27 protein-coding genes and 2 tRNA genes are annotated in these 43,332 nt (G+C 56.4%); 20 read left to right on the forward strand and 9 right to left on the reverse strand.

Annotation, left to right across the window (positions count from 1 at the left end):
• Positions 1-623: 623 nt before the first annotated feature.
• Complete coding sequence (locus tag KM934_RS07010) at positions 624-884, reverse strand: hypothetical protein (protein ID WP_215759912.1); 261 nt, start codon at positions 882-884, stop codon at positions 624-626.
• Positions 885-963: 79 nt separating this feature from the next.
• On the opposite strand from KM934_RS07010, the gene KM934_RS07015 reads away from it, so the two are divergent.
• From KM934_RS07015 to KM934_RS07025, 3 genes are all read left to right on the forward strand, one after another.
• Positions 964-2,517 (forward strand): sulfatase family protein, encoded by a 1,554-nt coding sequence (locus KM934_RS07015; protein ID WP_215759913.1) that lies wholly within the window; start codon positions 964-966, stop codon positions 2,515-2,517.
• Positions 2,518-2,590: 73 nt separating this feature from the next.
• Complete coding sequence (locus KM934_RS07020; protein WP_215759914.1) at positions 2,591-3,679, forward strand: phosphotransferase enzyme family protein; 1,089 nt, start codon at positions 2,591-2,593, stop codon at positions 3,677-3,679.
• 94 nt (positions 3,680-3,773) lie between these two features.
• The gene (locus tag KM934_RS07025) at positions 3,774-6,995 is read left to right on the forward strand and encodes a S41 family peptidase (RefSeq protein ID WP_215759915.1); all 3,222 of its coding nucleotides are present in this window, start codon (positions 3,774-3,776) and stop codon (positions 6,993-6,995) included.
• A gap of 157 nt (positions 6,996-7,152) precedes the next feature.
• Here KM934_RS07025 and KM934_RS07030 read toward each other — a convergent pair whose 3' ends face one another.
• A complete protein-coding gene (locus KM934_RS07030; RefSeq protein WP_215759916.1) occupies positions 7,153-7,617 on the reverse strand; it encodes a MaoC family dehydratase in 465 nt (154 codons plus the stop codon).
• Positions 7,618-7,861: 244 nt separating this feature from the next.
• On the opposite strand from KM934_RS07030, the gene KM934_RS07035 reads away from it, so the two are divergent.
• Positions 7,862-9,748, forward strand: a complete 1,887-nt coding sequence (locus KM934_RS07035) for a heavy metal translocating P-type ATPase (RefSeq protein WP_215759917.1) — start codon at positions 7,862-7,864, stop codon at positions 9,746-9,748.
• Positions 9,749-10,148: 400 nt separating this feature from the next.
• On the opposite strand, the gene KM934_RS07040 is transcribed toward KM934_RS07035, so the two are convergent.
• Positions 10,149-12,524, reverse strand: coding sequence for a TonB-dependent receptor (locus KM934_RS07040; RefSeq protein ID WP_215759918.1), 2,376 nt, complete (start codon positions 12,522-12,524; stop codon positions 10,149-10,151).
• 316 nt (positions 12,525-12,840) lie between these two features.
• Between KM934_RS07040 and KM934_RS07045 the strand changes: the two genes are divergently transcribed.
• The 3 genes from KM934_RS07045 to KM934_RS07055 are packed head-to-tail and all read left to right on the forward strand — an operon-like array spanning position 12,841 to position 18,189.
• Entirely contained in the window at positions 12,841-13,881 is a 1,041-nt protein-coding gene (locus tag KM934_RS07045) for a metallophosphoesterase (RefSeq protein WP_394369488.1), read from the forward strand.
• A gap of 36 nt (positions 13,882-13,917) precedes the next feature.
• Positions 13,918-16,746 carry a TonB-dependent receptor domain-containing protein gene (locus tag KM934_RS07050; RefSeq protein WP_215759919.1) on the forward strand — a complete coding sequence of 943 codons (2,829 nt, stop codon included), beginning with the start codon at positions 13,918-13,920 and terminating at the stop codon, positions 16,744-16,746.
• Positions 16,747-16,800: 54 nt separating this feature from the next.
• Complete coding sequence (locus KM934_RS07055; RefSeq protein ID WP_215759920.1) at positions 16,801-18,189, forward strand: right-handed parallel beta-helix repeat-containing protein; 1,389 nt, start codon at positions 16,801-16,803, stop codon at positions 18,187-18,189.
• Positions 18,190-19,046: 857 nt separating this feature from the next.
• Here KM934_RS07055 and KM934_RS07060 read toward each other — a convergent pair.
• From KM934_RS07060 to argS, 4 genes are all read right to left on the reverse strand, one after another.
• Positions 19,047-19,301 (reverse strand): hypothetical protein, encoded by a 255-nt coding sequence (locus KM934_RS07060; RefSeq protein WP_215759921.1) that lies wholly within the window; start codon positions 19,299-19,301, stop codon positions 19,047-19,049.
• 421 nt (positions 19,302-19,722) lie between these two features.
• The gene (locus KM934_RS07065) at positions 19,723-22,965 is read right to left on the reverse strand and encodes a hypothetical protein (protein WP_215759922.1); all 3,243 of its coding nucleotides are present in this window, start codon (positions 22,963-22,965) and stop codon (positions 19,723-19,725) included.
• A 351-nt stretch (positions 22,966-23,316) separates the two neighbouring features.
• Positions 23,317-24,216, reverse strand: coding sequence for a DUF559 domain-containing protein (locus KM934_RS07070; RefSeq protein WP_215759923.1), 900 nt, complete (start codon positions 24,214-24,216; stop codon positions 23,317-23,319).
• A 1-nt stretch (position 24,217) separates the two neighbouring features.
• On the reverse strand, positions 24,218-26,032 hold the full coding sequence (gene argS / locus KM934_RS07075; protein WP_215759924.1) for an arginine--tRNA ligase: 1,815 nt from the start codon (positions 26,030-26,032) through the stop codon (positions 24,218-24,220).
• 230 nt (positions 26,033-26,262) lie between these two features.
• Here argS and KM934_RS07080 point away from each other — a divergent pair, with 230 nt between their 5' ends.
• The gene (locus KM934_RS07080) at positions 26,263-29,217 is read left to right on the forward strand and encodes a hypothetical protein (protein ID WP_215759925.1); all 2,955 of its coding nucleotides are present in this window, start codon (positions 26,263-26,265) and stop codon (positions 29,215-29,217) included.
• Positions 29,218-29,750: 533 nt separating this feature from the next.
• Here KM934_RS07080 and KM934_RS07085 read toward each other — a convergent pair.
• Together KM934_RS07085 and ribD are read right to left on the reverse strand one after the other, a co-directional pair.
• The gene (locus tag KM934_RS07085) at positions 29,751-31,811 is read right to left on the reverse strand and encodes a protein-disulfide reductase DsbD family protein (protein WP_215759926.1); all 2,061 of its coding nucleotides are present in this window, start codon (positions 31,809-31,811) and stop codon (positions 29,751-29,753) included.
• Between the two features lie 88 nt (positions 31,812-31,899).
• Positions 31,900-32,910, reverse strand: a complete 1,011-nt coding sequence (gene ribD, locus KM934_RS07090) for a bifunctional diaminohydroxyphosphoribosylaminopyrimidine deaminase/5-amino-6-(5-phosphoribosylamino)uracil reductase RibD (RefSeq protein WP_215759927.1) — start codon at positions 32,908-32,910, stop codon at positions 31,900-31,902.
• 142 nt (positions 32,911-33,052) lie between these two features.
• Here ribD and prmC point away from each other — a divergent pair, with 142 nt between their 5' ends.
• The 12 genes from prmC to KM934_RS07150 form a co-directional block, all read left to right on the forward strand.
• A complete protein-coding gene (gene prmC, locus KM934_RS07095; RefSeq protein ID WP_215759928.1) occupies positions 33,053-33,949 on the forward strand; it encodes a peptide chain release factor N(5)-glutamine methyltransferase in 897 nt (298 codons plus the stop codon).
• Positions 33,950-33,969: 20 nt separating this feature from the next.
• A complete protein-coding gene (locus KM934_RS07100; protein WP_215759929.1) occupies positions 33,970-34,467 on the forward strand; it encodes a regulatory protein RecX in 498 nt (165 codons plus the stop codon).
• The gene (locus tag KM934_RS07105; RefSeq protein ID WP_215759930.1) at positions 34,457-35,164 is read left to right on the forward strand and encodes a ComF family protein; all 708 of its coding nucleotides are present in this window, start codon (positions 34,457-34,459) and stop codon (positions 35,162-35,164) included. Before KM934_RS07100 ends, KM934_RS07105 begins: the two co-directional genes overlap by 11 nt.
• A gap of 577 nt (positions 35,165-35,741) precedes the next feature.
• A complete protein-coding gene (gene pyrE / locus KM934_RS07110) occupies positions 35,742-36,392 on the forward strand; it encodes an orotate phosphoribosyltransferase (protein WP_215759931.1) in 651 nt (216 codons plus the stop codon).
• Positions 36,393-36,523: 131 nt separating this feature from the next.
• Positions 36,524-36,928, forward strand: coding sequence for an SRPBCC family protein (locus KM934_RS07115; protein WP_215759932.1), 405 nt, complete (start codon positions 36,524-36,526; stop codon positions 36,926-36,928).
• A gap of 31 nt (positions 36,929-36,959) precedes the next feature.
• On the forward strand, positions 36,960-38,297 hold the full coding sequence (argH, locus tag KM934_RS07120) for an argininosuccinate lyase (RefSeq protein ID WP_215759933.1): 1,338 nt from the start codon (positions 36,960-36,962) through the stop codon (positions 38,295-38,297).
• Positions 38,298-38,456: 159 nt separating this feature from the next.
• Positions 38,457-39,023: a hypothetical protein gene (locus KM934_RS07125; protein ID WP_215759934.1), complete on the forward strand. Its 567-nt coding sequence runs from the start codon at positions 38,457-38,459 to the stop codon at positions 39,021-39,023.
• Positions 39,024-39,098: 75 nt separating this feature from the next.
• A tRNA-Gly gene (locus KM934_RS07130) sits at positions 39,099-39,171 on the forward strand.
• A 28-nt stretch (positions 39,172-39,199) separates the two neighbouring features.
• Positions 39,200-39,285, forward strand: a tRNA-Leu gene (locus KM934_RS07135).
• Between the two features lie 20 nt (positions 39,286-39,305).
• A complete protein-coding gene (locus KM934_RS07140) occupies positions 39,306-40,985 on the forward strand; it encodes a tetratricopeptide repeat protein (protein WP_215759935.1) in 1,680 nt (559 codons plus the stop codon).
• 2 nt (positions 40,986-40,987) lie between these two features.
• Complete coding sequence (locus KM934_RS07145; RefSeq protein WP_215759936.1) at positions 40,988-41,986, forward strand: DUF4369 domain-containing protein; 999 nt, start codon at positions 40,988-40,990, stop codon at positions 41,984-41,986.
• A 115-nt stretch (positions 41,987-42,101) separates the two neighbouring features.
• A partial coding sequence (locus tag KM934_RS07150; RefSeq protein WP_215759937.1) for a YifB family Mg chelatase-like AAA ATPase occupies positions 42,102-43,332 on the forward strand: 1,231 nt, incomplete at its 3' end.

The raw sequence follows: 43,332 nt of genomic DNA on the forward strand, positions 1-43,332 counted from the left end.
TATTTAACATTTATGCGACTGCGTCGCATTCTTCTGCAAACTTAGAGTTAATTCGAGAAATTTGTTGTTACGCCGTCTGAGGCTTAATATAAAAACATTCGGCGTAAGAGAAAATAGGGGGACAACAATAATGAGCGATTAGCGCCCGGAACATCGTCTGAGGCTATACTTGTTCGGGGAGATACGAACCGTTATTTAGCCGCAATAGGTTGTGCGCGGAGCGTTGGACCATGGGCGACGGGTGAACTGACGGTTGCAAAACGCAAAGGCGTTTGTCCTGCTTTTTGGTGAAAAAGTTGGTAGATGATTTTGCGTGAAATAGCGCACGAAAACGCGGATTTTACGAGATGGGCGACCAAAAACCGACTTCTCAATTTGCCGTTAGGCATCTTTCGAGTTACGATTGGCCATCTTTCGAGCCTCGATTGGGCATGTTCCGAGGTGAGGTTAGGCATGTTTCGCAATGCGAAAGACCATGTTTCGCAATGCGGAAGGTGAATTTTGGGGTGTTGAGAGAGCTCTTGAAATGATAAAGCGTTAGTGGTCAGGTGGTTACGAAACTTGCGTGAGAATCGCGTATTTGCGACCGAAGGCATGGTCGGTCGTAAAAAACAATGTAGATTTCAATATAGATTGTTGCGATATTTGAATAAGGCAGGATGGAGGCTGCGCCCGGAATGGTGGAGCTTTCCATTGGCGGCCAGCACTCCTGTCGTAAAGAGCGTGGTGCTTGATGTTGAGAAATCCCGATCCAATCGACGCCCTTTCCCTTCCTCCGCACCCTTCTTCCCGGTTCCAATGGGGTGGAAGGCTGCGCACATGGGAGCGACACTTTCGAAAGAATTGCGCGCTTTGAGGAAAAGAAATTGGCGAAAAGGTTTCATGGTTCACCTTTTTGTATTAACTTTGCAACAAATTATGGGCACCCGTGCGGGCATCCCAATGAATAATACCTAATAGCTAATGAAATCGGACAACATGCGTTTCTATTCCGCAATGCTCATGGCAGGATGCGGACTGCATGCCGCTGCACAGACGCAGCGACCTAACATTGTGTTCATCATCACCGATGACCACTCGTTCCAAACCATCTCGGCCTATGGCAGCGAGGTGTCGAAACTGGCACCCACGCCCAACATAGACCGTTTGGCTAACGAGGGCGCACGCTTCGACGACGCCTTCGTGGAGAACTCGCTCTCCACTCCCGCCAGAGCCTGTCTGCTCACCGGACTCTACAGTCACCAGAATGGCCAGTGCACCCTCGGCAAGGGTATCGATTCCACCAAGACCTTCGTGTCTGAGCTCTTGCAAGACGCCGGCTATCAGACGGGCGTTGTGGGTAAGTGGCACATGCAGTGCCGCCCGAAGGGTTTCGACTTCTTCCGCATCTTCGAAGGCCAGGGCGACTACTACAACCCACTCGTCCTCTCACACGACTCGAACGGCAAGTATGAGCGCGAGCAGGGCTACGCCACCGACATCGTTACCGAGCATGCCGTGGAGTTCCTCAACCAGCGCGATGAGCAGAAGCCTTTCTTCCTGCTCGTGGAGCACAAGGCACCCCACCGCACCTGGATGCCCAACCTGAAATATCTGGGCCTCTACGACAAGGTAGAGTTTCCCCTGCCCACCACCTTCTGGGACGATTATGCCACACGCGGCACCTGCGCTTCGCAGCAGGAGATGACCATCGCACGCCACATGCAGCTGGCCTACGACAACAAGGTGTTTGAGATCGACAACGCCATGCGCACCCGCATGCTCGACCGCATGGACCGCCTGCAGAAGCAGGCCTGGGACGCCTACTACAGTCCCCGCAACCGCGCCATGCTCGACGCCCACCTCACCGATAGCGCCCTGACGGTGTGGAAGTATCAGCGCTACATGCACGATTACCTCTCTACCATCCACTCGGTGGATGAGAGCGTGGGTGAAATCTACGAATACCTGAAGAACCACAACCTGCTCGACAACACCATCCTCGTTTACTGCTCCGACCAAGGATTCTACATGGGTGAGCACGGATGGTTCGACAAGCGCTTCATGTATGAGGAGAGCCTCCGCACACCGCTGGTGGTGCGCTATCCGAAGGCCATCAAGCCAGGAACGGTCGACAAGCACTTGGTGCAGAACATCGACTTTGCGCCGACGCTGCTCGACGTGGCTGGCGTGACGAAGCCCGAGACCATGTCGGGACGCTCATTCCTCGATCTCTTCGATGGTAAGGGTCAGGATTGGCGCCAGAGCATCTACTACCACTACTACGACTATCCCGCAGAGCACCACGTGCGCCGTCACGACGGCGTGCGCACCGACCGCTATAAGCTCATCCACTTCTATGGCGCTCCCATGGAGGGCGACCACGACACTGTGGACTACGAGGAGCTCTACGACATGCAGAACGACCCCAACGAGCTCAACAACCTCTACGGCAAGAAGGGTTACGAGAAGATCACCAAGGAGCTGAAGAAGGCGCTCAAGGACTATCGCAAGAACCTCAAGGTCGACGAGTATTAAACCAATAAATATCATGTGAGAGGCGCCTTGTTGGCGCCCTCACTACCTAATCACCTATAAATAACCTAACATTATGTCTACATTCAACTTAGACAACATCCTTTCGCAGTTCCTCATTGAGGGAAAGGTGGAAAGCGTGAAGCCGCTTGGCAATGGCCTGATCAATGACACCTTCCGTGTAGTGACCGAGGGCGACGCCCCCGACTACGTGCTCCAGCGCATCAACAACAATATCTTTACCGACGTCGATCTCTTGCAGCATAACATCGAAGCTGTGACCGGTCACATCCGTCGCAAGCTCGAGGCTGCCGGCGCCGACGACATCGATCGCAAGGTGCTGCGCTTCGTGCCCACACAGCAGGGTAAGACCTATTACCTCGACAACGAGGGCCGCTACTGGCGCGTCTCGGTGTTCATCCCCGAAGCTGTCACTTACGAGCAGGTGGATCCCACCTCGTCGCGCAACGCCGGAAAGGCGTTCGGCGAGTTTGAGAGCATGCTCGTCGACCTGCCTGAGCAGTTGGGCGAGACCATCCCCGACTTCCACAACATGGAGCTCCGCGCACGCCAGTTGCAGGAGGCCATCGAGCAGGACAAGGCTGGACGTGTGGCTGGCGTGGCCGACATCATCGCCGACCTCCAGAAGGACATGCACGAGATGTGCAAGGCCGAGCGCCTCTTCCGCGAGGGCAAGTTGCCGAAGCGCATCTGCCATTGCGACACGAAGGTCAACAACATGATGTACGACAAGCAGGGCAACGTGCTTTGCGTCATCGACCTCGACACCGTCATGCCAAGCTTCGTGTTCTCCGACTATGGCGACTTCCTCCGCACAGGTGCCAACTTCGTGGCAGAGGACGATCCCAAGATCGAGAACGTGGGCTTCAACCAGGACATCTTCCGCGCCTTCACCGAGGGTTACATCGAGTCGGCACGTTCGTTCCTCACACCCGTTGAGGTCGAGAACCTGCCCTATGCCGTGGCCCTCTTCCCCTTCATGCAGTGCGTGCGCTTCTTCGCCGACTACCTGAATGGCGACACCTATTATAAGATTGCTTATCCTGAGCACAACCTGGTGCGCACACGCAACCAGCAAGCGCTCTACCATCGTGTTACCGACAACTACGACATGATGGATAACTTCATCCGCACGCTCATCTAAGAGTGGGCCCTTTTTCCGCCTACCCCTCCCTTCTGCTGCTATAAGAGAAGGGGGTGGTGGGCGGTTTCGTTTCCAACTCACACATCTATAATCTATGAAAAGACATCTTCTTGCCATCGCAGCGCTTGCCATCAGTTCGGCGGCCATGGCACAACAAGCCCCACTGTGGATGCGCCATAGCGCCATCTCACCCGACGGTAGCCAGATTGCCTTTGCCTATAAGGGCGACATTTGGACCGTGCCCGTAGCCGGAGGACAGGCCAAGCAACTCACCACCCATTCCGCCTACGACAGTTATCCCGTGTGGAGTCCCGACAGTAAGAACATTGCCTTCGTGTCGACACGTGAGGGAAGTCGCGACGTGTGGATCATGCCACGCGAGGGTGGGGCGCCCCACAGGCTCACCACCAGCAGCGGATCGGAGACCCCCGTGGCCTTCCTCGACAACGACCATGTGCTCTTCGAGTCGCAGGTTATGCCCACGGCCCAGAGCATCTTCTTCGCCAATGGCAATTTCCCGCAGATCTATAGCGTCAGCGTCAATGGCGGCCGCCCCAAGCTCTATTCGGAGCTCACGCTGAAAGCGCCCAGCATCAACAGCAAGGGCGACGTGCTCTATTACGACCAAAAGGGATCGGAGGACCAGTGGCGCAAGCACCACACCTCGCCCATCACTCGCGACATCTGGTTGCTTCGCGACGGCAAATACCGCAAGCTCACCTCCTTCGCCGGTGAGGACCGCGACCCCGTGTGGGGCAATGGCGACGCCTATTATTATCTGAGTGAGGAGGATGGCACGTTCAACGTGTACCGCGCCAGCGTGGACGGCACGGCCAAGCAGCAGCTCACCCACTTCAAGGGCAACCCCGTGCGCTTCCTCACACGCGCCAACGACGGCACGCTCTCGTTTGGCTACGACGGCGAGCTCTACACCCTGCGCGAGGGTGAGGAGCCCCGCAAGGTGAACGTGAGTGTCACCGCCGACCGCATCGATGCTGAGCTCGATCGCCAGCTCCGCTATTCGGGCGCCTCGGAGATTGCCGTCTCGCCCAACGGAAAGGAGATTGCGTTTGTCATGCACGGCGACGTGTATGTGACCAGCGTCGACTATAACACCACCAAGCAGATCACCGACACGCCCGAGCAGGAGCGTTCCATCGACTTCTCGCCCGACGGACGCAGCATCGTCTACGCCGCCGAGCGCAATGGCCTTTGGCAAATCTACCAGAGCACCATCAAGAACAAGAAGGAGGATCTGTTCACCTACGCCACCGAGATTGAGGAGGAGCAGCTGGTGAAGTCGAACAAGACCAGCTTCCAACCCATGTATAGCCCCGACGGAAAGAGCGTGGCCTTCCTCGAAGACCGCACACGCCTCTGCGCTGTCGACGTGAAGAGCCACAAGGTGCGCCAACTCATGGATGGCAAGTACATGTATAGTTATTCCGATGGCGACCAGTGGTTCTCATGGAGCCCCGACAGTCGCTGGCTGCTGGCCAGCTACATCGGAACAGGCGGATGGAACAACCGCGACATTGCCCTCGTGCCCGCAGATGGCAAGGGCGAGATTCGCAACATCACCAACAGTGGCTACAACGACACCAACGGCAAGTGGGTGCTCGGCGGAAAGGCCATGCTCTTCCAGAGCGACCGCGCCGGTTACCGCAGCCATGGATCATGGGGAACGGAGGATGACGCCTACATCATGTTCTTCGATGTCGACGCCTACGACCAGTTCCGCATGAGCAAGGAGGAGTATGCTCGCTGGAAGGAGACCAGCAAGGAAGAGCAGAAGAAGGAAGAGAAAAAGGAGAAGGACGACGAGAAGAAGGCTAAGGACAAGGCCAAGACCGCCTCGGCTGAGCCTGTCAAGCCCGAGAAGGTGGAGGCTTTGCAGCTCGATCTCGACAATTGCCGCGACCGCGTGATTCGCCTCACCGTCAACTCTTCGCACATGGGCGACGCTGTGCTCACCACCGATGGTGGCACCTTGTACTACCAGGCACGCTTCGAGGGCGGATCAGACCTCTGGAAGCACGACCTCCGCGAGGGACGCACACAGCTCGTGGCCAAGAATATCGGCGGACAAGTGGTGCCCGACAAGGATGTGAAGAACCTCTATCTCTGTGGCGGCAGCATCCGAAAGTTCACGCTCGCCAACTCGCAGACCACCAACATCGGCTTCGAGGCCCGCTTCAACTACCGCCCCAACCAGGAGCGCGCATACATGTTCAGCCATGCCTGGCAGCAGGTGAAGGACAAGCTCTATGTGGAGGACCTCAACGGAGTGCAGTGGGATTACTACCGCACCACCTACGAGAAATTCCTGCCTTACATCAATAACGGATTCGATTTCAGTGAGATGCTCTCTGAGCTGTTGGGCGAGTTGAACGTTAGCCACACGGGTTCCACCTATTGGGGCAATGGCTACACCCTGTCCACAGCATGCCTCGGCCTCTTCTTCGACCCCGCTTACGAGGGCGATGGCCTGAAGGTTCAGGAGGTGCTGCGCCGTGGTCCGTTCGATGTGCGCAACACGAAGGTGAAGGCTGGCGACATCATCGAGGCCATCGATGGCGAGAAGATCGAGGCCGGCAAGGACTACAACGCCATGCTCGACGGCAAGGTGGGACGCCCCGTGCGTGTCATGCTGAAGGGCGGACGCGAAGTGGTGGTGAAGCCCATCAGCAGTGGTGAGCAGAGCAAGTTGCTCTATCGCCGTTGGGTGGACCGCAACAAGGCCATGGTCGACAAGTGGTCGAACGGCCAGATTGCCTACGTCCACGTGAAGGCCATGGACTCTGAGAGTTTCCGCACCGTGTTCTCCGAGTTGCTCAGCGACTCCAACCGCCAGAAGAAGGCCGTCATCGTCGACGAGCGCCACAATGGTGGTGGATGGCTCCACGACGACCTCTGCACGCTGCTTAGCGGCCGCCAGTACCAGAGCTTTGTGCCCCGAGGCCAGTTTATCGGTTGGGATCCTTGGAACAAGTGGGTCAAGCCCTCGTGTGTGCTCGTCTGCGAGGACGACTACAGTAACGGCCACGGCTTCCCCTATGTCTACCAGAAGCTTGGCATCGGTCCCGTGATCGGTGCGCCCGTGGCAGGCACCATGACCGCCGTGTGGTGGGAAACCATGCTCGATGGACAGACCGTGTTTGGCATTCCGCAGGTGGGATGCCTCGGCATGGACGGCAAGTATGGCGAGAACCAAACGCTCATTCCCGACATCACCGTGTACAATACGCCTGAGCAGCAACTCTCTGGCGACGACCAGCAACTGCGTCGCGCCGTGGAGGAAATGCTGAAGAAGTAATCCCAAATAGCTCATTGAAAGAAGCTATGACATCCTAATAATCTTCCCAATCCGGCCTAATGATCGATTGGGGATAAACAAATCGCCCTCGCAGCTTGTGTGCTGCGAGGGCGATTTCTTTATGTTGAATGGTAGAGATCCCATTCAACATTCCCCATTATGAAAAGTAATAGAGGAACATGGCGTTACCCGTGAGCGCTGGCTTGCGCTGGCCTTCCACCTCGATGGCGAACTTGATGGTCACCTTGCAGATGCCACGGAGGTTCTCTATCTTAGAGAGCGTGGTCACGAGGCGCACGCGGCTGCCTGTGATGACTGGCACGCCAAACTTCATGTTGTCCATGCCATAGTTAACCATCATCTTCAGGTTGTGCACCTCGATGATCTGGTTCCACATGTAAGGCAGGAGCGAGAGCGTCAGGTAGCCATGGGCTATGGTGCTGTGATAGGGGCTCTCCTCCTTGGCGCGCTCCGTGTCGACGTGAATCCACTGGTGGTCGAGTGTGGCGTCGGCAAATTGGTTGATGCGGTTCTGGTCCACTTCCAGCCACTCCGACTCGCCGAGCTTCTTGCCCTCGTAGGCGGCAAACTCCTCGTAGGAGTTGATAATCAGTTTGCTCATAAATAGTATGGTTCATTTGGGGGCAGCCACAAGTGTTGGGCAACCCGTGTGTGTTTATGATGCAAAGTTACTAAAAATTGCACAAGACGCCTGCCAGTGAGCAAATATAGCTCACCAAATTATCAATCTTTAACACTACGCCGCACCTTGTTGTAGCCCGTTGCATGGGCCTTCCCACTCACTTTGCAACCTGGTTGCAGGTGTAATTGCATACCTTTGCCGGCAATTACAAACGACTGATAATATGAACCAGAAATTATTAAGAGTAATCATGTCGGCCGCGTTGCTGCTGGGCGCGTGGCTGCTTACCCGTAGCGTGCCCATGCCCGTGTGGCAACAGTTGATCGTCTACCTCATACCTTATCTGCTCATTGGTTACGATGTGCTGGCCGAGGCTTGGGAGGGCATTTGCGAGGGCGACCCCTTCGATGAGGATTTCCTTATGTCCATAGCCACCATCGGTGCGTTGCTCATCGGTTTCCTGCCGGGTGCCGAGGTGCAGTTTGCCGAGGCGGTGTTTGTCATGTTGTTTTTCCAAGTGGGCGAGCTCTTTGAGCATTACGCCGAACACAAGAGTCGCCACTCCATTGCCAAGATGATGGACATCAGGCCCGATACGGCCCATGTGGTGCGAGGGGGCGAGGAGCTGACCGTGGCCCCCGACACCGTGGCTGTGGGCGAGACCATCGTGGTGCGCCCCGGCGAGCGTGTGCCGCTCGATGGTGTGGTGCTCGAGGGAGCGTCGAGCCTCAACACCGTGGCCCTTACGGGCGAGAGCGTGCCCCGACGTGTGACGCAAGGCGACGAAGTGGTGTCGGGATGCGTTAACCTCTCGGGCGTGGTGCGCATGGAGGTGCGCAAGGCGTTTGGCGAGTCTACAGCCACCAAGATCATTGAATTGGTGGAGCGCTCAAGCCAGAACAAGTCGAAGAGTGAGACATTCATCCATAAGTTTGCCCATGTTTATACGCCCATCGTGGTGGTGTTGGCGCTGGCCTTGGCCCTCATTCCGCCCTTCTTCATGGAGAGCTACGCCGAGGGCTTCGCTGTGTGGCTCTATCGCGCATTGACGTTCCTTGTGGTGAGTTGTCCGTGTGCCCTGGTCATCTCGGTGCCGCTCACCTTCTTTGGCGGCATCGGTGGTGCGGCGCGCAAGGGCATCCTCATCAAGGGAGGCAACTATATGGACACGCTGGCCAAGACCGGTACGGTGGTGTTCGACAAGACGGGCACGCTCACTAAGGGCATATTCTCCGTGAGCGCCGTGCATCCCGAGAAGCTCAGCCCCGAGGGGTTGTTGCATTTGGCGGCCCATGTGGAGCGCTATTCCACCCATCCCATTGCCGCAGCCTTGCGTGAGGCTTATCCTGGCGAGCACGACGGTTGCACCGTCAGCGATGTGCAGGAGGTGGCCGGACAGGGTGTCAAGGCCGTGGTGAATGGCCATGCGGTTTGCGTGGGCAACGAGCGTATGATGGAGGCTGTGGGCGCCACGGTCGGTGTGTGTGAGAAATGCCAAGGTCATGTGGGCACCGTGGCGCATGTGGCGGTCGACGGCAGCTATGCGGGCCATGTGGTGATCGCCGACCAGGTGAAGGCCGATGCGGCGCAAGCCATCGCCGACCTGAAGGCGTTGGGCGTGGCGCGTACGGTGATGCTCACAGGCGACCATCAGCAGGTGGCCTACGAGGTGGCGCGTAAGGTGGGTATAGATGAGACCCACGCCGAACTGATGCCTGCCGACAAGGTGGCGCAGGTGGAGCGCTTGCTCCGTCAGCAGCTTGCCGCGTCGACCCTGGCCTTTGTGGGCGACGGCATCAACGACGCGCCTGTGCTGGCTCGCGCCGATGTGGGCATTGCCATGGGGGCCATGGGTAGCGACGCTGCCATTGAGGCCGCCGACGTGGTGCTCATGGACGACAAGCCCTCGAAGATAGCCACGGCCATCCGCATAGCGCGCCACACCATAGGCATAGCGCACCAGAACGCATGGTTTGCCATTGCGGTCAAGGTGGCCATCCTGGCCTTGGCGGCGTGCGGATGGGCAGGCATGCCACTGGCGGTGTTTGGCGATGTGGGCGTCATGGTGCTGGCTGTGCTCAACGCCACACGCGCCCTGCAAGCGAAATAAGGGTAACCATAATAGGCTCATCCGACATTTGGAGTGACTTGAAGTGCGTACTACTTCTAATAGCTTTGGCCTCAGACGGCGACCGCGTCTGATCGAATTTCTCTCACCCCGAATGTTTTTTCTTTTAGCCTCAGACGGCGTAACAACGAATTTCTCAAATTTTCGAATTTTCCTAATTGCGTTAGCCAAAATTCGTTCAAATTGGTAATCGTAAAACGATTATATCAATTCGTTAATTCGCGCAATTCGTTGTTACCGCGTCTGAGCGTAAATACTCACGTGTGTTATTTTTCACTCCAAATGTCGGATGATCCCCATAATATACGGCAACGGGCTGTAAGCACTATGCTTGCAGCCCGTTTGTCGTAGGGGTAAATGGGGGTCTAATGACCCATTGGGGTTAAAACTCGAACAGCAGGCGGGCGTTGATCTGTCGGCCCGTGAGGTAGTTGGGCACCGCATATTGCTGGTTGGTCACGTCGGTCACCCAGTAGTAGGAGTTTACGTTGTTGATGCCCAACAGGTTGAGGCAGTCGAGGCTCAGCCAGATGTTGCGGAAGACGCTCTTGCGCTCGCGGTGCTCATTGTTGAGCACCCGATAGCTCATGCCGATATCGGCGCGCTTATACGCGGCGGCCCGGAAGGTGCTGGTCTCCAGCTCGCGGTGGGGCGCCGAGAAGGGCAGGCCGTCTGCGTAGGCCAGTTTGAGGCTCATCTTCCACCTCGTGGTGCCAGGGAAATAATCGGTGAAGAAAAGGTTCAGGGCGTAGCGCTGGTCGGTGGGCATGGGCACCTTCACACCGTTGAGTTTCATCTTCGTGTCCATGACCGACAGCGTTACCCACGAGTCGGTGCCGGGCACAAACTCGCCGAAGAGCTTCAGGTCGAGTCCGGCGGCATGCCCCGACGCCTCGTTGCTGCCATAGTAAACCACCTTCACGTTGTTGATGGAGTAGGGCACCACATTGCCCAGCAACTTATAGTAGAGCTCGGCGGTAAACTTAAACGGCCGGTTGTTCATGTTGAAGCGGTAATCCATGCCCGCGATGAAGTGGATTGAGCGCTGGCTCTTGATCTTGCGGTTGAGCGTGGCGCGGGTCACCCCAGCCACCGTCGACGTGTCGCGCAGCTCCTTGAAGAAGGGTGCCTGGTAGTAGAGTCCCGTGGCGAAGCGCAGCGTTACGTTGTGGTTGAAAGAGGGCGTGATGCCCAGCGACACGCGTGGCGACAGGATCGACTCCTTGTTGTAGTTCCAATGCGAGAAGCGCAAGCCATAGTTGAGCGTGAAGAGCGTGTGCTCGCCCGCCGAGCGGAAGCGCCACGTGTCTTGCACGTAGGTCTCCAGGCGATTGGCGTTGAGCTCGTTGCGTGCCCGGAGCGAATAGATCATGAAGAGGTCCGTGCCTGTGTGGGGCACGCTATAGCCCGCCGAGTCGCGCATCTCATACTCCACCGAGTTCTCCTCAATGTGCTCTTGCTTCCATGTCAGTCCCGCCTCCACGTCATGCTGCTTAGCGGTGTGCTTCAGCAGCAGCTTCACGCTCTCCACATGCGCCTTCAGGTAGTTGCGCGCATGCTCAAAGTAGGTTCCCACGCCGAGGTTCTCTGAGGTCTCGGTCTGTGTGAGCCAATACTGTCCCTGTATGTCGTAACGCTCCTGCTCGCTCGTCGAGAACGACGAACCGAGGAGCGATACCGAGGTGGAATCGCCCAGATGGCGCGTTATGCCCAGCGTGCCGAAGAACGTGCGGAAGCGGTCTTTCTCCTGGCCGTCGAAGTAAACGCGGAACGAGCGCACGCTCTCCATGGTGCCAAACTTCGTTTCGCGGTCCTCGGGGTGGAAGTTGTAATGGTTGTCGGCGATGTTGCCGATGAAGTCGACCGTCCATCGCTTGTTGGGCTTGTAGCTCAGGTAGGTCTGGTAGTCGAGGAAGTTGGGCTTGTATTCGCCCTTGGTCTCCAGCGATCCCAGCAGGTACTTTGTGGTTTTGTAGCGCAGGCCGTTGGCCCACGCCAACTTCTTGTTGGAGAAGCCCACGTAGGCGCTTCCCCCCAAGAGCGAGGCGGTGGCGACGGCCTCGAAGCGCTTGGGGCGGCGGTAGGTGATGTTGAGCGCCGACGACATCTTGTCGCCATACTTGGCCTCGAAGCCACCCGTGGAGAAGCCTATGCGCTCCACCATGTCGGGGTTGATGACCGACAGGCCCTCTTGCTGCCCGCTGCGCACAAGGAAGGGGCGATACACCTCCACGGAGTTGATGTAAACCGAATTCTCGTCAAACGATCCACCCCGCACGTTATATTGCGACGAGAGCTCCGAGTGGGTCGACACGCCCGCCTGGCTCTGAATGAGCTCCTCCACGGCGTTGCCCGTGGTTGAGGGAAGGCTGCGGAGCGGCTTGGTGCTGATGTCTTGCGTCTGCCCGCTCTGAATCTTTTGTCCCGCCACGGTCACCTCGCCCAGCGTGCTGGCCTGTTCGCTGAGCGTTACCTGCAGCGTTTGGGTGCCCTTGGGGCGGCGGAGCACGCGGGTCTTGGTGCGATAGCCAAGCATGGAGAACTTCACCACCACCGAGTCGGCCGAGAGCAGCTTCAGCTCATACTGGCCTTGCAGCGAGGTAACAGTGGCGCGCCCTTGGCTGGGGCACGTCACCGATGCAAACTCCACGGGGTTGCCCTCACCGTCGGTTACGCGGCCACGGAGGGTGAACGTCTGCGCCACGCAGCCCAAGGCCGTGGCGAGGAGCGCAAGGAGAAACAGAAATCTACGGTTCATATATAGATGTTAACGCAAGAAACGGCGATTTATTATAGCAAGAAGCAATTTCGCTGCGACGAAATGGGGCATGGGCTTCAGGCGAACCGACCGCCCGAGGTGCGTAACCGCATTGCAACAGGTGTGAAGGGTTTCTTCAAACGGTTGTAACGCCATCGTAACAACCCCACCGTAACTTTGCCAGCGAAAATGGAGAACGCTATGACTGCCCAGCCGGCGAAGCCCGAAAGCCTTTCGTTCGCACAGCATGCGTACTCCATTTCCTGTTAGAATTTCATAATAAAAGATATAATAGGTAATTAGTATGAACATGAGAATGATGAAAAGAAAAGTGTGGGGAGGCCTGCTGATGGCCGCATGGCTGATGGCCACAAGTGCCCCATTGAAAGCGCAAACGACACCGGTCGCAACCGGCAATGAGGGTAATGCCACACTGAGCAGCATGGTGCAACCCACACGCCTCACCCCACGACAGTATGCAAGTAGACCCACATGGGAAACGCTCAAGGGCGAGATAACACTCTACATGACCAACGACATGGGGCGCAACGGCTACTATGAGCAGAAGCCCATCGCCGAGCTGATGGGCGAGATGGCCGGAACGGTCGACCCCGAGTGTGTGTTGGCCGTGGGCGACATTCATCATTTCAATGGCGTGGCCTCGTTGCAGGATCCCCTTTGGCTCACCAATTTCGAGTGGATCTATTCGCATCCCGACCTCATGCTCGACTGGTTTGCCGTGTGTGGCAACCACGAGTATCGGGGCAACACGCAGGCGTTCATGAACTACGGACAGGTGAGCCGCCGCTGGATGATGCGCTCCAAGTATTACACGAAGGTGTTCGACCATAAGAACACCACCATCCGCGTGGTGATGCTCGACACCACACCGCTCATCGACTCCTATCGCCAGAACACCGGCGTCTATCCCGATGCGGCGAAGGAGGATGCACAAGCGCAGTTGGCATGGCTCGACGCCACGCTGAAGAACGCCCATGAGGACTGGGTGGTGGTGTTGGGACACCATCCCATCTATGCCTACACAACGAAGAAGGAGAGTGAGCGCATCGATATGCAGCGCCGTCTGTTGCCTGTGCTTCATAAGTATAACAATGTGGCCGTGTATGCTTGCGGACACATCCACAACTTCCAGCACATTCAGAAGAAGGGCGACCCGATCGACTATGTGGTCAATTCGTCATCGTCGTTGGCCCGTCCCGTCAAGCCCACCGACGGCACCGTGTTTTGCAGCCCGGCCGAGGGCTTCACGGTCATCACCGCCGACAAGAAGCTGTTGCGCCTGTCGATGATCGACAAGGAGGGAAACATCATCCACACGGTGACGAAGAACAAGTAAGCAGAAGCAAACTCTAATCAACAAAATAACACCACGATGAAAAGACTCTTTATCGGCGCGGCATTGATCGCCATGACCGCCGCCCTCAGCGCCCACACGCTCGATGGTGTGGTGACCGACCATAAGACGGGCGAGCCGCTCATCGGTACCGTCATTCGGGTGAAGGAATTGCCGGGTGTGACGGCCACCACCGGACTCGACGGCTCGTTCTCGCTCCACGAGTTGCCCGACAAGGGGCGGGTGACGCTCGTCGTGTCATACATCTCCTACAAGACACAAGAGGTGGTGGTGGATGTGGCCCGCGACTACTCGAAAGACGGCAAAACCGGAAAGGCCGGAACCTTCGCCATTGCTCTGGAGGAGGACAACCAGCAGCTCGGCGAGGTGGTGGTGACAGGCCGACGGGAGCGTCGCTCCGACCGAAGCGCCGTGGAAACGGTGAAGAACGCTCTGGGTGTGCTCAACGTGATGAGCCAGCAGAGCATCCAACTCTCGCCCGATGTCAACGTGGCCAACGTGTTGCAGCGTGTGTCGGGCGTAACGCTCGAGCGCGATGCAAGCGGTGAGGCGTCATACGCCATTCTGCGAGGCATGGACAAGCGCTACAACTACACGCTGGTGAACGGCGTGAAGATACCCAGTCCCGACGACAAGAACCGTTACGTTCCGCTCAACATCTTCCCGTCAGACCTCATGGACCGCCTGGTTGTGGCCAAGTCGCTCACGGCCGACATGGAAGGCGACGCGGCCGGTGGCGTGGTCGACATGGTGATGAAAGATGCGCCCAGCAGTTTCCAACTGCAAGCCAACGCCGCCGTAGGAGCCACCGATTACTTCTGGAAAGATGGGCGCGATTACCTCACGACAAACCGTTCCGACTATACCCACAAGTCGCCTTACGAGGCCTTTGGCCCCAACTATAAGGCAGGAATGGACGATTTCAAGCAGGGACCGGTGCAACTGAAGAGCCATTCCATGCCTGCGCCCAACTTCGTGGGTGGCTTCTCTGTGGGCAATAGGTTTTGGAACAACCGGCTGGGCGTAATCGTGGCCGGAAGCGTGCAAAACACATTCCGCGGCACTGAGCGAACCTACAACTCGGTGAAGATGGCGTCGGGCGAGCAAGCCATGTACATATCCAATCTTCACCACCGTTACTACAGCATGCACGACCTAACCACAGGACTTCACGCCAAGGTCGACCTCTCGCTCGGTTCGCATAAGCTGGAGTGGTACAATATGTATGTGCGCACCCACTCGAAGGGGGTGAGATACAACAATGGCATAGGCACAGAGTATATAGGAGCCGACTCCTACACGCAGGATGATGAGATGCGCTCGCTCTCGCAAACGCAGAGCATCTTCGCCACAAACCTCAAGGGCACCCATCACCTGACCGACCGCCTGACGCTCGACTGGTCGGGAATATTCTCGCAGGCCAAAGAGGACGACCCCGACCGCACTTACATCACGCTCACCAACACCGTGAGTTGCACGGCCAACACCGAGGGCGACGCCGTGGCGGGATCGATATGGAACGGCAACAACACCATCACGAAGACGCTGCCCAAGAGCGCCGAGCGCCGCTTCCAGCACAACAAGGACACCGATTGGGCGGGCTACCTCAATCTTTCTTACGACATGCCGCTTGGCCAACATGCCGACGCGCTCTGGAAGGCGGGCGCCCAATACCGACGTAAGGAGCGTAGCAACCGCTACTACTCCTACATCTTCAATCCTGCCGACATATCGCAGCAGCTCGATGGCAATGGCTACGACCAGTTTGCCGCCATCTCCTGGGTTTGCAAGACGCCCTATTCGCAGGCATCGCAACTCAACTACGACTCGAAGGAACATGTCGGTGGCGCCTACGCCATGGTGACGCTCAAGTCGCCGTTGGGTGAGGTCTACGCCGGATTCCGCGCCGAACACACCAACCAGATCTACACCATGCTCCAACACTTCCGCAACATGGGGCAGGTGGGTGAGCAGAGCTATTGGGATTATCTGCCCTCGGCTGCCATCAAATGGACGCCCAACAAACAGATGAACGTGCGCCTGTCCTACTACCGAAGCATCAACCGACCGGGCTTCTACGAGATTGTGCCTTACCAGATTCAGGGCGAGGAATATCAGGAGAAGGGTAACCCCAACCTCAAGCGGGCGCGCATCGACAACATCGACCTACGATGGGAGTGGTTCCCGTCGGCCACCGAACAGGTGTTGGCAGGCGTGTTCTATAAGTACCTCAAGGATCCTATAGAGCAGGTGTTTGTAACTTCCGATGGTAAGATTGGTGCCGGAACCGACGCCTATTACATGCCCGACAACCTCGGAAACGCCCGCAACATGGGATTCGAGATTGATGTCGTCAAATACATTCGTCACTTCGGACTGAAGGCCAACTATACCTACACCCACTCGAAGATCACCACTTCGAAGCGCCAATACCAGCAGGGAAGCGCCGAATATGAGAAGGGCGTAACCCAATCGCGCCCACTCGTCAACCAGGCGCCTCACACAGCCAACCTCTCCTTGCTCTACAAGGACACGCAGCACGGATGGAACGCACAGCTCGCAGCCTCCTACACCGGCACGCGAATGGCGCTCGTGTCGCCATTCAAAGACGCCGACCAGTGGGACAAGGCCATATTTGGGCTCGACCTCAGCGCTGAGAAGCAATGGCCCTGCGGCCTCTCGGTATTCGTGAAGGCCAACAACCTGCTCGACGCCAAGCGAGAGCGATACCTCAAAACGGTGAACAAGAGCAATCTCGAATATGAGGGGCAGCGCGCCGACCGCACCATCGTGGGTACCTATCGCTATGGGCGAACCTTCCTCGTGGGGGTGCGATGCAAGCTATAAAGGCACCTCGGATGTGAATTCAATGAACATGTATTAGTACGGAATAACAAAGCAATGAAAAAGATAAACTCCATCGCATGCATGCTGTTCATGGCAGCTGCAGCCGTCGGGCTCGCCTCATGCGAGAACGACAACATCAATCCTTATGATTACACCAATAACCCTACCGACAGCGTTCCCAACCATGGATCGACCAACGTGGTGAAGACCCAACTGGCCGAATATCCCGTAGGATCAATCGTGTGGACACGCGACACCACGCTCAGCGAGAGTGTGGAGATTCCCGTGGGAACATCGCTCTACATTGAGCCGGGAGTAACTGTTACCTGTAAGGCCGATGTGCAGGTGCCCATCGAGATTGTGGTGCTCGGCAACCTCTATTGCATGGGAACAGCCGAACGCCCTGTTGTGTTCACCGCCGACAACCAGAAGCCGGCCGCATGGGGAGGCATTATCTGCGGATACAACGCCCAAGAGGTGGTGCTCAGCCACGCGGAGGTGGCTTATGCTGGCGCCACGCCCACCGAGTCGTCGGCTTCGTTCCAAAACAAGCTCTTCAAGACCACCATCGACGGCGGCGTGCCGGCCTTCCATTTCTGCAATGTCAATGGCCGATTTGCCATGGCTAACTGCTTCTTCCATGACAATTACAACGACCAAACCTACTTCACGGGTGGTAATGGCGTCATCGTGAACAACATCTTTGCTGATAGTGGCAATGCCGCCGACGGTGGCGAGGCCATCAATGTGAAGGCTGGATGCAAGCTCGATGTGGCCAACAACCTCATCTACAACGCATGCACCAACGCCTTCAAACTCTCCAATGCTGGCAATAGCGAGACCATTCCGCTCACCGAGATGACGGTCTACAACAACACCATCGTCGACTGCGGATGGCGCCGGTCGAAGAACAAGAAGGGCGGATCTGTATGGGTTGAGAAGGCGGCAAAGCCCATCTTTGTGAACAATCTTATCTGCGATTCGCGCTTTGGGCTGAAGCAACCCAAGCAAGACGGTGCCGACCTGGAGCATAGCAGGCTCACGCCCAACTATTATTTCGCATCCACTGAGGCAGGTGTGGAGCAGATGGCCTATGGAACGTCGCTCGGCCTGTGGTTTGCAACCGACCGCCGGAGTGCTGAGCCCGGACAACTCAACCCGCTCTTTGAGCGCTTTGGGCAAAATCCGCTGATGGATATCAACTGCGAGGACGACCGCACCGACCACGGAGCACCGCTACCCTTCAACACAGCGTGGAGCTTCAAGTTGCAGAAGGGTAGCCCTGCGCTCACAGGAGGCGTAACCGATTTCAGTCCCCTCTTCACCAACGGTCTGGCCTTCTTCGGCATGAAGAAAGTGATGTTTGCACAGCCCTCCGACGACCAAAGCTATTACTTCGTGGCGCCCCTGCCCACCACACGCTTTGGCGCCATACTACAATAAAACTTATTTGTTTCCCAACAAATCGAGGCGAAATGTGAGTGTCGAAAAACGAGGTGTGCCATAGTAAAAATCAGCATGCCCTGAAGATGCGGAACTCCTTAGTTCAGGGTCTGGCCCTGGGCTAAGGAGTTCATTGGGCTTTCAGCCCGTTTGGGTTGACTTTTACGGGTCGCTCCCCATGTAGGACGACTTCGAATTTTGGCGACAATCTATATTGAAATCTACACTGTTTTTGTCCACGACCGAAGCATTGGGCGGAAATGCGCGATTCTCAGCGTTGTTATGCAACCCATTGATAAACAGGATGTTAGCGAAAGAAGTGGGATTTTGTGGTTCCAAATCAATCGTTCTGCGCTGCGAAACATGCCTAACCGAGCTACGATACATGGTCTTTCGAGCCTCGATACATGGCCTTTCGAGGTGCGGTTAGGTAGGTATCGCAACTCGAAACATGCCTAACGGTGATTGCACGACGCAGATTTTTGTCGAGGAGTCTGAAAAAACGCTTGTTTCGTTGTCTCGTTCAACGAAAATCGCTGCACAACTTTTGCACCAAAATATCATACTCTAACGCATACATTAACCCCAATCGGTCATTAGACCGAAATAGGGTAAATCGTAGGATGTTATGGTTTCTTTCCTACTCTTGCCAGCGTTTCTTTCGTCATCTTGCTTCCATTCGCGTCTCCACATAGTCCGCTATGTCTTTGGTCGCAATTTGCGACCTTAAACCATTCCTGATGGCCGATTTGGGATTAAGGCATAACCCTATGCGCAACACAACACAAAAGGCACGCTCCTTACGGGGGCGTGCCTTATGGTGCTGGTTGCGTTTCGTGTTTAGGAAACGATGGGTTTTACTCTACGTGTTTCTTTCCTCCCTTAATGTAGACCTGTCCTTTCTGCGGCTGCTGTATGGCTCGTCCGCCCAGGTCGTAGCAGGCTTCGGCGGCATCAGCGGCGTTCGGGTCGAGTGGAAGGGAAATGTGCTCTATGCCCGTCATGACGTCGGTGGGCTCAATGTACCAGAACGACGGAGCGTTGTCGGCGTGAACGACCTGCAGCGCCGCTAATAGCATGACTGCTGCAAGGTAGAGTGTTTTGAATCTCATGATTTATAGAAGGTTAGTAAAATTAATTATTTCTCAACAACTTAGATGCATTGCTGTTTAGGCTTTTAGGTAGACCATTGCTCGCGCTGGTGTGGCTCCGCTTGCCTTTGGGTGAGGAACTGCGAGAGCCGCCTTGGGTCACAAAGTTACATATTATTTTTTTAAACAACATGATGTCCATTCAAAAATCCGTCAATAATCTTTAGTTGTTTCCTTGCACCCTTGCGTAGAAACGCACGGAACGAATGGGGCAAAGGCATGGAACGATGGAGGGTGCGGCTTGGACAGATAGTGTGAGAGTTGTGCCCCGTTGTTGTTAGCCCCGAAATAAAAAGCCCCAAGCCGCATTGCGCAACCTGGGACTTCTTCGTTTATTGTCGGTGACAGCTGGTTCACCGACCTTCGATTTGTTTTGTAGCGTTTACTTAACCATTACCTTCTGGGCCTTGCCGTTCTTGATGACGATGTAGAGACCCGGCTTAGCCATTGAGGCTACACGCTGACCGTTGATGCTGTAGATGGCGTTGAGCTTCTGGTTCTTGTTGACCTCAACCTCGTTGACGCCTGTGATGGGACCAAACCAACCGTTGTTGTCGCCAGCCTGTGTGAGCTCGAGCGTCCAGTCGACCACTGAGAACCATGTGCCGGTGAAGCCAGCCTTGCCCGTGCGCAAAGAGTCGGTTGTCATACCGAGGGTCAACTCGTGGTTGATGACCTCAGCGGTCCATGTCAGACGCTGCCAGCCACGACCCTTACCATTGTTGGCATTGACGATACCAGCGAGATCGTCGCGGCTTGGATTCTTCTGGTACTCGTAGAAAGCGTCTTCCCAGATCTGGCCAAACTGGTCTGCAGCGCCAACGATCGAGTCGGTGCCATCGGCCTTTGTCTCGCCGCCGATGCCCATATCGTTGTGGGTCCAGTTGAAGGTCTGCGTAGGAATCTCAACCCAAGTGGTGTCGGCAGCCTGCTCGCCGTTGGCAGAGAACACATAAGAGCCTGTGCCCATGGTACGTGCGCAAACGGTTACCCTATAGGTGCCATTGGGCAAGCCAATGACCTTCTGGTCGGCATAGTAGTTGAGGGCGCCTGCGGTGCCATTCCATGAGTCGAAGTAACGGTGGGTTGCCTCCTGACGCTTGTCGTAGTACTGGCCTACGCCTGTGTTGGTGTTACCAGTGCCCTTATTGATGTTCCAACCTGTCTCGGCGGCAGCGTCGGGGTTCAGAATCATACTTGTGTAGTCGGTGGTGTTAGGATTCTTCTCATAGAGATCCTGAGCCTGAGCCTGGGTGATGGCGTTCTTCAGCTGCGCGATGAGGGCTGTAACCGTAGCGTCGTTCTGGATGGAGTCGCCACGTGTGAGCACAGAAACCTGCTCGTTGAGCGTAGCGGCCAGCGCCTTCTTGGCAACGGCTGACTTCAGAGTGGCCGACACAGAGTCGACCTCGTGTGCAGCGTTGTAATAAGTATCAGCGTAGCGCTTCAGCTCGGTGATCTTACCGTCGACGGCTGTGTAAGTGGCCTTGTCGGAGGTAAGGTAGTTGTTGGTCTTCTCCCAAGCGAAAGCCACGATGTTGTGTACGGGAGCGTATGACGACTCGTCGGCGAGGTTGGCCTGAACGGTAGGCAAGGTCTTGCCCTCAGCCATCACCTCAGTGTACTTAGCCTCCGACTTGTTGCCCAACTTGATGCCGTTGTTGAGCACGTCGATGTTGTTTTGAGCCTTGTAGGCCTCGATGCTATCCTTCACGGAAGCCTTGTCGCCAGCGTAGTGCATGCCGTCGGCGAGGTTGGCAGCGAGCTGCTCTCTCTTGGCAATGGCAGCTGCGATCTCCTCGGCAGTGGCCTTTCCAACATAGTAGAGCTTGAAGTTGGTGGCGCAGAACCATCCGTTCTGAGAGGGAACTGTTGTAGATGAAGGCATGTTGGTGCCGGTAGCGCCGATGGTCAGACGGCCATCGTACACGAGCACCTTACCCGTGGTCAGTGTGGTCCAAGCGCCATCGTTGGTGCTTGCGTTCCATGTTCCAACGGTCAGAGGCTCAGAAACGGCCTCGTCCACGGGGCTCTTGGCGAACACGTGCTGGTCGCTCACGCAGTTGTCCTGAGTAATCAGGTCGCCAGCTACCATATAATAACCATTGGGCAGACCCTTGATGTCCTGGTTCACGCTGAGGTCATCGAAGTTCTGAGCCCATGCGTTCCAGCATGAACGGCCCTGTGCAAAGTTCAGGCGCTGGTCGCCCTCGGTGAACGAGCCCTTGTACCAAGCGTTGGATGTGAGGTCGTCGTTGCCCTTGCCGTTCTCGTAGTTGGCAGTGCCGTCGGCCTTTGTGGCGTTAGGATAGGTGCATGAGCCGTCGGCATTTACGGTAGGCTCCAGACCGTCCTTGATGAACCATGTGTTCTGGGCGTAGTAAGTGTAGTCGGCAGGATCGTCCACGGTGGCGTCCTTGCTGGCCAGATAGGTCTTGATGGCAGCGTCGAAAGTTGTCACCTGAGCCTCGATGTCGAGTGTTGTGCCGTTTGTGATGGCATCCTCCACTGCGTTGATGGCAGCGTCGAGCTCATCCAAGCCAGGATAGCCAGTCTCGCGGAGCGCTGTGGCCTTCTTCTCGAGCAACTGAAGCTTGGCGATGTTGTCCTTTACGGCAGCGAAACGCTTGTAGGCGGCATTGGCGGCCTCATAGCCTGCCGTCAGAACGTCTACGTCGTCGGATGAGGCAGCCTCGTCAGCGGCGATCTTGGCGTCCTCGATCTCAACGACCAAACCCTGATAGTCCATCAGGTCGCCCTCGATCTCGTCGAACTTAGCCACGAGCTCTTCGATGTCGCTTGCAATGATCTCCTGACGTGTCACATCGTCGATCTTTGTCAGGCGGATATCGTCGATGAGCACGAAGGGGTTAGAAGCCGAACCACCATCGCTCTTGTAACCGAGGGTGATGGTCAGCGAGTCGGTAGCGGTGATGTCCATCTCGTGCTTGGTCCATGTTGAGGCGTTGAAGCCATCGGCGTCGACCACGGTGTCGCGGCGGCAAACCACCTGCGAGAGGTTCTTCACCTTCTTATTATCTTTACTATTCTCGTAGTTGGCGTTGAACACCCAATAGGAAAGGGTGTACTTACCTACAGGCACATGCACCGTCTGTGTGTAGGTGGCCCAGTTGCCCCAACCTGCGCGGAGATATAGGAAGCCCTTGTTGTCGTCGCCCTGCACCTCGTCGGGCTTTGCGGGAGCCACCAAATAGGTGTCGCCGTCGTCAGCGATGGGAACGGCCTTCTCGCCGAGTGCGTAGGGGGCTGTGCCGAAATAGCACCAATCAGTCAGCGAGTTCTTGTTGCCGTTAGCCACGGTCCAACCCTTTACCTGACCCAAGAAGCCGTTCCAGCCGAATTCTGCGTCGTCCTTACGCTTCCTGGAGCTGATGCCGCCCCAGCAGTAGCCCGTACCGTCCTCAGCCATCCAAGCCTGAGATCGGTCGGATAATTTCTTTGACTTGTCGACGATTGTCTTTGTGGAGCCATCAGCGTTCCACGTCAGATCCTCGTCGAAACCAGCGTTGACGATGTACTTGGTGCAGTCGTCGCCAATCTGGTCTTGCGCAAATGTTGGAGCGGCCAACATTGCTGCGAGAGAGATTAGTAATACTTTTTTCATAAGTAGTGTAACTAATAATTAGAAGATTGTGATGTTTACATTTAATAATCGGTGGCAAAGTTACACATTATGCTTTAATAATAGAGTGAAAAATCGTTCATTAAGGGCTACATTTTCGTATTTTTAGGGCGAAAATGGGGTAAAACAGGGCTAAAAGGATGTGAAATGGGGGTAGAATGCGGTTTGCGGCTGGGAAGTGTGAGCGGTAGCTGCTGAATGGCAAACCGATGTGTTGTGATGCTAAAATAGGCAAGAAAGCCCTATTATTCTTCATAAAAACGATGGGCATCATGGACCAAGAAAGCCCATGATGCCCACGGTTATAGGGTTCGCCCCTGAGAGAATGGCGGTTTATTTGCGTCCGAAATCGGCGGGAATGTCGCCCCATCGACGGGTGTCCCATTGCAGGATGGGCACGCGGATGGTATGGGTTCGAAGCCACTGTTCGGCCCTTGCGATGACCTGGTATAGCTGCTCGGTGTTGGTGTTGCGCTCCAGTTTGGTGCGACATTGCTTCTTCTTCACCCACAGGATGGCGTTATACGAGTCGGAATAGAGCGTCTTGTCGGTCACGCCCTGCTTGTCCCAAAGGGCGAGTGCGTGCACGATGGCCAAGAATTCACCTATATTATTGGTGCCATGCACGGGTCCGTAGTGGAACACCTGTTGCCCTGTGGCAAGATCGATGCCCTGATACTCCATGGGGCCGGGGTTGCCCGAACAGGCCGCGTCGACCGCCCACGCATTGCGTGTTACCTCGGGAGGCAACTGCAACGTGGCGTCCTTTGTCGGTGTGGGCGCTGGTGCGCTCGGTGCCGATGCCACCGATGGGCTCTTGACCGCTGCTTTGGGGTAGGATATTTCCATGCGTTTGATGATATCTTGAATCTGGCGAGCCACCTTCCATTGCTCCGAAGCCACTTCCTCGGGCGTCAGCGTCACCACGGTGTAGCCCATGGCGTTGAGGTCGGCCGTTCGCTCGGCGTTGCTCACCGGCTGCTCGCCGCGAAAATGGTACTTGCCTGTCAGCTCCACGATGAGCCGTTGGGCCGGACTGGCAAAGTCGGCAATGTAGCAGCCCACTATATGCTTCCTGACGAAGTGGGCAGGCGCGGGCAGGCCCTTGAGCAACGCCCACAAGCTACGTTCGCCGTCGGTCCAAAACAGGCGGTCTTCCTTGGCGCGTTGCTCAAGCCATTGGCGCGTCACACCCTTCGCGTGATGCGCTCCCTCGTCGTGCTTCTTCGGCATATTACATACGCTCAGGCACCTCGATGCCCAGCAGGCCCATGCCGTTCTTGATGACCTTGCCCACATTGGCGGCAAGCTTCAGGCGGAAGGCCTTCTCCACGTCGGTGTCGGCCGAGAGGATGCTGTAATCGTGGTAGAACTGGTTGAAGAGCTTCGTCAGCTCATAGCAGTAGTTGGCAATGCCGGCGGGGTTATAGTTCTCGCCAGCGTCCTTCACGGCCACCTTGAAGGCGTCGAGCTTCTGGATCACCTCAACCTCCTTGGCGTTGGGCGCATAGCTGCCGTCGATGGGCAGGGCGTCTACGCCAGCCTCGTGAGCCTTGCGCATGATGCTCTGGATGCGGGCGTAGGTGTACTGGATGAACGGACCCGTGTTGCCGTTGAAGTCGATCGACTCGGCCGGGTTGAAGAGCATGTTCTTACGAGCGTCGACCTTGAGGATGAAATACTTCAGCGCTCCGAGGCCCACGATGCGTGCCACCTCCTGCTTCTCCTCCTCGCTCATGTCGTGGAACTTGCCAAGCTCGTCGGATGTTTGGCGAGCCTCTTTCACCATCTGCTCCACCAGGTCGTCGGCGTCGACCACCGTTCCCTCGCGGCTCTTCATCTTACCGTTGGGCAGGTTCACCATGCCGTAAGAGAAGTGAACGAGGTCCTTGCCCCACTTAAAGCCCAGACGGTCGAGCAGGAGCGAGAGCACCTGGAAATGGTAGTTCTGCTCGTTGCCCACCACATAGATCATCTTGTCGATGGGGAAGTCGTTGAAACGCATCTCGGCCGTACCGATGTCCTGCGTCATATATACCGATGTGCCGTCAGAACGGATGAGGAGCTTCTGGTCGAGGCCGTCGGCTGTGAGGTCGGCCCACACGCTACCATCCTCGCGCTTGTAGAAGAGGCCCTTCTCCAAGCCCTCCATCACCTTGTTCTTACCCACGAGATAGGTGTTGCTCTCATAGTAGATCTTATCGAAGCTCACGCCGAGCGCCTTGTAGCTCTCGTCGAAACCGGCATACACCCAGTTGTTCATCATCTCCCAGAGGTCGCGAATCTCCTTGTCGCCCTGCTCCCATTTCACGAGCATGTGGTGCGCCTCCTGGATGAGTGGAGCCTCTTGTTTGGCTTTCTCCTCAGCCTTCTCGTCGTCCAATCCCTCAGCCATAAACTTGGCCTTGAGCTCGGCGCACTCCTCGCGGTAGTGCTTGTCGAAGAGCACGTAGAAGTCGCCGATGAGGTGGTCGCCCTTCTTGCCGGTGCTCTCGGGTGTGCAGCCGTTGCCCCACTTGAGCCAAGCGAGCATCGACTTCATGATGTGAATGCCACGGTCGTTCACAATATTGGTCTTCACCACCTTGTTGCCGTTGGCCTCCAGGATCTTGGCCAAGCTCCAACCCAGCAGGTTGTTGCGCACGTGACCGAGGTGGAGGGGCTTGTTGGTGTTGGGCGACGAATACTCCACCATGATCAGCGGAGCGTCCTCGCCGGCGTGCTTCATGCCGAAGGTGGGGTCGGCGTCGATCTCACCCAGCAGTCCGAGCCATGCCTCCGGGGCAATGACGAGGTTGAGGAAACCGCCCACGGCGTTATAGGCTGCCACGGCCTTGCAATCGCGCACCAGCACCTCGCCAATCTCGGTGGCGGTGTCCTGCGGTTTCTTATGCGAGAGTTTCAAGAACGGGAAGACCACCAGCGTAAGGTTGCCCTCGAAGCCGGGCTTGGTCTTCTGCAACTGCACCATCGACGGCTCAGCGTCGACGCCATAAAGCTCCTTCACGGCAGCCAAGGCCGATGAGCTGATCATGTTTTCTATATTCATCTTAATGCGTATTTTTCGATTGATTGATGCAAAGTTACTAAAAAACTAACCGTTTGAGGGTAAATATGCCCACAAAATGAAAAAAACACCGTTTTTTCGATACAACGAATCGTTTTTATTTGTAACTTTAACACCATCTACAAGACAATCTATAACAAACCGCCTTTCTCCCGCTAAACCTCAACACTGAGTAAGGGCCATAAAACCATCAACTAAAAACACTATCACTTATGAAGAAAAACTATCTGCGCATTGCGGCCCTATTGGCTGCCGTAGTGTCGTCGACTTCAGCGATGGCCATCGATCCACCTACCATCGCACAAGAATTGGTCGATGGAGCTACCTACACGCTCATCAACTACGCCAAACCCGACCTCTACCTGAGTCGCACCTCATGGGATGGCGCCTATTACCTGCTCGATTACGGTTCGTCGAACTGCAAGAGCTATGCTTTCGTGGCCCACAAGGACGATGATGGCTGGTACTTCAACAGCACCGATTCAACCTTCATCGGCTACGGCGTAGGTTTGTCCAACCTCAATGGCAACCTCACCCAAGCAGCCCATTTCATCATCACACCCAGTGCCGATCACCCAGGCTTCTACCGTTTGGTGAACGCCACCGACCACCCTTGTGAGGGTGTCCATGGCCTGCCCGTTCACCTTAGCGGTGGCGGCCAGTATTTGGTTAGCACGTTTAATGGCAACCAGTTCTTCCCCGACTATATGGGAGGCGTGGAGATGATGGACGACAACACCACGCCCTACGTGGATCCTGAGACCGGCTGGATACACCCCCTGAATGCCGACCACGAGTTGTGGGCTTTCGCCGACACGGCCCATGTTGCCAATTATCATCAGCACATGCAGCTCTATACGCTCATCACCGGTGTGGAGAGCCAGCGCCTTGAGGTGCCCGAGGAAGGCTTCGCTGCTGGCTGGCAAGCCTGGGTCGACGCCGCCACCTTATTATATAGTAAGGAGGAGGTTACACAAGACGATTACAACACGGCCACCCAGATGGTCGACGCCAAGAACAATCTCTACAACGAGATAAAGAAAGCGCAAGCGATGCTCGGCGAGAGCACAAACGCAACCTTCAAGGCTGCCATCGCCAAGGCGCTTCAAACCTTCTGCACCGTGACCGACCCCGACCAGCAGGCTGCTGCCCAAAACGAGTTGATCTACGCTGAGGTGGAGTTCAATGGTGGTAAGGGCGATATCACCAATTTGGGACAGAACATGAGTTTTGAGGATCTCTCGGCCCAAGGAGGCGCCGAGGCAACGGGTTTAGGTGCTACTCCTACAGGTTGGAACGCCTATGTGAACGGCAAGCAGGTGACTACCGCCGACGAGGTGCGCGCCACAGGGCTCACGACCTGGTATGGCGTGAACAGCGACAGCGAGGGCGAGAGCAAAGACGGCAACCTGGCTTTCGGCATCTGGAACCAGAGCATACCCGAGTTTGAGATCTCGCAAACCATCGACGGACTGGAGAACGGCACCTATCACATTGAGGCTGCCGTGATGGTCGGAGCCAATGGCGACGGATCGCGCCGCACCACACAACGCATCTTCGGAAACCTCAACTCCACACTCTTCGGACTGGAGAGCGAGTACGACGCTTCGCTCATCGACGCCCACGAGGTGCTGGCATACGCCAACAACAGCGAGTTGACCACCGACCGCGAAATGCAGAACATGGCATGCGATGCCTACGTGTATGATGGCACGTTGACCTTCGGCTTCCGCACCAACGGAAACATCGCAGCCGCCAAGCGCACCACAGCCAACCCCCAGGGTGGCGACGGTTGGTTCAAACTCGACAATTTCCGCATTGCGAAGATGGGCTATGTCAAGGACGACGCGCTCAACATCTACAACTTCTACTTCGACAAGCTCATGGCTTTCAACGATGAGAAGATGCAGGAATCGGTGGCTGTCGATCTGCAAAACACCATCGACAACAACTATGTAGACGATGACGCCGACCCCGCCGCCATCGACGCCGCCATCATGGCCTGCAAGAACATCATCACACCGGTGGTCAACTCAGTGAACCTTTACAAGAAACTGGAGAGCGCCCTTGAGGAACATTACCAGAACCTCAACACCTATGCCCTCTACGACGGCATCGACGCCTACCGCCAGGTGGTTGAGGTGGAGGCGCAAGACCTCTATGCTGATGGCACCGCTGGCGAGGAGGAGATCAACGCCATCATCGCCAAGATGGATGCTGCGCTTGAAAAGTGCAAGCTCGGAGGCGTGAAGGTGGGCAGCGAGGCCACAGCCCTCATCAAGAACCCCAGCTTTGAGGACCTCACCGCACAGGGTGGGGCTGGATCGGAAACGGGTAGCGTGGCCGCTCCTCCCACTGGATGGACGCTCACGCTCAACGGCGACGTACAAGACGCCACCACCATCAACGGCTACAACATGGCCTGGTGCGGCATCAACAACGGTGACGCCATCAATGTGACCGACGGCGAGGGCAACACCCACACCCAGCAGCCCACCGACGGAACGCACCTCTGGGGTATCTGGAGTTCAAACATGCCCGAGGTGGAACTGAAGCAAACCATCTGTGGCCTGCCGCGTGGAACATATCAGCTTAGAGCCAATGTGATGGTGGAAAACAACTGGGCTGGCAACAATGTCACTACCCAGCGCGTCTTCGCCAACAGTTGTGTGCAGATGTGGGGCGGCGAGGGCGACTACATCGACAACATCACCCCCGACATGCAACAGGCCATCAACTTCGACGCGCTCAACGACGACACGCTCAAACACCTCACCTATGCGGGCTATACCTGTGAGAGCGGCGACGAAACCACATCGCTCCTCAAGCCTATGGCGCTCTACTTCGACGTGCAGGCCGACGGCACAGCCACCATCGGTTTCCGCACCAATGGCGTCAACAAGGAGGGCGGCACCTTCGCCAACAGCACCGCTGTGAATGGCGCCGGATGGTTCAAGGTCGACAATTTCCGCCTGTTCTTCATCAATGAGGACAGTCATGTGTCGGGCATTAGCTCCGTCAACACCGACAACGGTCAGCCGATCGTAGGCCAGGAATACTACACCCTTGACGGTCAGCGCATCGCCCAGCCGCATAAGGGAGTGGTCATCGTGAAGAACCGTTTGGCCAACGGCACCGTAAAGGTGGGTAAGATTTTCGTGGAATAAACCCTCTGCATAGTGGCAGGCTTGTATGGGTTATCCCATGCAAACCTGCCCAAAGCACCATAGATAGCAGCCTCGTCGTGCCACAAGCACAACGGGGCTGTTTCCTTTTGTTTAACCCCAATCGGTCATTAGACCGAAATAAGGAAAATCGCAGGTTGTTATTGTTTCTTTCCAACTCTTGTCAGCGTTTCTTTCGGCATCTTGCTTCCATTCGCGTTTCGCCATAGCCCGCTATGGCTTCACCGCGCCTGTCGCAACCTGCTCGAAACAAACACTAACAAGAATTGAAATCTAATGACCGATTGGGGTTGAATAGAATCAATAACATCCTAACCCTTTTCCGTTTCGCCCTAATGGCCGATTGCCGTTGATGATCCTGTCTATAGGCGCTAAAAAACGCATAGCCTGAGATGGAATATCCCAGGCTATGCGATGATGTATGTCGTTAGACGATGGTCAGAACGTTGTGTCTTGATGCTTGAAAGGCTTGCCGCGCGAGAGCGTTCACGCGCAACGAGCCTTGCCATTTGCGCTTATTTGAAGTTCTTGAGACCCTTCTCGAGGAAGTCGAGGTAGGCGGGAACATCCTCCTTAAACGAGTAGCTGCCCGTGAGCGGGTTGCCATTGGCGTCTACGGCCACATAGAACGGCTGGGTGTTAGATCCGAACTTGTGGCTCTGCAGCCAGCTCCACTTGGCGCCAACGGTGCGCAATGTGCGCTTCTGTCCGCTGTCGTCGGTGATCTCGATAGGCTCAGCCAACGGCGTCTTGTCGTCCACAAAGAGCGAGATGAGCACATAGTCCTTCTCCAACTTGTCGGCCACCTGCGGGTCGGTCCATACGGCAGCCTCCATCTTGCGGCAGTTTACGCAACCAAATCCGGTGAAGTCGAGCAGCACAGGCTTGCCTTGCGCCTTGGCGGCAGCCATACCCTCCTCATAATTGGCATATTTGGCTTCCACCACCTTGGTGTTGAGGTTAAAGTCCTGTGTGTTGATGGGCGGTGCGAAAGCCGACACGGCCTTACACGGAGCGCCCCACAAGCCAGGCACCATATAGATGGCGAAGGCCAGCGAGCAGAGACCCAACATGATTGCGGGAACCGGCATCGGCTTGTTCAGGTCGCCGCCGATGGTATCCTGCTGGAACTTCAGCCAGCCCACGAGATAGCATCCCAGGGCGCCGAAGATCACAATCCAGAGGCAGAGGAACGTCTCACGGTCGAGGATGTGCCAGCCGTAAGCCAGGTCGGCCACGCTGAGGAACTTCAGGGCGAAGGCCAGCTCCACGAAGCCCAGCACCACCTTGATCTGGTCCATCCATGAGCCACTGCGCGGGCTCTTCTTCATCAATGAGGGGAACATGGCGAAGAGCGAGAACGGAACGGCCAGGGCGAGGGCGAAGCCGAACATGCCCACGGCAGGAGCCACCCAGTCGCCCGAGGTCACCGTTTGCACCAGCAGCAGGCCGATGATGGGCGCCGTGCAAGAGAACGACACGAGCACCAGCGTGAACGCCATGAGGAAGATGCTCACGAAGCCGCTTGTGTTCGAAGCCTTCGTGTCGACCTTGTTGGCCCAGCTCTCAGGCAGTTTGATCTCGAACCATCCGAAGAAGCTCAGGGCGAAAACCACCAGGAGCAAGAACAGGAACACGTTGAACACCGCGTTGGTCGACAGGGCGTTGAGCGTGCTGGGACCGAAGATGGCCGTCACGCCAATGCCTAAGAGCAGGAAGATCACGATGATCGATACGCCATAGAGCACCGCGTCGCGTATGCCACGTCGACGGTCGTCCTTGGCGCGCTTCAGGAAGAAGCTCACGGTCATGGGGATGATGGGCCAGATGCACGGCATAACCAATGCCAAGAGGCCACCCACGATACCCATGAGGAAGATATACCAAATCGACATGTTGGCAATGTCGTTCACGCCACTCATCGATTGCAACTCCTTCACGACCGGCTTCCACAGTTGGCCCTCGTTGATGCCCGTGGTGTCGACGGCCAAGGCCGTAGCGGCCACCGAGTCGCCATTCTGCACGAGGGCGGTGGTGTCGGCCATCGGCTCGCCGTTGGCGGCAGCCTCGGCGGCTTTCTCAGCGGCCGTCTCCTCTTGCTTCTCGGCGGCGCCCGCCACAGCGGGGCTCTTGCCCGAGCTCTTGATGCTCACCTCCGAGGGTGGCATGCAGTTCTGGTCGTTGCAGGCGCCATACTCCAGGTAGGCGTCGATGGTGTAGTGGGGTTTGGTGAAACGCACCTTCTGCACAAACGTGGCGCTATGCTCAAAATAGCGCAAGTTCATGTCGAAGAGCTTGTCGTAGGTGCTGATTTCGTGGCCCCGGGGTTTCAGTTTGCCCACCAGTTCCACACCGTCGAGCTTGTTCACGTTGAACGAGGCCTGCACGGGGCCGTTGTCGCCCAAGCCGGTGGAGTAGACATGCCAACCCTTCTCAATTTTTCCCGAGAAGATAATCTCGGCTTCGGCCGTACCGTTCATCTTCAGATGCGAACTGAATTTTACGGGATTGACCATCTGCGCTTGCGCCAGCAATGTTACCAATGCCAGCAAAGTGAGTGATAGTATTTTCTTCATCTTTTGAATAGTATTAGTCCTATTTTGGGTGCAAAGGTATAAATTTATAACCTTTTTAAGATTTCCACGTGCGTGTTCCTCTCTTTTATTAAGGTTTTTTCACGTCTTCCGCCGTTCGTTTGGCATAATGGCGGATGACGCGCCCATCGTACAGGTCGGTTCCCACGAGCTTGGCATGGGCCGGAAGCGTGGGTCCCGCCACGCCTTCGTCGATGGTGAACGGCGCCGTCTCCACCCGAATCTCATCCCACAGGTCGGCGTCGATGAAGGCGTTGAGCGTTGCCGCGCCCCCCTCCACGAGGAGGCTCTGGCGCTTCGTCTCCGATAAGTAGGCCAGCGCCGAGGCAATGTTGGTGAAGCCCCGGAATCCCTCGGGCACCTCCTGGGGCTTGCTGGTGAGCACCAACCGCTCCGGATTTGTGCCGCTCCACTCGCGCACGTTGAGCGAGGGGTGGTCGGCCTCCAGGGTGCCGCGTCCCACGAGGATGGCGTCGTAGTGGGCGCGTAGGCGGTGGACCAACATCTGCGTGAAGGGCGACGAGAGGCGCAAGGGCGATTGGGCTCCACCATCCTTGGCCCTCTGGTAGCCAATGAGATGGTTGGCCGTTTCGGCCCATTTCAGGAGGATGAAGGGCCGGTGGTGCTCGTTCACCGTCATAAACTCACGATTGGAGGCCATGCACGCGTCGTGCAGCACCCCCACCGTTACCTCGATGCCCGCCTCGCGCATGCGCTGGATGCCGCGCCCCTGCACCTTGGCGAAGGGATCGGCGCAGCCACACACACACCGCTTCACCCCCTTGCGGATGATGAGGTCGCAGCAAGGGGGCGTCTTGCCCCAGTGGGAGCAAGGCTCCAGCGACACGTAGATGGTGGCGCCCGTGAGCAGCGCCTCGTCTTCGGGCCTTACCGATGCGAAGGCGTTCACCTCGCCGTGGGGGCCGCCATAGGCCGATGTGAATCCCTCGCCGATGATGCGGCCGTCGGCGGCCACGATGACGGCGCCCACCGATGGGTTGGGCTTGGCCGTGAGGCGTCCGCCGCGCGCTATCTGCAAGCAGCGCCGCATAAACTGTTCGTCCAGTTGTTCTTGGGTCATATTCTCGATTTTTCGTGTTTCCTTGACGTTGCCATGTCGGGATAAAGCGTTGCTTTCCGCCCCGCTAAGGCCATTTCTTTTCCAAAAAGGAGCCCTTCCGCTTTGTGTTGTCTTGCGTTTCCACTACCTTTGCATACAGATTATGACATACTCCATCCTTTGGCATCGGTTGTTGCCCCTTTATGATCCCAACGAGGCTCAAGGCATCGTTCGTTGGGTGCTCGACGTGGCTTTTGACATGTCGCTTACCGACATTGTGTGTGGCAAAGTTAGTGATTTATCGCGAGACGACGCCGACAGATTGGAAAAAATGATGCAACGACTTGAGAAAGGCGAACCCGTGCAGTATGTGCTGGGCGAGACCGAGTTTTGCGACCGCGTATTTCGCGTGGCCCCCGGCGTGCTCATTCCGCGCCCCGAGACGGCCGACTTGTGCCAACGCATCCTCGCCGCCAACGCCCGTCCCTATTGCTGCTTGCAGCCCCCCGTACCCCTCCGGGTGCTCGATGTGGGCACCGGCAGTGGTTGCATCGCCATCACCCTGGCGTTGGGCCTTGCCCCGGTAGAGGTGAGCGCGTGGGACATCTCGCCCGACGCCCTGCTGGTGGCGCGCCACAATGCCCACCGCCTGCAAGCCCAGGTGAACTTCGAGTTGCGCGACGCCTTGGAGGCCGCCACGTGCGCAGCCGCCGATGGCGAGGGCGATCGATGGGATGTCATCGTGTCGAATCCCCCCTATATCGCCGAGAGGGAGCGCGCCGACATGCGTCCCAATGTGCTCAACCATGAGCCCGAGTTGGCCCTTTTCGTGCCCGACGCCGACCCGTTGCGCTTCTATCGGGCCATTGCCCAGTATGCGCGCCTCACCCTGCGGCCCGAGGGACAGTTGTGGTTCGAGATCAATCCGCTGTTTGCCGACGACCTTGAGCGCATGTTGGTGGAGATGGGCTTTGCCGATTGCCAACTCATAGCCGACGCCTTCGGGCGCCTTCGCTTTGCCCGCGCCATGATGCCGGCGCGCAAGCCTGTGGCCCATTAGAACCCAATTCCGAGAAGACTATGGAAAACAAGAAGACCGTGAGCGAGGAGAAGGCGCTGGCCAACCTCGCCAACCTCTGCTCGAAGGGCGAGCATTGCGCCGGCGAACTCATCGACAAGATGCGCCGTTGGGGACTCGACGAAGCCGCCCAGGAACGTGTGGTGGCCTACCTGGAGGAGCATCATTTCATCGACGAGACCCGTTATTGCCACGCTTTTGTGGAGGACAAGGTGCGCTTCGACGGATGGGGGCGCCGCAAGATAGAGCAGGCCCTCTACATGAAACGCGTCAGTAGAGAGGCCATGGACGAGGCGCTCAATAGCGTGCCCGACGACGATTACCTCGCCGTGTTGCGCCCGTTGCTGCAGAGCAAATGGCGCACCATCAAGGCGCGCACCCCTTATGAGCGCAGCATGAAACTCATCAAGTATGCCATGGGGCGCGGATTCGAGATGCGCCTCATTCGCCAATGCATCGACGAGGCGGCCGATTTCGATGACGACGACGATGAAAGTTAGTTTCCTACAACGCCTGTTCGACCTTCCCTTGGCGCGCTGTTGCCCCATCTGCCATGCCCCGTTGTCGGCCGATGAGGATGAGATATGCTCGCGTTGCGACTCGTTGTTGCCTCGCACCGACCACCTCTTGCACCCCTACGACAACGCCATGGCGCAGGTGTATTGGGGCCGTGTGCCGTCGGTGGCGCGTGCGGCGGCGCTCATCTACCATTTTACCCACTCCGAATCGTCGCACCCCCTTTATCAGTTAAAATATTTTCGGCGCCCCGAACTGGGTGTTGCGCTGGGCCGACTGATGGGTCAGGCCATGGTGAAGAGTGGTTTCACCGATGGCGTCGACCTCATCTTGCCGGTGCCCTTGGCGTGGCAACGCGAGGAGGAGCGCGGCTACAACCAAAGCCTGATGCTGGCCCAAGGGCTCTCGGAGGCCACGGGCATTCCGGTAGACAACCATGTGCTGGTGCGCACCTCGTTTGAGGGCAGTCAGACGCGGCGCACCCGCTGGGATCGTTCGGAGAACGTGAAGAACGCCTTCGTGTTGCGGGGCGGCGACAGTCTGGCAAACAAGCACATCCTCTTGGTCGACGATGTGGTTACCACGGGCGCCACCTCGTGCGCTTGCGCCCATGTGTTGGAACAAGCCCATCCCGCCCACATCAGCTTCGCCTGTCTGGCCTTTGTGGACGACGACCGCTGAGGGGACAACGCCGGCGTCTCACACTTTGTGGAGTGAAACAAACGGGTTTCGCTCTTGTGATTGTTGAAATAATTGGTCGAAAACTACATACTTTTCGTTCCGCAAACCAGAAGCAAAACGCGCCGTTTTTAGCTTTCGAAAAGACAAAGATAAGCTTTCGAAACCGCTCGTGTGAGAGCATCCGTTGCGAAACATGCCTAACCGAGTTGCGATAGCTTACCTTTCGCATCTCGAAAGACCATGTATTGAGCCATGGTTAGGCATGTTTCGCACCACGGTTAGGCATGTTTTTGGGTGTGGAATGTGGTGTGTGGCGTGTGGAAAGAGCCCTTTGGGCGGTAAGGTGTTGATTGTTAGGTGGTTGTGGAAAGTGCGTGAGAATCGCGTATTTGCGGCCAACCGACGGCTCGTTCAAAATATCGGCTGTATTCGGAGGGTGTTTGTCGTGTTTGTTCCCATGGTTTTAACCATTTCGCCCCTCCTCCTTCTCTCGTTTCTTGCGCCATAAAATCGGCAAAACGCTTGTTATTGTCGTGTTTTTGCAGTACCTTTGTGGCAAATTCAAACCAATAAGATTATGAGTCAATTGAAACACGCATTCGCTGAGAAACTGCTGCGTATCAAAGCCATTAAGTTGCAGCCCAACAACCCATTCACATGGGCATCAGGATGGAACTCACCCATCTATACCGACAACCGCATCGCCCTTTCGTACCCCGACGTGCGCTCTTTCGTGAAGTTGGAGCTGTGCCATGCCATCCATGAGAACTTCCCCGAGGCCACAGCCGTGGCAGGTGTGGCTACGGGTGCCATCGCACAGGGTGCGCTGGTGGCCGATGAGCTGGAGTTGCCTTACGCCTATGTTCGTCCGAAACCGAAGGATCACGGCACCAAGAACCAGATTGAGGGCCGTCTGCCCGAGGGCGCCAAGGTGGTGGTGGTTGAGGACCTCATCTCTACGGGCAGCAGCTCGCTGAAGGCCGTTGACGCCCTTCGTGAGGCCGGTTTTGAGGTGGTGGGCATGGTAGCCAGCTACACCTACGGTTTCCCCGTGGCCGAGGAGGCTTTCGCCAAGGCCGGCTTGAAGCTCGTTACCCTGGGCGACTACGACCACACCATCGAGATTGCCGCCGAGACCGGTTACGTGTCGAAGGAGGATATCGAGGTGCTGAAGGAGTGGCGCAAGAACCCCGCCGAGTGGCAGGCTCCCGCAGCCAAGGCCGAGTAACAGACCGCAATCGTTGTATAGCGTGTGTGCCCCGGCCTTGGTTGGCGGCACACATTCGTTGTGCCATAACCCCTTGGTGGTAGCGTTGCCCATGGGGGTTACGGCTCACCTTATTATATATAACCACAAAGATGAAAATAGAAAGTTCTATCCGCCAGATTGCCGCTCCGCAACAGGCGGTTTACGACATGCTGAGCGACCTCAGCAATATCGAGAAAGTGAAGGACAAGATTCCTGAGGACAAGGTGAAAGACCTCACCTTCGACGCCGACAGCATCTCCATCTCTACGCCCATGGGCAGCGTGAAGCTCGTGGTGGTGGGCCGTGAGGAGCCGAAGGAAATCAAGTTTGAGTCGCAGGAGAGTCCGTTGCCCTTCAACTTCTGGATTCAGATTCTGCCCGTCACCGACACCACCAGCAAGATGAAGCTCACCATCAAGGCCGACGTCAACCCCTTCGTGGGCGGCATGGTGAAGAAGCCCTTGCAGGAAGGCATCGAGCGCATTGCCGACGCCCTGCAGATGATTAGTTACTAACATCATAACACAACACAATTCACAAACCATTATGTCGAATAAACTCTGGGAAAAGAACTTTGAGGTAAACAAGGAGATTGAGCGCTTCACCGTGGGCCGCGACCGCGAGATGGACCTCTATCTCGCTAAGTACGACGTGCTGGGCTCCATGGCCCACATCACCATGCTCGAGAGCATCGGACTGCTTGGCAGCGATGAGTTGCAGCCCTTGCTCACGGAGCTGAAGGCCATCTACCACACGTGCGAGAAAGGCGAGTTTGTCATCGAGGATGGCGTAGAGGATGTTCACTCGCAGGTGGAGCTCATGCTCACACGCAAGTTGGGCGACATGGGCAAGAAGATCCACAGCGGACGTTCGCGCAACGACCAAGTGCTCGTCGATCTGAAGCTCTTTACCCGCCACGAGTTGATCGATGTGGTGGAAGGTGTGAAGGTGTTGTTCGACGAACTCATCCAGAAGAGCAACCAGTATAAGGATGTGCTCATGCCCGGCTATACCCACCTGCAGATAGCCATGCCCTCGAGCTTCGGCCTGTGGTTTGGCGCCTACGCCGAGAGTCTGGCCGACGACATGCTGTTTCTCTTGGCCGCCTATCGCATGACCAACCGCAACCCCCTCGGATCGGCTGCGGGCTATGGGTCGTCGTTCCCTTTGAACCGCACTATGACCACCCAGCTGCTCGGGTTCGACAGCATGGACTATAACGTGGTGTATGCACAGATGGGACGCGGCAAGATGGAGCGCAACGTGGCCTTCGCCATGGCCACCGTGGCCGGAACGCTGGCCAAGATGGCTTACGACGCTTGCCTGTTCAACTGCCAGAATTTCCAGTTTGTCAAGTTGCCGAAGGAATGTACCACGGGGTCGAGCATCATGCCCCACAAGAAGAACCCCGACGTGTTTGAGCTCATTCGCGCCAAGAGCAATAAGTTGCAGAGCCTGCCCCAGCAAATCATGCTCATCATGAACAACCTGCCTGTGGGCTATTTCCGCGACCTGCAAATCATCAAGGAGGTGTTCCTGCCCGCCTTTGACGAGCTGAAAGACTGTCTGCAGATGGCCGCCTACATTATCAATAAGATGGCTGTCAACGAGCATATCCTCGACAATCCGATGTACGACCCCATGTTCTCGGTGGAGGAGGTGAACCGCCTGGCCGCCAACGGCATGCCGTTCCGCGACGCCTATAAGAAGGTGGGACTGGAGATTGAGTCGGGCCAGTTCCATGCCGACAAGAACATCCACCATACCCACGAGGGCTCGATGGGTAACCTCTGCAACGACAAGATAGAGGCCCTGATGAACCAAACGATGGCGGAGTTTGGCTTCGACCGTGTGCGCAAGGCCGAGGCCCAGTTGCTCAAGTAAGCCGATGAGGCGCTGTGTGGAGGGCGAAGGGCTCTCCATGCAGGATTGCCTCGCGGCAAGGAATGGGTGCCCTCATTCTTCCTTGCGGAGAGCTGCGCGGCCCTGCGTGTGCCAGGGCGACGAGTGGCCCCAGGTTGATATTCGTATTGTTTTCTGACGATGAAAAAGATAGTTCTCCTTTTTATATTGTGCTTTGGTCTGCTTGCAGGTTGCGCTGACGATCCCATCAGTCGCAAATATCCCTGTAGGTTCTTGTTCTATACCCAGTGGCACCCCACCAGCATGATCGTCGCCGCGATGACCAGCTACAACGAGTTTGTGCGCGTCAGCATGGGCGTGCAGGGCACGGGAGGCGCCTATGAGGTGAATGTGGTGGACCGAAAGGGACGGAAGGAAACCAATAAGTTGACCAACGAACTGGAGAACCGTTATTTCCTCAATGGCGTTTACCTGGGTGCCGGTGGTGCGATGGGCTCCCTGCTCGTAGGCCAAACCAACTTCAACGGCCGGGTGGCGTGGGATGCCTTGTGCCCCAACTGCACGGTAGACTACTCCACCAAGTACCAGTTGCAATGGACCGACAATCCCGCCCAGGTGAAGTGTGGCTCCTGCAAGCGCATCTACTCGCTCGAAACCGGCAACATCCTCAGTGGCGGCGAAGGCCATAGTCTGCTCCGATACATCGTCACTTACACGCCAGGCGTGAGCGTGCAGATAGGAAATTAGGCGGTGAAGAAGAAAAAATCGGCTTTTTCCTTTGCCATTCGAATAATTAACCTTAACTTTGCATGAGTAATATGTGCGGCAATAGCTCAGTTGGTAGAGCGCGACCTTGCCAAGGTCGAGGTCGCGGGTTCGAGCCCCGTTTGCCGCTCTTTCTTTTACATAATGATCATAAGCATGCCGCAATGGTGGAATTGGTAGACACGAGGGACTTAAAATCCCTTGGCCAGTAATGGCTGTGCGGGTTCGAGTCCCGCTCGCGGCACTTCACATTTTAGTATTATTATGCGTAATTATTCCATCCTATCTTTATCCTTAATCTCATTAGTCGCATTTTCATCGTGCTCTAAGTTAGGTCCTTTGTCGGCCGACAATTTCACAGTTGAGCCCAATCCGCTCGAGACTCTCGGTGGTGAGGTGCCCGCTACAGTCAACGGTGTGTTCCCCGTGAAGTACATGAAGCCTAAGGCTGTCGTCACGGTTACTCCCGAGCTTCGCTACGCCGATGGCAAGGTTGCCAAGGGCCAGAGCGCCACGTTCCAGGGTGAGCGTGTGATGGGTAACGACCAGACCATCTCTTACAAGATGGGCGGCCGCTACACGATGAAGACATCTTTCGCCTACGTGCCTGAGATGCAGAAGAGCGACATGTATCTCACTTTCGACGCTCGCCTGGGCAAGAAGAAGGTGGAGGTTCCCGCTGTGAAGGTCGCTACGGGTGTGCTCGCCACTTCGGAGCTTTACAAGCAGGCCCTGATGAACGCTGGCGGTTGCATCGCTACCGACTCTTTCCAGCGTGTGAGAGCACAGCGCGTTGAGGCCAACATCAAGTTCCTCGTCAACCAGGCCAACCTCCGCAAGAGCGAGTTGAAGAACGGCTCTGTGAAGGAGTTTGTTGAGATGCTGAAGAAGATCAACGCCGACCGCGAGGGGCTGAACCTCAAGAACGTCGAGGTGGCTGCCTACGCTTCTCCTGAGGGTGGATTCAAGTTTAATGATAAGCTCGCTGGCAAGCGCCAGAACGTGAGCGAGGCTTATGTCGACAAGCAGTTGAAGGCCGCCAAGCTGGGCGGCGCCAACGTAGACGCTCACTACACCGCACAGGACTGGGACGGCTTCAAGCGCCTCGTGCAGGCCAGCAACATCCAGGACAAGGATGTCATCCTGCGTGTCCTTGAGATGTACAAGGACCCCGCTGAGCGTGAGCAGCAGATCCGCAACATGAGCGCTGGCTTCCGTGAGCTGGCCGACGGCATCCTGCCTGAGTTGCGTCGTAGCCGCCTCATCATCAACTATGAGACAGTGGGTCGCTCAGACGAGCAGATCAAGGAACAGTATAAGGCCGACGCCGCACAGCTCTCTGCCGACGAGCTTCTCTACGCTGCTACGCTGACCAACGACGCCAACGAGAAGGAGGCTATCTACAAGAAGGCTGCCGAGTGCTACGATAAGGACTATCGCGCCTACAACAACCTGGCTGTCATGGCTTTCAACAAGGGCGACGAGAACGCTGCCAAGAGCTATGTGAAGCAGGCTTTCGCTAAGGACCAGAAGGCTCCCGAGGGCTACGCCAACTTGGCGCTCATCGCTCTGCGTAATGGCAACATCGCCGAGGCTGAGAGCAACCTCTCGAAAGCTATCAATGCCAACGGTTTCGGCGAGGTGCTGGGTAACCTCAACATCGCCAAGGGCAACTACGCTACTGCCGTGAAGAACTTCGAGGGTAGCAAGTCGAACAGCGCCGCTCTGGCTCAGATTCTCAACAAGGACTATGCCGCTGCTGTGGCTACGCTGAAGGATCAGAAGAACGCCGATGCACTCTCTGATTACCTCATGGCTATCGTGCAGAACCGTCAGGGCAACACCGCTGCCGCTCAGGATTACCTGAACAGCGCCATCAAGAAGAACTCTGCGTTGAGTCAGTATGCTGACAACGACCTGGAGTTTGCAAACCTTAAGAAGTAAGTATGCGTCATAAACTGTTCCTCCTCGCACTGCTCTCGGTGCTCCTCGTGTCGTGTGGCACCGATGGAAAGCATTTCAAGTTTGAAGGCCGTTTTCTTCACTTGAACCAGGGAGAGTTCTATCTTTACAGCGAGGATGGAGCGGTGAGTGGCATCGACACGATTAAAGTGGAGGGTGGTCGCTTTGCCTATGAGATGGCTTGCGACCATCCCGCCACGCTTGTATTGGTCTTCCCCAACTTCTCGCGACAACCTATCTTCGCGGAGCCGGGGAAGACTGTTTCTATTAAAGGTGACGCCTCGCACCTCAAGGAGATGGAGGTGACGGGCACCGACGACAATGAACTCATGACGGCCTTTCGAAAGCAGGTGGCCGAAGCGTCGCCGCCCGAGGCGATGAAGCTCGCTGCCAAGTTTGCCGAAGACCATCCATCGTCGAGGGTCAGCGCTTATCTGGTGAAGTCGTATCTTGTGGCCGCTCCCAAGCCCGATTATCAGGAGGCGTTGCGACTGACGCGTATTCTGCTCGAAAAGCAGGAGCGCAATGGCGACCTGGCGCGTATGGAGCAGGCGCTGAAGGCCATCACGCAGTGTGGGGTGGGGGCTACGTTGCCCGTGTTCACCGCGCGCGACATGAAAGGCAACACGGTTTCGTCGGCCTCGTTGAGCAAAGGCCTCGCCGTCATAACGCTTTATGCGTCGTGGAACTACGACAGCATGGAGCAGTTGCGACGCCTCAAGGTGCTGCGCCGTCAGAAGGGCGGACGGTTCCAAGTGGCTACTTTCTCCATCGATGCGAGTAAGACCGAATGTGACAACTCATTGCGATACGACTCCATTACGTGGCCCGTCGTCTGCGACGGAAAGATGTTTGAAGGCGACGTCGTGAAAAAACTGGGACTCTATTCGCTTCCCAACAACTTGTTGCTGAAGAATGGGCGCGTCATAGCACGTGGCCTTTCCATCAACGATCTGGTGCAACGCATCGAGGAAAACCTCTGATGTCATAGGTGCGTACCTCTGATGTTTCAGAGTAAAACTACTGATACGATAGGCGTAGGGATAGCCCGCGCCTTCTTGTTTTTATTAACCTACCTACTACTTTAACCCTTTTTGCATGCTTGTAAAGACTTATAGTGCAGCCGTTAATGGCCTCGACGTTACTCCCGTTACCATCGAGGTGAGCCTCGCGAAAGGCATTATGTATCATCTTACGGGCCTCGGCGATGAGGCGGTGCGCGAAGGACGCGATCGCATAGCTGCCGCCATGCAAAACAATGGTTACAACTTTCCACGTGCTGACCTTACGGTCAATCTTGCGCCTGCCGACCTTAGGAAGGAGGGTAGCAGCTTCGATTTGCCGTTGGCCATCGCCATCCTGGCGGCCGATGGGCAGATCAACGCGCCGCATCTCAACGAGTTTATGATGGTGGGCGAGTTGAGCCTCGACGGCCATCTGCAGCCTGCCAAGGGTGTGCTGCCCATTGCCATTAAGGCACGGGCTGAGCATTACCGGGGCTTGATTGTACCCAAGCAGAACGTACGCGAGGCGGCCATTGTCAATAACCTGGAGGTTTATGGCATGGACTCGATGGCTGAGGTTATCCAACTCTTGTCGGGCGAGGTGCAATATGCGCCCACCGTTGTCGACACCCGGAAGGAGTTTTATGAGCAACAATATAATTTCGAACTCGATTTTGCCGATGTGCGCGGGCAGGAGAATGTAAAACGCGCCCTCGAAGTGGCCGCCGCTGGTGGTCATAACCTCATTATGATTGGTCCTCCGGGCTCGGGAAAAAGCATGATGGCTAAGCGATTGCCGTCCATCCTGCCTCCTCTGACCCTCTCGGAGAGTCTCGAAACCACGCAGATCCATTCCGTTGCTGGCTTGCTCAAGACTGGTTCAACGCTTATTTCGCAACGTCCTTTCCGCTCGCCCCACCACACCATATCCGAGGTGGCGCTCGTGGGCGGTGGCAATAACCCCATGCCTGGCGCCATCAGTTTGGCCCACAATGGCGTGCTCTTCTGCGATGAGTTGCCCGAATTTAACAAGCACACGCTTGAGGTTCTGCGCCAACCGCTTGAGGATCGGCAGATCACCATCAGTAGGGCCAAGTACACGGTAACCTTCCCTTGCTCGTTCATGTTTGTGGCTTCGATGAATCCCTGCCCGTGTGGATACTATGGCGATCCTACGCATCATTGTGTTTGCACACCCGGCCAGATACAGAAGTACCTCAATAAGATCAGTGGTCCCATGATGGATCGCATCGATATCCAGTGCGAGATCTCCGCTTTGCCGTTCAAGGAGCTGTCGAAGGCTGCTCCCGGTGAGCCGTCGGCGA

Source organism: Hallella faecis, from assembly GCF_018789675.1.
Classification (GTDB): Bacteria; Bacteroidota; Bacteroidia; order Bacteroidales; family Bacteroidaceae; genus Prevotella; species Prevotella faecis.

Coding starts and splice junctions, on each gene's coding strand:
- KM934_RS07010 (WP_215759912.1), bottom strand. CDS start 884: ATGAAACCTTTTCGCCAATTTCTTTTCCTCAAAGCGCGCAATTCTTTC.
- KM934_RS07015 (WP_215759913.1), top strand. CDS start 964: ATGAAATCGGACAACATGCGTTTCTATTCCGCAATGCTCATGGCAGGA.
- KM934_RS07020 (WP_215759914.1), top strand. CDS start 2,591: ATGTCTACATTCAACTTAGACAACATCCTTTCGCAGTTCCTCATTGAG.
- KM934_RS07025 (WP_215759915.1), top strand. CDS start 3,774: ATGAAAAGACATCTTCTTGCCATCGCAGCGCTTGCCATCAGTTCGGCG.
- KM934_RS07030 (WP_215759916.1), bottom strand. CDS start 7,617: ATGAGCAAACTGATTATCAACTCCTACGAGGAGTTTGCCGCCTACGAG.
- KM934_RS07035 (WP_215759917.1), top strand. CDS start 7,862: ATGAACCAGAAATTATTAAGAGTAATCATGTCGGCCGCGTTGCTGCTG.
- KM934_RS07040 (WP_215759918.1), bottom strand. CDS start 12,524: ATGAACCGTAGATTTCTGTTTCTCCTTGCGCTCCTCGCCACGGCCTTG.
- KM934_RS07045 (WP_394369488.1), top strand. CDS start 12,841: ATGATGAAAAGAAAAGTGTGGGGAGGCCTGCTGATGGCCGCATGGCTG.
- KM934_RS07050 (WP_215759919.1), top strand. CDS start 13,918: ATGAAAAGACTCTTTATCGGCGCGGCATTGATCGCCATGACCGCCGCC.
- KM934_RS07055 (WP_215759920.1), top strand. CDS start 16,801: ATGAAAAAGATAAACTCCATCGCATGCATGCTGTTCATGGCAGCTGCA.
- KM934_RS07060 (WP_215759921.1), bottom strand. CDS start 19,301: ATGAGATTCAAAACACTCTACCTTGCAGCAGTCATGCTATTAGCGGCG.
- KM934_RS07065 (WP_215759922.1), bottom strand. CDS start 22,965: ATGAAAAAAGTATTACTAATCTCTCTCGCAGCAATGTTGGCCGCTCCA.
- KM934_RS07070 (WP_215759923.1), bottom strand. CDS start 24,216: ATGCCGAAGAAGCACGACGAGGGAGCGCATCACGCGAAGGGTGTGACG.
- argS (WP_215759924.1), bottom strand. CDS start 26,032: ATGAATATAGAAAACATGATCAGCTCATCGGCCTTGGCTGCCGTGAAG.
- KM934_RS07080 (WP_215759925.1), top strand. CDS start 26,263: ATGAAGAAAAACTATCTGCGCATTGCGGCCCTATTGGCTGCCGTAGTG.
- KM934_RS07085 (WP_215759926.1), bottom strand. CDS start 31,811: ATGAAGAAAATACTATCACTCACTTTGCTGGCATTGGTAACATTGCTG.
- ribD (WP_215759927.1), bottom strand. CDS start 32,910: ATGACCCAAGAACAACTGGACGAACAGTTTATGCGGCGCTGCTTGCAG.
- prmC (WP_215759928.1), top strand. CDS start 33,053: ATGACATACTCCATCCTTTGGCATCGGTTGTTGCCCCTTTATGATCCC.
- KM934_RS07100 (WP_215759929.1), top strand. CDS start 33,970: ATGGAAAACAAGAAGACCGTGAGCGAGGAGAAGGCGCTGGCCAACCTC.
- KM934_RS07105 (WP_215759930.1), top strand. CDS start 34,457: ATGAAAGTTAGTTTCCTACAACGCCTGTTCGACCTTCCCTTGGCGCGC.
- pyrE (WP_215759931.1), top strand. CDS start 35,742: ATGAGTCAATTGAAACACGCATTCGCTGAGAAACTGCTGCGTATCAAA.
- KM934_RS07115 (WP_215759932.1), top strand. CDS start 36,524: ATGAAAATAGAAAGTTCTATCCGCCAGATTGCCGCTCCGCAACAGGCG.
- argH (WP_215759933.1), top strand. CDS start 36,960: ATGTCGAATAAACTCTGGGAAAAGAACTTTGAGGTAAACAAGGAGATT.
- KM934_RS07125 (WP_215759934.1), top strand. CDS start 38,457: ATGAAAAAGATAGTTCTCCTTTTTATATTGTGCTTTGGTCTGCTTGCA.
- KM934_RS07140 (WP_215759935.1), top strand. CDS start 39,306: ATGCGTAATTATTCCATCCTATCTTTATCCTTAATCTCATTAGTCGCA.
- KM934_RS07145 (WP_215759936.1), top strand. CDS start 40,988: ATGCGTCATAAACTGTTCCTCCTCGCACTGCTCTCGGTGCTCCTCGTG.